At 69.6% G+C, this 54,683-nt stretch carries 58 protein-coding genes and 4 tRNA genes (2 of these 62 only partly in view); 29 read left to right on the forward strand and 33 right to left on the reverse strand.

The annotated features are described in order from the left end of the window. The 3 genes from O6P37_RS23315 to tgt form a co-directional block, all read right to left on the reverse strand. Positions 1-1,114 carry the 5' portion of an acetyl-CoA hydrolase/transferase family protein gene (locus O6P37_RS23315; protein WP_269896311.1) on the reverse strand. It extends 191 nt beyond the left edge of the window, so 1,114 of the gene's 1,305 nt are visible here — the first part of the coding sequence; the start codon lies at positions 1,112-1,114; the stop codon falls past the left edge of the window. 10 nt (positions 1,115-1,124) lie between these two features. Beyond that, complete coding sequence (locus O6P37_RS23320) at positions 1,125-2,342, reverse strand: saccharopine dehydrogenase family protein (RefSeq protein WP_269896312.1); 1,218 nt, start codon at positions 2,340-2,342, stop codon at positions 1,125-1,127. Positions 2,343-2,449: 107 nt separating this feature from the next. Next, entirely contained in the window at positions 2,450-3,685 is a 1,236-nt protein-coding gene (gene tgt / locus O6P37_RS23325) for a tRNA guanosine(34) transglycosylase Tgt (protein WP_269896313.1), read from the reverse strand. Between the two features lie 69 nt (positions 3,686-3,754). Between tgt and O6P37_RS23330 the strand changes: the two genes are divergently transcribed. Then, positions 3,755-4,171: a lipoprotein LpqH gene (locus O6P37_RS23330; RefSeq protein ID WP_269896314.1), complete on the forward strand. Its 417-nt coding sequence runs from the start codon at positions 3,755-3,757 to the stop codon at positions 4,169-4,171. Here the strand turns inward: O6P37_RS23330 and O6P37_RS23335 are convergent. Continuing rightward, entirely contained in the window at positions 4,168-5,076 is a 909-nt protein-coding gene (locus tag O6P37_RS23335) for a haloalkane dehalogenase (protein WP_269896315.1), read from the reverse strand. The two genes, O6P37_RS23330 and O6P37_RS23335, sit on opposite strands and share 4 nt — an antisense overlap. Before the next feature lie 131 nt (positions 5,077-5,207). On the opposite strand from O6P37_RS23335, the gene O6P37_RS23340 reads away from it, so the two are divergent. Beyond that, a complete protein-coding gene (locus O6P37_RS23340; protein WP_269896316.1) occupies positions 5,208-5,672 on the forward strand; it encodes a lipoprotein LpqH in 465 nt (154 codons plus the stop codon). A 111-nt stretch (positions 5,673-5,783) separates the two neighbouring features. Beyond that, on the forward strand, positions 5,784-6,149 hold the full coding sequence (locus tag O6P37_RS23345) for a hypothetical protein (RefSeq protein ID WP_269896317.1): 366 nt from the start codon (positions 5,784-5,786) through the stop codon (positions 6,147-6,149). A gap of 2 nt (positions 6,150-6,151) precedes the next feature. On the opposite strand, the gene O6P37_RS23350 is transcribed toward O6P37_RS23345, so the two are convergent. After that, a complete protein-coding gene (locus tag O6P37_RS23350; RefSeq protein ID WP_269896318.1) occupies positions 6,152-6,814 on the reverse strand; it encodes a TetR/AcrR family transcriptional regulator in 663 nt (220 codons plus the stop codon). A 126-nt stretch (positions 6,815-6,940) separates the two neighbouring features. On the opposite strand from O6P37_RS23350, the gene O6P37_RS23355 reads away from it, so the two are divergent. The 5 genes from O6P37_RS23355 (at position 6,941) to O6P37_RS23375 (ending at position 12,014) form a co-directional block, all read left to right on the forward strand. Then, positions 6,941-8,083, forward strand: a complete 1,143-nt coding sequence (locus O6P37_RS23355) for a VOC family protein (protein ID WP_269896319.1) — start codon at positions 6,941-6,943, stop codon at positions 8,081-8,083. Then, entirely contained in the window at positions 8,080-9,015 is a 936-nt protein-coding gene (locus O6P37_RS23360) for a fumarylacetoacetate hydrolase family protein (protein ID WP_269896320.1), read from the forward strand. Before O6P37_RS23355 ends, O6P37_RS23360 begins: the two co-directional genes overlap by 4 nt. After that, entirely contained in the window at positions 9,012-10,532 is a 1,521-nt protein-coding gene (gene mhpA / locus O6P37_RS23365; protein WP_269896321.1) for a bifunctional 3-(3-hydroxy-phenyl)propionate/3-hydroxycinnamic acid hydroxylase MhpA, read from the forward strand. Before O6P37_RS23360 ends, mhpA begins: the two co-directional genes overlap by 4 nt. Then, entirely contained in the window at positions 10,529-11,704 is a 1,176-nt protein-coding gene (locus O6P37_RS23370; protein ID WP_269896322.1) for a cytochrome P450, read from the forward strand. The genes mhpA and O6P37_RS23370 overlap by 4 nt, the downstream gene beginning before the upstream one ends. A gap of 97 nt (positions 11,705-11,801) precedes the next feature. After that, on the forward strand, positions 11,802-12,014 hold the full coding sequence (locus O6P37_RS23375) for a hypothetical protein (protein ID WP_269896323.1): 213 nt from the start codon (positions 11,802-11,804) through the stop codon (positions 12,012-12,014). A 6-nt stretch (positions 12,015-12,020) separates the two neighbouring features. Here the strand turns inward: O6P37_RS23375 and O6P37_RS23380 are convergent, their stop codons facing one another. Further along, positions 12,021-13,358: a phosphatase PAP2 family protein gene (locus O6P37_RS23380; RefSeq protein WP_408633236.1), complete on the reverse strand. Its 1,338-nt coding sequence runs from the start codon at positions 13,356-13,358 to the stop codon at positions 12,021-12,023. 208 nt (positions 13,359-13,566) lie between these two features. On the opposite strand from O6P37_RS23380, the gene O6P37_RS23385 reads away from it, so the two are divergent. From O6P37_RS23385 to O6P37_RS23405, 5 genes are all read left to right on the forward strand, one after another. Further along, a complete protein-coding gene (locus O6P37_RS23385) occupies positions 13,567-13,833 on the forward strand; it encodes an acyl carrier protein (protein WP_269896324.1) in 267 nt (88 codons plus the stop codon). Between the two features lie 184 nt (positions 13,834-14,017). Continuing rightward, positions 14,018-15,736, forward strand: coding sequence for a fatty acyl-AMP ligase (locus O6P37_RS23390; RefSeq protein ID WP_269896325.1), 1,719 nt, complete (start codon positions 14,018-14,020; stop codon positions 15,734-15,736). Continuing rightward, positions 15,733-19,899 carry a type I polyketide synthase gene (locus tag O6P37_RS23395; RefSeq protein ID WP_269896326.1) on the forward strand — a complete coding sequence of 1,389 codons (4,167 nt, stop codon included), beginning with the start codon at positions 15,733-15,735 and terminating at the stop codon, positions 19,897-19,899. Before O6P37_RS23390 ends, O6P37_RS23395 begins: the two co-directional genes overlap by 4 nt. Before the next feature lie 13 nt (positions 19,900-19,912). Next, on the forward strand, positions 19,913-20,599 hold the full coding sequence (locus tag O6P37_RS23400; protein ID WP_269896327.1) for a thioesterase II family protein: 687 nt from the start codon (positions 19,913-19,915) through the stop codon (positions 20,597-20,599). Beyond that, the gene (locus O6P37_RS23405) at positions 20,593-22,968 is read left to right on the forward strand and encodes an MMPL family transporter (RefSeq protein ID WP_269896328.1); all 2,376 of its coding nucleotides are present in this window, start codon (positions 20,593-20,595) and stop codon (positions 22,966-22,968) included. Before O6P37_RS23400 ends, O6P37_RS23405 begins: the two co-directional genes overlap by 7 nt. Positions 22,969-23,015: 47 nt before the next feature. Here the strand turns inward: O6P37_RS23405 and O6P37_RS23410 are convergent. From O6P37_RS23410 to O6P37_RS23420, 3 genes are all read right to left on the reverse strand, one after another. Next, a tRNA-Ser gene (locus tag O6P37_RS23410) sits at positions 23,016-23,106 on the reverse strand. Positions 23,107-23,218: 112 nt separating this feature from the next. Next, positions 23,219-23,671, reverse strand: coding sequence for a nucleoside deaminase (locus tag O6P37_RS23415; protein WP_269896329.1), 453 nt, complete (start codon positions 23,669-23,671; stop codon positions 23,219-23,221). Further along, complete coding sequence (locus O6P37_RS23420) at positions 23,668-24,189, reverse strand: tRNA adenosine deaminase-associated protein (RefSeq protein WP_269896330.1); 522 nt, start codon at positions 24,187-24,189, stop codon at positions 23,668-23,670. Before O6P37_RS23420 ends, O6P37_RS23415 begins: the two co-directional genes overlap by 4 nt. A 110-nt stretch (positions 24,190-24,299) precedes the next feature. On the opposite strand from O6P37_RS23420, the gene O6P37_RS23425 reads away from it, so the two are divergent. Beyond that, positions 24,300-25,244 carry a prephenate dehydrogenase gene (locus tag O6P37_RS23425; protein ID WP_269896396.1) on the forward strand — a complete coding sequence of 315 codons (945 nt, stop codon included), beginning with the start codon at positions 24,300-24,302 and terminating at the stop codon, positions 25,242-25,244. Here O6P37_RS23425 and O6P37_RS23430 read toward each other — a convergent pair. Genes O6P37_RS23430 through O6P37_RS23450 form a run of 5 tightly spaced genes read right to left on the reverse strand, consistent with a single transcriptional unit; the run spans position 25,207 to position 29,354 of the window. Further along, a complete protein-coding gene (locus O6P37_RS23430) occupies positions 25,207-25,809 on the reverse strand; it encodes a putative glycolipid-binding domain-containing protein (RefSeq protein WP_269896331.1) in 603 nt (200 codons plus the stop codon). The two genes, O6P37_RS23425 and O6P37_RS23430, sit on opposite strands and share 38 nt — an antisense overlap. Further along, positions 25,806-26,609, reverse strand: coding sequence for an ABC transporter permease (locus O6P37_RS23435; protein ID WP_269896332.1), 804 nt, complete (start codon positions 26,607-26,609; stop codon positions 25,806-25,808). Before O6P37_RS23435 ends, O6P37_RS23430 begins: the two co-directional genes overlap by 4 nt. Beyond that, entirely contained in the window at positions 26,606-27,283 is a 678-nt protein-coding gene (locus tag O6P37_RS23440) for an ABC transporter permease (protein WP_264011568.1), read from the reverse strand. Before O6P37_RS23440 ends, O6P37_RS23435 begins: the two co-directional genes overlap by 4 nt. Before the next feature lie 3 nt (positions 27,284-27,286). Next, on the reverse strand, positions 27,287-28,396 hold the full coding sequence (locus O6P37_RS23445) for an ABC transporter ATP-binding protein (protein ID WP_269896333.1): 1,110 nt from the start codon (positions 28,394-28,396) through the stop codon (positions 27,287-27,289). A gap of 4 nt (positions 28,397-28,400) precedes the next feature. After that, positions 28,401-29,354, reverse strand: a complete 954-nt coding sequence (locus tag O6P37_RS23450) for an ABC transporter substrate-binding protein (protein ID WP_269896334.1) — start codon at positions 29,352-29,354, stop codon at positions 28,401-28,403. A gap of 199 nt (positions 29,355-29,553) precedes the next feature. Here O6P37_RS23450 and O6P37_RS23455 point away from each other — a divergent pair, with 199 nt between their 5' ends. Then, positions 29,554-29,949 (forward strand): LapA family protein, encoded by a 396-nt coding sequence (locus O6P37_RS23455; RefSeq protein WP_269896335.1) that lies wholly within the window; start codon positions 29,554-29,556, stop codon positions 29,947-29,949. On the opposite strand, the gene O6P37_RS23460 is transcribed toward O6P37_RS23455, so the two are convergent. Beyond that, complete coding sequence (locus O6P37_RS23460) at positions 29,950-31,002, reverse strand: phosphotransferase family protein (protein WP_269896336.1); 1,053 nt, start codon at positions 31,000-31,002, stop codon at positions 29,950-29,952. 9 nt (positions 31,003-31,011) lie between these two features. Continuing rightward, complete coding sequence (locus O6P37_RS23465; RefSeq protein ID WP_269896337.1) at positions 31,012-31,611, reverse strand: histidine phosphatase family protein; 600 nt, start codon at positions 31,609-31,611, stop codon at positions 31,012-31,014. A gap of 19 nt (positions 31,612-31,630) precedes the next feature. Here O6P37_RS23465 and O6P37_RS23470 point away from each other — a divergent pair, with 19 nt between their 5' ends. After that, a complete protein-coding gene (locus O6P37_RS23470; protein ID WP_269896338.1) occupies positions 31,631-32,392 on the forward strand; it encodes an SDR family NAD(P)-dependent oxidoreductase in 762 nt (253 codons plus the stop codon). Positions 32,393-32,397: 5 nt separating this feature from the next. Here O6P37_RS23470 and O6P37_RS23475 read toward each other — a convergent pair whose 3' ends face one another. The 3 genes from O6P37_RS23475 to O6P37_RS23485 are packed head-to-tail and all read right to left on the reverse strand — an operon-like array spanning position 32,398 to position 36,046. Next, positions 32,398-34,275 (reverse strand): alkyl/aryl-sulfatase, encoded by a 1,878-nt coding sequence (locus O6P37_RS23475; protein WP_269896339.1) that lies wholly within the window; start codon positions 34,273-34,275, stop codon positions 32,398-32,400. Between the two features lie 41 nt (positions 34,276-34,316). After that, on the reverse strand, positions 34,317-35,177 hold the full coding sequence (locus O6P37_RS23480) for an NAD(P)-dependent oxidoreductase (RefSeq protein ID WP_269896340.1): 861 nt from the start codon (positions 35,175-35,177) through the stop codon (positions 34,317-34,319). Then, positions 35,174-36,046, reverse strand: a complete 873-nt coding sequence (locus O6P37_RS23485) for an NAD(P)-dependent oxidoreductase (RefSeq protein ID WP_269896341.1) — start codon at positions 36,044-36,046, stop codon at positions 35,174-35,176. The genes O6P37_RS23480 and O6P37_RS23485 overlap by 4 nt, the downstream gene beginning before the upstream one ends. A 94-nt stretch (positions 36,047-36,140) precedes the next feature. Between O6P37_RS23485 and O6P37_RS23490 the strand changes: the two genes are divergently transcribed. Then, positions 36,141-36,479 carry a winged helix-turn-helix transcriptional regulator gene (locus O6P37_RS23490; protein WP_269896342.1) on the forward strand — a complete coding sequence of 113 codons (339 nt, stop codon included), beginning with the start codon at positions 36,141-36,143 and terminating at the stop codon, positions 36,477-36,479. Positions 36,480-36,482: 3 nt separating this feature from the next. Here O6P37_RS23490 and zwf read toward each other — a convergent pair whose 3' ends face one another. The 4 genes from zwf to O6P37_RS23510 are packed head-to-tail and all read right to left on the reverse strand — an operon-like array spanning position 36,483 to position 39,340. Beyond that, the gene (gene zwf, locus O6P37_RS23495) at positions 36,483-38,000 is read right to left on the reverse strand and encodes a glucose-6-phosphate dehydrogenase (RefSeq protein WP_269896343.1); all 1,518 of its coding nucleotides are present in this window, start codon (positions 37,998-38,000) and stop codon (positions 36,483-36,485) included. A 47-nt stretch (positions 38,001-38,047) separates the two neighbouring features. Then, complete coding sequence (locus O6P37_RS23500) at positions 38,048-38,461, reverse strand: hypothetical protein (RefSeq protein WP_264011556.1); 414 nt, start codon at positions 38,459-38,461, stop codon at positions 38,048-38,050. Beyond that, positions 38,454-38,957: a metallophosphoesterase family protein gene (locus tag O6P37_RS23505; protein WP_269896344.1), complete on the reverse strand. Its 504-nt coding sequence runs from the start codon at positions 38,955-38,957 to the stop codon at positions 38,454-38,456. The genes O6P37_RS23500 and O6P37_RS23505 overlap by 8 nt, the downstream gene beginning before the upstream one ends. After that, positions 38,957-39,340 carry a nuclear transport factor 2 family protein gene (locus O6P37_RS23510; protein ID WP_269896345.1) on the reverse strand — a complete coding sequence of 128 codons (384 nt, stop codon included), beginning with the start codon at positions 39,338-39,340 and terminating at the stop codon, positions 38,957-38,959. Before O6P37_RS23510 ends, O6P37_RS23505 begins: the two co-directional genes overlap by 1 nt. A gap of 115 nt (positions 39,341-39,455) precedes the next feature. Here O6P37_RS23510 and O6P37_RS23515 point away from each other — a divergent pair, with 115 nt between their 5' ends. Further along, positions 39,456-40,766, forward strand: a complete 1,311-nt coding sequence (locus O6P37_RS23515) for a Rossmann-fold NAD(P)-binding domain-containing protein (RefSeq protein WP_269896346.1) — start codon at positions 39,456-39,458, stop codon at positions 40,764-40,766. Positions 40,767-40,786: 20 nt separating this feature from the next. Here the strand turns inward: O6P37_RS23515 and O6P37_RS23520 are convergent. After that, positions 40,787-40,859 (reverse strand) — tRNA-Arg (locus O6P37_RS23520). 41 nt (positions 40,860-40,900) lie between these two features. Then, positions 40,901-40,989: transfer RNA gene (locus tag O6P37_RS23525), tRNA-Ser, on the reverse strand. A gap of 96 nt (positions 40,990-41,085) precedes the next feature. Between O6P37_RS23525 and hisC the strand changes: the two genes are divergently transcribed. Together hisC and O6P37_RS23535 are read left to right on the forward strand one after the other, a co-directional pair. Next, positions 41,086-42,141, forward strand: a complete 1,056-nt coding sequence (gene hisC, locus O6P37_RS23530) for a histidinol-phosphate transaminase (protein WP_269896347.1) — start codon at positions 41,086-41,088, stop codon at positions 42,139-42,141. Further along, positions 42,138-42,608 carry a DUF4334 domain-containing protein gene (locus O6P37_RS23535; protein ID WP_264011552.1) on the forward strand — a complete coding sequence of 157 codons (471 nt, stop codon included), beginning with the start codon at positions 42,138-42,140 and terminating at the stop codon, positions 42,606-42,608. Before hisC ends, O6P37_RS23535 begins: the two co-directional genes overlap by 4 nt. Here O6P37_RS23535 and O6P37_RS23540 read toward each other — a convergent pair. Beyond that, positions 42,605-43,177, reverse strand: coding sequence for a TIGR03086 family metal-binding protein (locus O6P37_RS23540; protein WP_269896348.1), 573 nt, complete (start codon positions 43,175-43,177; stop codon positions 42,605-42,607). The two genes, O6P37_RS23535 and O6P37_RS23540, sit on opposite strands and share 4 nt — an antisense overlap. A gap of 41 nt (positions 43,178-43,218) precedes the next feature. On the opposite strand from O6P37_RS23540, the gene O6P37_RS23545 reads away from it, so the two are divergent. Beyond that, the gene (locus O6P37_RS23545) at positions 43,219-43,665 is read left to right on the forward strand and encodes a hypothetical protein (RefSeq protein ID WP_269896349.1); all 447 of its coding nucleotides are present in this window, start codon (positions 43,219-43,221) and stop codon (positions 43,663-43,665) included. Between the two features lie 21 nt (positions 43,666-43,686). Continuing rightward, positions 43,687-44,511: a crotonase/enoyl-CoA hydratase family protein gene (locus O6P37_RS23550; RefSeq protein WP_269896350.1), complete on the forward strand. Its 825-nt coding sequence runs from the start codon at positions 43,687-43,689 to the stop codon at positions 44,509-44,511. Here O6P37_RS23550 and O6P37_RS23555 read toward each other — a convergent pair. Next, positions 44,498-45,388: an NAD-dependent epimerase/dehydratase family protein gene (locus O6P37_RS23555; protein ID WP_269896351.1), complete on the reverse strand. Its 891-nt coding sequence runs from the start codon at positions 45,386-45,388 to the stop codon at positions 44,498-44,500. The genes O6P37_RS23550 and O6P37_RS23555 overlap by 14 nt on opposite strands. Beyond that, positions 45,385-45,795 carry a hypothetical protein gene (locus O6P37_RS23560; protein WP_269896352.1) on the reverse strand — a complete coding sequence of 137 codons (411 nt, stop codon included), beginning with the start codon at positions 45,793-45,795 and terminating at the stop codon, positions 45,385-45,387. Before O6P37_RS23560 ends, O6P37_RS23555 begins: the two co-directional genes overlap by 4 nt. Positions 45,796-45,842: 47 nt before the next feature. Here O6P37_RS23560 and pdxR point away from each other — a divergent pair, with 47 nt between their 5' ends. Further along, positions 45,843-47,231: a MocR-like pyridoxine biosynthesis transcription factor PdxR gene (gene pdxR, locus O6P37_RS23565; RefSeq protein WP_269896353.1), complete on the forward strand. Its 1,389-nt coding sequence runs from the start codon at positions 45,843-45,845 to the stop codon at positions 47,229-47,231. A gap of 14 nt (positions 47,232-47,245) precedes the next feature. Here the strand turns inward: pdxR and O6P37_RS23570 are convergent. Then, positions 47,246-47,335, reverse strand: a tRNA-Ser gene (locus tag O6P37_RS23570). 19 nt (positions 47,336-47,354) lie between these two features. Next, entirely contained in the window at positions 47,355-47,867 is a 513-nt protein-coding gene (locus tag O6P37_RS23575) for a MarR family winged helix-turn-helix transcriptional regulator (protein ID WP_269896354.1), read from the reverse strand. 65 nt (positions 47,868-47,932) lie between these two features. Here O6P37_RS23575 and O6P37_RS23580 point away from each other — a divergent pair, with 65 nt between their 5' ends. After that, a complete protein-coding gene (locus O6P37_RS23580; RefSeq protein ID WP_269896355.1) occupies positions 47,933-48,916 on the forward strand; it encodes an NAD(P)H-quinone oxidoreductase in 984 nt (327 codons plus the stop codon). 13 nt (positions 48,917-48,929) lie between these two features. Here the strand turns inward: O6P37_RS23580 and O6P37_RS23585 are convergent, their stop codons facing one another. After that, positions 48,930-50,126 carry a cysteine desulfurase-like protein gene (locus tag O6P37_RS23585; protein ID WP_264011543.1) on the reverse strand — a complete coding sequence of 399 codons (1,197 nt, stop codon included), beginning with the start codon at positions 50,124-50,126 and terminating at the stop codon, positions 48,930-48,932. A gap of 301 nt (positions 50,127-50,427) precedes the next feature. Here O6P37_RS23585 and O6P37_RS23590 point away from each other — a divergent pair, with 301 nt between their 5' ends. From O6P37_RS23590 to O6P37_RS23610, 5 genes are read left to right on the forward strand one after another with little or no spacing between them, the layout of a single operon-like run. After that, on the forward strand, positions 50,428-50,928 hold the full coding sequence (locus O6P37_RS23590; RefSeq protein ID WP_264011542.1) for a bacterial proteasome activator family protein: 501 nt from the start codon (positions 50,428-50,430) through the stop codon (positions 50,926-50,928). Between the two features lie 3 nt (positions 50,929-50,931). Continuing rightward, complete coding sequence (wzt, locus tag O6P37_RS23595; RefSeq protein ID WP_269896356.1) at positions 50,932-51,750, forward strand: galactan export ABC transporter ATP-binding subunit Wzt/RfbE; 819 nt, start codon at positions 50,932-50,934, stop codon at positions 51,748-51,750. Then, complete coding sequence (gene glfT1 / locus O6P37_RS23600) at positions 51,743-52,645, forward strand: galactofuranosyltransferase GlfT1 (RefSeq protein WP_269896357.1); 903 nt, start codon at positions 51,743-51,745, stop codon at positions 52,643-52,645. The genes wzt and glfT1 overlap by 8 nt, the downstream gene beginning before the upstream one ends. Next, positions 52,642-53,472 (forward strand): galactan export ABC transporter permease subunit Wzm/RfbD, encoded by an 831-nt coding sequence (gene wzm, locus O6P37_RS23605; protein WP_269896358.1) that lies wholly within the window; start codon positions 52,642-52,644, stop codon positions 53,470-53,472. Before glfT1 ends, wzm begins: the two co-directional genes overlap by 4 nt. 55 nt (positions 53,473-53,527) lie before the next feature. Further along, the gene (locus O6P37_RS23610) at positions 53,528-53,890 is read left to right on the forward strand and encodes a TFIIB-type zinc ribbon-containing protein (RefSeq protein WP_372503681.1); all 363 of its coding nucleotides are present in this window, start codon (positions 53,528-53,530) and stop codon (positions 53,888-53,890) included. Here the strand turns inward: O6P37_RS23610 and O6P37_RS23615 are convergent. Together O6P37_RS23615 and O6P37_RS23620 are read right to left on the reverse strand one after the other, a co-directional pair. After that, complete coding sequence (locus tag O6P37_RS23615) at positions 53,887-54,666, reverse strand: phosphotransferase family protein (RefSeq protein WP_269896359.1); 780 nt, start codon at positions 54,664-54,666, stop codon at positions 53,887-53,889. The genes O6P37_RS23610 and O6P37_RS23615 overlap by 4 nt on opposite strands. Before the next feature lie 13 nt (positions 54,667-54,679). Beyond that, positions 54,680-54,683, reverse strand: partial view of a carboxymuconolactone decarboxylase family protein gene (locus tag O6P37_RS23620; RefSeq protein ID WP_264011538.1) — the 3' portion only. It continues 479 nt past the right edge of the window; 4 of the gene's 483 nt are visible here — the last part of the coding sequence; its start codon lies beyond the right edge, outside the window — the gene reads right to left on this strand; the stop codon is at positions 54,680-54,682.

Below are 54,683 nucleotides of genomic sequence, written 5' to 3' on the forward strand. Positions count from 1 at the left end.
TCCGCGAGCGGAGTTCGTCGTCCTTCGTGTACGTCGCGGGCAGGCAGATCAGCGAGCGGTCCGACACTTCGAGGCCGGCGCCCGCCACGAAGTCCTCGGCGCCGCCGATCCCGCTGAACTGGTCGCCGTTGATGGTGTCGGCGACGACCTGACCCTGGACATCGATCCCGAGGGCGCCGTTGATCGAGATCATGCCGTCGTTGGCGGCGATCACCTCCGGCGAGTTGACGATCTCGACCGGGAGGAATGCGACGTCGGTGTTGCCGTCCAGCCAGGCGTAAAGGTCCTTGGAGCCGAAGGCGAACGTCGTGACGCTCACCCCGTCGTACTGGCCCTTGCGCGCATTGCTGATCTTGCCCGCGCGGTGCAGCTTCATGCAGCCGTCGGTGAACATCTCGCTGTGCAGTCCGTAGTCGCCGCCGTCGCCCTCGGCCAGCAGCGTCGCGATCTGATTGGGAATCGAGCCGATTCCGACCTGCAGGGTCGCCCCCGGTGAGATGAAGCCGACGGCGTGCTTCGCGATGGCCTGGTCGGCGTCGGACGGTTCCGCGTCGCCTCCCGGCAATTCGAGGGGCGCGTCGCTCGACGTGACGAGGATGTCGATCTCGTCGACGTGCAGGGCATGGCGGTGTTCTGTTCCCAGCCCGAACGTGCGCGGGTAGGCCTCCGACACCTCGACCACCAGCAGCCGGTCGGGATCGGCGCCTGCCCGCCGCAGCTCGTCGATGGTCCCGCCCGCGTGCAGCGACAGTGAGCACCAGCCGTCGCCGTCCGGCGGCGCCGCGACCGTCGTCATCACCCGTGGACACTGACGCTCGAGCAGCGGCCCGAAGCGGCGGAAGTCCGCGGGCGCGAACTCCACCCGGGCGCCCGCGCCGAGCAGCGCCCGCTCGAGGGGGCCGTAGAACCCCGACCGGTAGTGCACACCCTCCCGGGAGAACAGGTCGGTCATCACGGCCAGCAGTGCGCCGAAGACCCGGAGATCCGTCCAGTCCTCCCGCTCCCCGAGGGCGCGCAGGAACGCGGGGGGCTGGCCGGGGCCGAGTGGGATACCCAACGTGTCGGCGGGTGTCAGTCGTGCGGCGGCCTGCTCGGCGGTGAGCTCTTGGGGCATGCGCCCGAAACTACAGTTCCTTGACGCCCCAGGGTGAGCCGTATTCGTTCAGCAGGTCGAGGAACGGTTGCGCGTCGAACGCCTCCGGCCCCAGCACGCCGCGCCCGCTCCAGGTGCCGTTGGCCAGGAGTTCCAGTGCGACAACGGGATTGATGGCCGTCTGCCACACAACACACTGGTGGCCGTACTCGGCCATCGTCTGTTCGTTGTCCACCACGTGGTACAGGTACGTCGAGCGCGGGTTGCCGTCCTTGCCGGTCCCCGTCACCCACAGCCCGGCGCAGGTCTTGCCCTTCATCTTCGGGCCGAGGGTCGCCGGGTTGGGCAGGCACGCGGCGACGACGTCGCGAGGGCTGACCTCGACGGGGCCGTTCGCACTGCCGACCGTCACCTTCTCGGTGCGGTCGAGGCCCAGCTTGTGCAGGGCCTTGAGCATGTCGATGAACTCGGTGCCGAGGCCGTACTTGAACGTGGCGCGCTTGCACTTGACCCAGCGCGGCATCAGCAGCACCTCTTCGTGCTCCACGTTCACGCACTCGACCGGTCCAATGCCGTCAGGGAAGTCGAACACCTCCGGCTCGCTGAACGGTTCGGTGACGAACCAGCCGCGGTCCGCCTCCCAGATCACCGGAGGATTCAGACACTCCTCGATCGTGGTCCAGATGGAGAACGACGGGGCGAACTCGTAGCCCTCGACGGTCAGGTTGGCGCCGTCGCGGGTGCCGAGCTCGTCGATCTCGGAGAACAGATGATCCGCGGCGTAGCGCGCGAACACGTCGGAGAGCCCGGGCTCCACGCCGATACCGACCAGCGCCAGCCGGCCGGCCGCCGCCCAGTCCTGCTCCACCGCGAACTGCTCGTCGCCCAGCTTGACACCGGTGAGCTGGTAAGGCTGGTCGGGATGGCGCTGCGACAGGCTCATCGCCATGTCGAGGTAGTCCGCGCCCCCGGCGAGGGCGCCGGTGAAGATCGGCATCACGAATCGCGGGTCGACGGCGTTCATGACGTGGGTGATGCGGTGCTCGCGAACCAGGTCGGCGACCGCGTCGGCCGAGGTCGCGTCGACCTGGGCGGCGGTGAACCGCTGGTCGCCGACCGCCGCGACGGCACGCTGCGCACTGGCCTCGTTGTAGTCGCAGACCACGATCTTCTCGAAGAAGTCCCGCCGCCCGGCGATCGAACAGAACGCCGCACCGACACCGCCGGCACCGACAAGAAGAATCCGCATGGGCAAGACCGTACCCAATGTGTGCGGATTTCGGCGAGCGTAGCGCCTTGCGGCGATGAAACCGTCGCGTTACCGCAAAACGGCGACGGATTACGTCGTGGAGTCGATCAGCGCGAGTAATACCTCCCCAGCACGTGGTCACGCAGTTCGTCGAACTCGCCGGCGACGATCGCCGCGCGGATCCGGTCGACCAGGCGGACGATGAAGCGTTCGTTGTGGATGGTGGTCAACGTCGCCGACAGCATCTCCTTGGCCTTGAACAGGTGGTGCAGGTAGGCCCGGGTGTAGTGCGCGCAGGTGTAGCAGTCGCACTCCTCGTCCAGCGGCGTGAAGTCGCGGCGGTAGCGCGATCCGGTGATGTTGTACCGGCCGCCGGCCGAGTACACCGCGGCGTTGCGGGCCACCCGTGACGGCGACACACAGTCGAAGGTGTCGGCGCCTGCCGCGACGGCGGCGAACAGGTCGTCGGGCTCGCTGATGCCGAGCAGGTGCCGCGGCTTGTCGGCCGGCAGCTCACTGCTGACCCAGCCGACGATGGTCGCGAGGTTCTGCTTCTCCAGCGCCCCGCCGATCCCGTAGCCGTCGAAGCTCAGGCCTTCGGCGGGTCCGGACTGCCTGCCGATCTCGGCCAGCCCGCGCGCCGCCTGCCGCCGCAGGTCCTCGTACTGTGCGCCCTGCACCACGCCGAACAGCGCCTGCCGGGGGCGCTGCGGGTGGGCCGCGGCGAGCCGGTGGTGCTCGGCGAGACAGCGCACCGCCCACGCGTGCGTGCGCTCCACCGACTGCTCCTGGTAGGCCCGGGTGTTCACCAGCGTCGTCAGCTCGTCGAAGGCGAAGATGATGTCGGCGCCCAGCTGCTGCTGGATGCCGATCGACACCTCCGGGGTGAAACGGTGGATCGACCCGTTGAGATGCGACCGGAACGTCACACCGTCGTCGTCGACGTGCGCCAGCCGCTGCTTGCCGTCGGCGATCACGTCGTCGGCCTGCAGCCGGTCGGTGTCCATGGCGAGCACCTTCTTGAATCCGACGCCCAGCGACATCACCTGGAACCCGCCACTGTCGGTGAACGTAGGACCCGGCCAGTTCATGAAGGCGCCGAGGCCGCCCGCCGCCTCGACCACGTCGGGCCCCGGCTGCAGGTACAGGTGGTAGGCGTTGGCCAGCACGGCTTGTGCGCCAAGCTGTTTCATCGACTCCGGCAGCACCGATTTGACGGTGGCCTGGGTGCCCACCGCGATGAAGGCCGGCGTCTGGATGTCGCCGTGCGGGGTGTGGATGACACCGACACGGCCGAACTGCCCCGGCAGCTCCGCCTCGACCGTGAAGAACCGCTCGTCCACGTCAGGTATTCAACACCTGCGGCCTGGGGATTTACGGCGCGACCCCACCGGCCCCCATACTCGGTGCTCGTGAACACCCGACTCGCTCTCACCGCCTGCTGCGCAGCCCTGGTCGCCGCACTGGCCGGCTGCTCGTCCGAGGCCCCGACCGGTCAGGGCAGGGTGGTGCTGGACGGGAACGACGTCGGAGCGGTCACCGGCGTGCAGTGCGCGGTCGAAGGTGCCCGCGCGACGATCACCCTCGACGGCGAGAAGAAGACGACCGTCGTGGTGGACGGAGGGGTGGTGGAGTCCGTCAGCATCGGCGAGGTGGGATCCGACGGCGTGGGCCTGGCCTACCTGCAGGGCGTGGCGGCGACGCCGGCCGAGGTCACCCGCGACGACGGCGCCGGGTACACCGTGACGGGCACCGGCATGGGCACCGACCCGGCGAATCCGGACGTCCCGGTGGACATGCCGTTCGAGGTCGAGGCCACCTGCCCCTAGCCCGCTGCGAGGAACCTGACGATCGCCTCGGCCAGTTCCTCGCCGGCGTCCTCCTGCAGGAAGTGGCCCGCCTCGCGGATCGTGGGGTGGTCGACGCCCTGCGCACCGCGCATCTGCTCCCGCAGTATCGGGGCCATCGCGCCGGTGATCGGGTCGCTGTCGCTGAACGCCACCAGCATCGGGGTCTCGCTGTCGCGCAGGGTGTTCCACGCCGCCCGGTTGGCTTCCGACGCGGGATCGTCGGGGGCGGTGGGCACCAGGCCCGGCATGGCACGCGGTCCCGCGCAATAGGAGTCGTCCGGGAACGGCGCGTCGTAGCCGCCGCGCACGGCGTCGTCCATCGGCCGGACGCATCCGGACTTCACGAATCGCCCGACGTCGATGGTGTCCATGCCCTGGATCGCCTCGCGGAACTGCCACCAGATGTCGGGCATCGGGACGTCGCCGGTGGGCAGCCCGCTGTTGGCGACGACGATGTGGCCGAAGCGATCCGGGTGTTCGGCGGCCAGCCGCAGGCCGATGAGCCCACCCCAATCCTGGCCGACGAGTGTCACCCGCCGCAGGTCGAGCTCGTCGAAGGCCACCGCGCGCATCCACTCGACGTGGCGGGCGTAGCTGTGGTCCTCGATGCGGGTGGGCTTGTCGGAGCGGCCGAATCCGACCAGATCCGGGCAGACGACCCGATGCCCGGCCGCCACCAGGATCGGGATCATCCGCCGGTACAGGAAGGACCACGACGGTTCGCCGTGCAGCATCAGCACCGGATCGGCCTGTGCCGGACCGTCTTCGACCCAGGCCACCCGCAGCCGTCCGCCTTCGGTGTCGTCGACCTCGCAATACCGTGGCGGGTAAGCGAATTCCGGCAGCTCGGTGAACCGCTCGTCCGGCGTGCGCAAGGTCTGCATGACGGCGAAGTTACCGGCAACCGTCCATGGCACGGCGAATTTGGAACAAACACGCACCACAGCGGTGGGGCAGGGCAATACTGCTCAGGATGGCCCGGCGTTGACGGGCCGCACAACAAAAGGAGAGCAGTGTGAATCGCGGTTTTGTGATCGCTGTGGGAGGTGCGGCGTTGGTCATCGCCGGTCTGTCGGGCTGTTCGTCGGATTCCAAGGAGAGCTCGGCGACCGAGTCGGCATCGAGCTCGTCGGGGACAGGTGAGACGAAGCTGACGGTCGACGGCCAGGAGCAGCAGCTGCAGGGCACTGTCGCCTGCACCTCGATGGGCGGCAACCTGAACATCGGCTTCGGCCAGGCCACCGGCGGCATCGGCGCGGTGATCAGCGAGGGCGACGACCCCGTCGTCCGGTCGGTCGGCCTGGGCAACGTCAACGGCGTGACGCTCGCCTACCAGGAGGGCACCGGCCAGGGCAGTGCCCAGGTCGAGAAGGACGACAAAACCTACACGATCAAGGGCGACGCGACCGGCGTCGACATGGCCAACCCGATGGCGGGCCAGATCACCAAGCCGTTCGAGCTGAGCGTCACCTGCCCGTAGTTCCCAGCCACAGCACGTCGGCGGCGTCCCCGATCGGGGCGCCGCCGTTTGTGTCTCCCGAGACCGCGGAACCCGCCGAACGGCACGAGCCGAGGGCCTAGTCTGATGCGCATGAGAATTCTGGCCGCGCTGGCATTGGCCGGCGGACTGATCGCCGTGCCCGCTGCGACCGCCTACGCCGCGCCGCCGAGCACCACCTGCGACGGCGCGGACTGCGTCTCCTACGTCAACCGCGGCGTCGAACTCGGCGGCCCGTGCAACGGCGGCACCCGCTGGGTCTACGGCCTCGACGCCTCGGGCAACACGCTGAGGTGCGGCACCCCGAACACCTGGCGGGCGTCCGGACCGCTCGTCGGCATCCGTACCAACAGCTCGTCGTGCGAGGGCGAGAGCGGTGTCGCCCAATCTCCCGACGGCCTGCCGCTGAGTTGCATCGACGGCCGTTGGCGCCACGACTTCAACCCGTCGTTCTACTGAGCTCAGGCGACCGAGTCCGAGCGCTGTAGCGCCGGAATCTCCGGCAAGGGGCGCTCGCACACCTCCCACGCCTGCTCTTCGGTCATCCCGAACAGCCGCAGCACGTCACGGGTCACGACGTCGCTGGCCGCAGCGTCGTCCCGGTCGGGTTGCGCCCGCAACAGGTTGCCGAGCCCCAGCAGTGCCCCGCCGGCGACGGCCAGCGCCAGCTCGGGATCGTCGACCCGGAACCGGCCTGCCGCAACCCCGGCACGGATGTCGCGCAACGCGCGTGGAGCCAGGCCGCGGTCCGAGATGAGCAGCGACATCCCGTTGGCGAGCAGCACCTGGCTCTCTTGCGGCCGCGCCCGGAACAGCCGGCCCGTCAGCCGGAAACACGCCGCGAACGTCTCCGCGGGATCGTCCATCGACGCGGTGTAGTCGTCGAGCAGGGCGCCGTGCGCGTCGAGCACCTCGGTCACGGCGGCCTCGAACAACTGCTCCTTGCTGTCGAAGTGGTTGTAGAACGAGCCCATGCCGACGTCGGCGGCCTGCGTGATCTCGAGTACCGGCGCGTTCAGCCGGCCTGCGGCGATGAAGGCCTGGGCGGCCGCGACGAGTGCGGCGCGGGTGCGCTGTTTGCGGCGCTCGGAACGGCTCACCGGGGTCTCGGACTGACTCGACATGAACCTCCGCCCTCCTGCGACCGCCTCACCATAGCAGCTTCAGTCAGATCTGATGATTTCGTCAGAAACACTTGACTGAGCGTTGCGTCGCATGTGACGATTTCGTCACTAGATGAGGAGGTCGTCATGGCGCTGAAGCTCAACCGCACGGCTGACGTGCACAAAGAGCTGCACAGCGAGGACGGTGCACGCCGCGGCGAGCACCCCGGCCGGGCCCGCAACCCGGTCATCAAGGTGGTCGACATCGCGTGGCTCGAGTTCGAGAAACCCGACCTCACCCGGGCCGAGGCGTTCGCCCGCGCATTCGGATTCCAGACCGCGCTGCGCGACCCCGGTCGCTTGGAGCTCCGTGGCACCGACGCGGGCGCACCGTGCGTCCTGCTGCGCCACGGCGAACGCACCCGGTTCGCCGGCCTGGCGCTGCGGGCCGCCGACGAGGTCGACGTGCTCCGCCTCGCCGACGCCACCGGACGCCCGGTCCTGCCCCTCCCGGAGTCCATCGGCGGCATCGCCGCCGACCTGGTCGACCCCGGCGGCATGCCGGTCAAGGTCGTCGCAGGCATGCACGAGCTGCCCACCCTGCCGACGCAGCCGCCGCTGACCGTCAACGCGGGCCGGACCGTGCACCGGGTCAACGCGACGCAACGCCCGCCGCGGGTGCCCGCCCGGATCCAGCGACTGGGGCATGTGGTGCTGCAGTCGACCCGCTACCTGCAGACACTGAACTGGTACCTCGACAACCTCGGGATGATCGTCAGCGACTTCCTGTACTTCCCCGGCCAGCGGGACCGCGGGCCGACGATGAGTTTCATCCGCTGCGACCGCGGCGCGACGCCCGCCGACCACCACACCCTGGCACTGGCGCTGGGACCGTCGAACCGGTACGTGCACTCGGCGTATCAGGTCACCGACCTCGACGCGCTCGCCGCCGGCGGTGAATACCTCAGTGAGCGCGGCTATCTGCGGTCGTGGGGCATCGGCCGCCACATCCAGGGCAGCCAGCTGTTCGACTACTGGCGCGACCCCGACGGCTTCCTCGTCGAGCACTTCGCCGACGGCGACATGTTCGACGACACCCTCCAACCCGGCTGGGCGCCGTTCACCGCATCCGGGCTCTCCCAGTGGGGCCCACCGGTGACCCGCGACTTCCTCGGCACCACACCCCGGTCTGCGCGGCACGAAGCCGCGTCGATGATCACCGCCCTGCGCGACCGCAACGAGTTCGACGTCCACCGCCTGATCGGCCTACTGAAAGTTGCCAATTCATGACCACATCCGTGCTGCGCACCGCCGACGCCTGGTGGGTGAAGACCGCATCCGGCGCCGCGCGCATCGCCACCACCGCCGGGTCGACCGCCGAACTGCTCGCCGACCGGGCCGCCATCGCCGCCGCGGCCGCGGGCGAATCCGTCCCGCTGGCCGACCTCGAGCTGCTCTCCCCCGTCACCGCGCCGTGCCGGGTGGTGGCGCAGATGACCAACTTCGAATCCCACGTCAAGGACTCGGGCATGGACCCGAAGACCGTGCCGCTCACGTTCTTCCGCAAGTCCTCGGCGTCCATCAGCGGCCCCTTCGCCGACATCGTCAGGCCCGCGCACGTCCGGTTCCTGGACTACGAGGTGGAGATCGGCCTCGTCATCGGACGCGACATCCCGGTCGGCACCCGGCTGTCCGAGGCCGACCTGCCCGGTGCGATCGCCGGCCTGGTGATCACCAACGACGTCTCCGCCCGCGACATCCAGCTGCCGCAGACCCAGTTCTACGAGGCCAAGTCCTACCCGACGTTCACCCCGGTCGGCCCCGAACTCGTCCTCGTCGACGCCGACGAACTGAAGCGCTTCGGCGATCTGCGGCTGCGGCTGTCGGTCAACGGTGAGGAACGGCAGAACGCACTCGTCGAGGGCGACATGCTCTACCGCCCGCTGCAGGCCCTGCAGTCGCTCACCCGCTTCCAGGACCTGGCCGCCGGCGACCTCGTCCTGACCGGCACTCCGGCAGGCACCGCGCTGAGCGCCCCGCCGAAGCCGATCGAGATCATCGGGAGCCTGCTGCCGCCCGCGGTCAAGTGGAAGGCCTTCTTCAAGCGCCAGGCCGCCAACCCGAAGTACCTGCGCGACGGCGACGTCGTCGAGGCCTCGGTCGCCACCGACGACGGCGCCGTCGACCTCTCCACGCAACGGCTGCGGGTGAGATACGCGTGACCCACGTCCCGGTCGCGGTGGTCGGCGCCGGCCCCACCGGCGTCGCCGCGGCCACCCTGCTGGCGCAGTACGGCGTCGAGGTGCTGGTGCTGGATCGGTGGACCGCCGTCTACCCGCAGCCCCGCGCCGTCCACCTCGACGACGAGGTGTGCCGGATCATCGCCCGGCTCGGTGTCGCCGACGAGTTCATGGCCCTGTCCCGCCCCGGTCTCGGATTGCGGCTCCTCGACCGCGATCTCACCGTGCTCGCCGAGTTCCGCCGCGACCCGCGCCACAGCCCGAACGGCTTCCCGCAGGCGAACATGTTCGACCAGCCCGAGCTCGAGACACTGCTGCGGGCCAACCTGGCACGGCATCCCCGCGCGCGACTGCTCGGCGGTGTCGAGGTCGTCGAGGTCGTCGCCGGGACCGTCGGACCCGCCCGCATCACCGCGGTCGACCGCACCGACGGACGCAGGCACGTGATCACCGCCGACTACGTGCTGGGCTGCGACGGCGCCAACAGCCTGGTCCGCGCGGCCATCGGCTCCGCGATGCGCGACCTGAAGTTCGAACAGCGCTGGCTGGTGGTCGACGTCGCCACCGCCGCGGACCTACGGCAGTGGGAGGGCGTGCACCAGGTGTGCGACCCGGACCGGGCCGCCACGTACATGCGGATCGGCGAGAACCGGTACCGCTGGGAGTTCCGCCTGCGCACAGGCGAATCCGCGGCGGACTATCAGTCGCTCACCGCGCTGCGCCCGCTGATCGAGCCGTGGACCGCGGGCGTGCCCGACCACGAACTCGACGTCCTGCGCGTCACCGAGTACACGTTCCGTGCCCAGATCGCCGACCGCTGGCGCCGTGGGAATGCGTTCCTGCTCGGGGATGCCGCGCACCTGACGCCGCCGTTCGTCGGCCAGGGCCTCGGCGCGGGCCTGCGCGATGCGATGAACCTGGCGTGGAAGTTGGCGGGCGTACTGACGGACGCCCTTCCGCGCGGTGCGCTCGACACCTATGAGCAGGAGCGTAAACCCCACGCCCGGCACATGATCGGCCTGGCGCTCAACGTCGGCCGCGCGATGACCGCAGGCGGCGAGCTCGGCAGTCTGGCCCGCCGCGCCGTCGTCCCCCGGCTGCACCGCATCCCCGCGATCGGCGCCAAGCTGCTCGACTCGCAGACCCCGCGGCTGCACCGGTCGCCGCTCGTGCGCCGGAAGGTTCGCGGGCTCGGGGGCCGACTGTGCCCCAATTCCGTTGTGCTGGAGGGTCAGAGGCTCGACAGCGTGCTGGGCATTGGCTTCGCCGTCGTCTCCGCGACACCGCTGGGCGCGGCCGATGCCGCACTCGCCGAGCGGGCCGGCGCCGTCGTGCACGTCGCCGAACCGGGCAGCGAGGTCGCCGAGTGGCTGCGCCGCGGCCACGCCACGGTCGCCGTCGTCCGGCCCGACCGCACCGTGATGTGTGCCGGGCGCGACACCGCTGCGCTGTTCGAATCGCTTCCCGCCCTTCGCGCGACGGCGGGGCGAACCCGATGAGCGCGACTCCCGTCTACCGGCCCGGCCTCTACACGCGGAAGGCTATCGTCGACCCGTACCCGCACTACCGGCGGATGCGCGCGCTCGGACCCGTGGTGTGGTCGGCCCGCCACCGGGTCTACGCGCTGCCGCGGTATGCGGAGTGCAAAGCGACACTGCGGGACGACGCCCTGTTCGAATCGGATGGCGGCGTGGCACTCAACCCGCTGAGCAACCGGCTGTCCAACGGAACCACGCTCGCCAGTGACGGCAAGGAGCACGCCCGGCGACGCAAGCTGGTCGCGCACCGGTTGATGCCGCGGGCGTTGCGCGACATCGGCGACGAGGTGGACCGGCAGGCCTCGACGGTGGTGGACCGCGCGGTGGCGCGTGGATCCGTCGACGCCGTCGAGCTGGCGTCGACACTGCCGCTGGCCGTCGTCCCCGACCTCGTCGGCTGGCCGCGCGATCAGCGTGCCCACCTCATCGACTGGGGCGGCGCGACCTTCGACGTCCTCGGTCCCATCAATTGGCAGTCGTGTAAGGCGATTCCACGAACGGTGCAGATGCTGCGGTTCGCCAGGCGGGTGGTGCGTGAGCGCACCGTGCTCGACGGCAGCATGGCCGACGAACTCCTGCGCTCGGCCGACGAGGGTCTGCTGTCGCACGCCGAGTGCCCGGCGCTGCTCGTCGACTACATCGCGCCGTCGCTCGACACCACGATCAGCGCGATCTCCAACGCGCTGTACCTGTTGGCCACCCATCCCGAGCAGTGGCGGCTGCTCAAGGAGGACCCGTCGCTCATCCCGAAGGCCGTCAACGAGGTGGTCCGCTACGAGTCGCCGCTACGCGCGTTCGCCCGGCGGGTGCGGGCCGACACCGAGATCGCCGGGACCGCGATCCCGGCCGGTGCGCGGGTGCTGGTGATGTACGCGTCGGCCAACCGCGACGAACACGAGTGGGACGACCCGGAGGAATTCGACATCCGCCGCGACGCGGGCAGGCACGTCGGCTTCGGCAACGGCGCCCACGCCTGCGCGGGCCAGGGACTGGCCCGGCTGGAGACCACCGCGATGCTGCGCGCGCTGCTCGAGCGGGTGGACCGCATCGAGGTCACCGGCGAACCGGTGTGGGCGGTGAACAACATCATCCGGCGCCACGAACGACTGCCGATCAGGCTCTTCCCCGCGTAGGCGCCTTGCCGGGAAGACAGGAGAACCTGTCGTCCCGTCGGGAAAGTCTGCCCTGCCGGCGATTACGCGAGGAAGCGGCGAACAGGACCATCTCCTCATGACATCGTTACGCAAGGTCGTGATCGCCGCACTGGTGGCCATGGCGATCGCCGGAATCGGCTCGACGGCAACGGCCACCGCCACACCTGCCGCCGACGCCCACGAAGACGCGGCTCACAGCTCCGAGAGCACGAGCAGCTCGAGGACCACCGTCAGGCGCCGCGCGCTGGAATACGAGTACGAGTACGGGTTTCCACTCACCGGCAGGTAGGCGACATCACCGAAGCAGGCGTGAAGCCGACTGCGTCCCGGCCGAATCCTCCACCACGGCGGCGTCGGCACCGGCCCGCCGGGCGAAGAACGTCGCGTAGAACGCGGCGCTGAAGGCCACCAGGGCTCCGACGGTGAGTGGGCCGAACACCAGCGGGTAGCTCGCCATCTCCTCGGCGAAGTACCGGCAGCACACCAACAGCACCACCAGGAACGCCGTCCCGGAAGCGACCAACTGCACCGACGACCGGCCGCGGCCCGAGGCCGGTTCGCGCAGCGCCGACTCGATGGTCATGCACAACACCGCGCCCGCGACGAGGTCGACACCGTAGTGATAGCCGAAACCGAGCGTCGCCGCGACGGTGCACACCAGCCAGAACGTGCCGCCCCATCGCAGCCACCCGGGTCCACCGCGGGAGTGGATGAAGACCGCCAGCGCCCAGGCGGTGTGCATCGACGGCATGCAGTTGCGCGGTGTCGAACCGTCGAAGGCGAAGGCCTCCGGCGTCAGTACCGGCGGCAGCGCGTTCGGCCAGTAGTTCCCGAGCTGGAAGCCGTCACCCGCGCTGCCGAACGCGAACCCCGGTCCCACGATCGGGAACAGCACGTAGATGGCCGGCCCGACCAGGCCGAGCACCAGGAAGGTCCGGATCAGGAAGTGCCGCGGCCACACGCCGGTGCGGACATTGCGCAACTGGTAGAGCGCCACGATCATCGCCGCGACGGGCAACTCGATGTACACCCAGTGCAGCACGGCGGTCAGCGGCGGGCCGCCCGCGTCGACGATCTGGCCCATCAACCACGACGGCTGTCCGAGTGCGTGATCGGCCATCAGGGCGTACTCGTCGAGCACCGCCGGCCGGAGAGCCGCGGTGATGCTCAGCCACGCGTCGCCGGCCTTCGTGGCCAGCACGAGCAGGGCGCCGAAGGCGACACCGCGCAGCGCGTTGGTGCGTTCGACGCCGCTGAACTTTCGCAACGCCACCACGGCCAACCCGGTGAGCACGATCATCGGTCCGTTGCCGACGGTGAGCACACCGCCGCGCAGCACCCGTTCCAGGGCGAACACCACGTCGATCGCCGCGGCCAGCGACAGCACGATGACCCGGTTGCGGTTCGACAGCCCGACGATCGCCACGCCGACGGCGACCCAGCCGACGGTGGCCGACTTCGGGGTGGCGACGTAATCGCTGATCAGGCTGTGCAGCGGACCCTGGAACCCGAGGGCTATCGCGACGACCTGCAGCCCGATCAGAAACAGGACGACCGCGCTGACGGCGATCGTCACCCAGGTGCGCGCCGACTGCACCGGCAACCGCAGTCGTCGCGCGTCGCCGATGAACACCACATGAATGTTAGGTGGCGAACCGGCGGCAGCGTGCGCAGACCCGGAGAAACGACCTGTACCGGATGCCTCGACCGACGGCCCTTACCCGACGGCTAGGAAAGCCTTCCCGCCGAGGACAGAACTCTGGCTTCCGCGCGATTACCGACGAGGCGCCGCGCGAAGACCATTGACCTCAAGCCCACGCAGACGACCTGAGGAGTCCGAGATGACCACGAACCGCCGCCCGATCCTCCACTGGCTCACCGCCCGGCTCGCGTCCTACCTGGAGGTCCCGGTGACCACCATCAGCCCCATGGTTCCGATCGCCGAGATGGGAGTCGACTCGGTGCACGCGATCAGCCTGGTAGGTGACGTCGAACTGCACTTCGACATCGACGTCGACCCGACGATGATCTTCGACTACCCCACGCTGTCCCACATCGCCGATTTCATCGGCAGCGCCGTCGCCGAGCAACAGCAGCAGGTGGCCTAGAGCGCGACACCGTCCGCGGTGCCCATCCGGTCGTTGACAACGGCAAGATATTTGCCGAAATTGACTGCGCCGCAAACCGCGTTTCCCGCATCAGTCCAGCAATCGGGGTTGTGGAACCGTGTATCAGCGACGATCATCGTCACTGCACTGGTTTGCTGATTCTGGCTCACCCCGCAGGAGCCGTATGAGGACGTCGCACAGCACGGATCTCGTCTCGCACCTGCGGTCGCAGTTCGAGGCCCACCCCGATGACCGCTGTTTCACCTTCCTCAACGAGTCCGGACGACATCTCGTCCCCGAGGTCACGGCTTTCGCCGCCTTGGACCGTGATGCGCGCGAACTCGCCGCCTGGCTGAATTCACAACCGGAGGCCGAGCGGCCCGTACTGCTGCTGTTCGAACCGGGCATCGCCTTCTGGCGGGCGTTCCTCGGCTGCCTCTACGCGGGGGTGATCGCGATACCCACGCCCCTGCCCGTCGATCAGCGGAGCATGAAGCGGGTCGCGGGGATTCTTCGCGACGCGGACAGCGGGCTGGCCTTGACCACGGAGAGCCTGCGCGGGCTGTTCACCGCCGGGATCGACGAACTCGATCTTGCCGGCCCGCTGCGGTGCGTGGCCACCGATGACCGGCCGCTCGCCGATGCGGACTCGTGGACGATGCCAGACCTCACCGCCGACACCGTCGCGTTCCTCCAGTACACGTCCGGTTCGACCGGCGACCCGAAGGGCGTCGCCGTCACCCACGGCAACGTCGTGCACAACGAGACCGTGATGACCCAGGCCGTCCGAGCACACACGGCGTCGGTGATGGTCGGCTGGATCCCGCACTGGCACGACATGGGGCTGATGGGTCAGCTGCTGACGTTCTTCAACGGCGCGGACCTGGTGACGATGTCGCCGCTGGCGTTCCTCAAACAGCCCGTCCGGCTGCTGAAGGCGATCAGCGATCACCGCGGGACCATGTCCGCCGCCCCGAACTTCGCCTACGACCTGATCGCGCGCCGGGTCACACCGGACCAGCTGACCGGCCTCGACCTGTCGTGCTGGGAGGTCGCGCTCAACGGCGCCGAGCCCGTTCGCCGCCGCACGATCGAGAGGATCACCGACCTGCTCGCCCCGGCCGGATTCGCCCCGTCGTCGATGCGCCCCGCGTACGGCATGGCCGAGGTGACGTTGATGGCCACGTTCAGCAGCGCAGGCCCCCGTTACCTCGATGCGGACGTCGACGCCCTCGAACAGCACCGGTACGTACCCGCAACGGGCCGTGCGGTCGCCCTGGTGAGCTCCGGCCCGCCTGCGCCGGGCGTCGAGGTGCGGATCGTCGATCCCGACACCTCGAATCCGCTGCCGGAGGACGCCGTCGGCGAGATCTGGCTGCGCAGCCGCAGCGTCGCCAGCGGTTACCACCGCCGTCCCGTACAGACGGCCGAGCAGTTCCGTGCTGAGACCGCCGACGGCGAGGGGCCGTACCTGCGTACCGGCGACCTCGGGCTGCTGCACGACGGCGAGCTCTTCGTCACCGGGCGCCTCAAGGATCTGCTGATCGCCAACGGCCGCAACCTCTACCCGCAGGACATCGAGGAATTCGTCCAGGACGTGCACCCGGCCGTCGCCGGATCGCGGGGGTGCGCGGTGGCGATCGACGTCGACGACACCGAACGTCTGCTGCTGATCCAGGCCGTCAAGACCGAACTGCTCGGCGAAACCACCTGCGCCGAACTGGCCGCCGCCGTCAAGACCGCAGTGGCGCGCGGCTTCGAGATCCCTGCGCCCGTCGTGGTGTTCGTCGAACGCGGCGGCATCCACCTCACCACGAGCGGGAAGGTGCAGCGCGCGTCGATGCGGGCAGCGTTCCTGAACGGCGAGCTCACCGACATCGTCTACGAGGAGCGCCCGCGATGACCGACATCGCCGTCGTCGGCCTGGACTGCCGCTTCCCCAAGGCGGCGGATCCCGGCGCGCTGTGGCGGCTGCTGCTCGACGGCGCGGACGGCATCGACGAGATCCCGCCCGAGCGGTGGGATGCCGCCGGACTGCTCGACGACGGCGTCGTCAATCACCGTGCCGGCGGCCTGATCGATGACGCCGATGCGTTCGACAACGACTTCTTCGGCATCGCGCCGCGCGAGGCGCAGGCGATGGACCCGCAGCAGCGGCTGCTGCTGCAGACGACGTGGCGCGCACTGGAGAACGCCACCCTCGACCCTCGGGGGCAGGCCGGTTCCAACACCGGGGTGTTCGTGGGCGTGATGGCCAACGAATGGGCTCATCTGCACATGAGCGACTACCGCACCATCAGCGCGCAGGACGGCACGGGCAACGGGTACTTCATGACCGCCAACCGGCTGTCCTACCAGTTGGACCTCAAGGGACCCAGCCTCGCCGTGGACACCGCATGTTCGTCGTCACTGGTCGCAGCGCATCTGGCCGTCCAGGCGCTGCGCACAGGCGAGTGCGACCAGGCGATCGCCTGCGGTGTCAACCTCAGCCTCACCCCCGCCCTGAACGTCTTCTACACGAAGGCCGGCCTGGCGGCGCCGGACGGCCGCTGTAAACCGTTCAGCGGCAAGGCGGACGGGATCGGCCGGGGCGAAGGCGTCGCCGTCGTCGTCCTGCGCCGGTGCTCCGACGCGCTCGCCGCCGGGCTGCCGATCTACGCCGTGATCGCGGGCAGCGCGGTCAACAGCGACGGCCGCAGCAACGGCATCACCGCACCGAACCGCTGGGCCCAGCAGCAGGTCGCCGCGACGGCCTACCGCGCCGCGGGGATCGAACCCGCGCAGATCGACTTCATCGAAGCGCACGGCACCGGGACCCTGCTCGGCGACATGATCGAGGCGAAAGCGCTTGCACACGCTCATCGTTCACGCCGCGACACGCCCTGCGCCGTCGGGTCGATCAAGGGCAACCTCGGCCACACCGAGGGCGCAGCCGGTATCGCCGGACTGCTGAAAGTCATTCTCAGTCTGCATCATCGAGTGGTGCCGCCGTCGCGCTTCGCGGACTCCGAGAACGCACAACTGCGGCTCGCCGACGGCGGCCTGCGGATGCTGGCCGAGCCGATGGAGCTGGCGCCGGGCACCGCGATCGCCGCGGTCTCCAGCTTCGGCATCGGCGGCACGAACTGTCACATGGTCCTCGCCGGCGCGCCGCCGCCCGAGCCTGCGCCGACGGCCGCCGGAACCGGAGTGCTCACCCTCTCGGCGGGCTCGGCAGAAGATCTGCGCCGCAACGCATCACTGCTGGCCCGCGACATCGAGGACAGCGACGCTCCACTGGTGCAGCTGTGCTGGTCGACCAATCGCATCAAGGCCTCCGGCAAGGTGCGGCTGGCGATCGTCGCCGGCGACCGCGCCGAGGCCGTCGAAGCGCTGCGCGGGGAGTACGCCACGGGCACCGCAGGCGGCATGTCGACGGGCTGGCTGTTCAGCGGCCAGGGCACCCAGTACCCCGGCATGGCGACGGCTCTCTACGAGACCAGCACGGTGTTCCGGGACGCCTTCGACGAGGTCGACGCGGCGATGACCCCGCATCTCGGGTCCTCCATCCGCGACGTCATGGACGACGCGGGCGTCGATCGCACAGAGTTCGCCCAGCCCGCGATCTTCGCGCTGCAGTACGCGCAGGCCAAGGCGCTGCGCCGGCTCGGCGCCGAACCGGCCTGGCTGCTCGGGCACAGCATCGGCGAGTACACCGCGGCCGCCGTCGCCGAGGTGTTCAGCCTCGACGACGCGTGCCGCCTGATCGTCGCGCGCGGCCGTCTCATGCAGCAGCTGCCGGCCGGGGGCGGCATGCTCGCCGTGCGTGCCGACGCGGCCGTCGCATCCGAATTCCCCCTCGACCTCGCCGCGGTGAACGGCACCGGCGAGATCGTGCTGTCCGGTGCGACGGACGCGATCGACGACGCCGCGAACAGCCTGGAACGGGCCGGGATCACGGTGCGCCGGCTCAACGTGTCGCACGCGTTCCACTCGCGGCTCATGGAACCGATGACCACCGAGTTCGCCGCCGTCGCCGCATCGTGCTCCTACGGACTGCCCGCCGTGCCGGTCTTCTCCACACTGCACGGCCGGCTGCTCGGCGATGACGAACCGATGGACGCCGCGTACTGGACCGCGCACATCCGCGTCACCGTGCGATTCGCCGACGCGGTCGCGGAGGCGATGCAGGCCGAGCCCACGCATCTCGTCGAGTTCGGCGCCAAACGCACGCTCGCGCAGATGATCACGCGATCGCATGAGGGTGCGCCCCCGGCTCTGGCCGTCGGCACCGACCTCACCGGAGCCGTTGCCGCGCTGTACCGGGACGGCCTCGACCCCGAGTGGGACCTGTTGTACCCGGCGGAGGCCCGGGCCGTCCACCGACTCAGCGGCTACTCGTTCAGCACCGCCAACCGGTTCTGGTTCACCGAACCGACTGCGGCAGTGGCCGGGCCGGCGAATGTCTCAACGAAGGATTCGACGATGGACGATCTCATCGCGCTGTTCCGCGAGCAGGCGGCCGTGCTCGCCGCATACGGACAGGGCAAGGCACCGACGCCCGCGCCGACTGCAGTTGCGCCGCAGGCGAATCCGGCCGTCGACACGACGGCGATCGTGCGCTCCGAGATCGCGCGGGTCAGCGGGTTCCCCGAGCAGGATCTGCGCAGCGCCCAGACCATCGTCGGCGACCTCGGGTTCGACTCGATCATGGTGGCCGACGTCTTCAGCGGGCTGGCACGAAAGCTCCCCGGGCTGGCCATCGACCCGGCCGGCTTCGGCCCCGCCACCACACTCGCCGACGTGGTCGGCATGGCAGGCGGGCAGGAGACCCCCTCGGCGACAACGGCACCCGCAGCGGCGCCGGCCGTCCGCCCGCAGTTCCGGATCGGCGAGTTCGACGAGGTGAAGGCGCTGGCCGAGCGGTTCGCATTCGCCGCGGCCATCGGCGTCGACAACCCCTACTTCAAGGTCAACGACGGCGTCACCCGCGACACCTCGATCATCGACGGTGCCGAGGTGATCAACTTCTCCAGCTACAACTACCTGGGGATGTCGGGCCACCCCGCGGTCGCCGAGGCGGTGTCGAACGCGGTGCGCCGATGGGGCAGCTCGTGCTCGGCGTCTCGGCCCATCTCGGGTGAGAAGCCCGTGCATCGTGAGCTGGAGCTCGCGCTGGCCGAACTGCTCGGCACCGAGGACGCGATCGCCCTCGTCAGCGGCCACGCCACCAACGTCACGGTGATCGGGCACCTACTCGGCCAGGGCGACCTGGTGATCCACGACAGCCTCGCGCACGACAGCATCATGCAGGGCTGCATCCTGTCGGGCGCCACCCGCCGGCCGTTCCCGCACAACGACCACGCCGCGCTCGACGAACTGCTCACCGGCATCCGTCACCAGTACCGCCGGGTGCTGGTGATCATCGAGGGCGTCTACAGCCAGGACGGCGACATCCCCGACCTGCCCGCCTTCATCGACGTCAAGCGCAGGCACCAGGCGCTGCTCATGATCGACGAGGCGCACAGCATCGGCGTGCTCGGCGAGACCGGCGGCGGCATCGGAGAACACTTCGGCGTCGACCGCAACGACGTCGAGCTGTGGTCCGGCACCATGTCGAAGTCGCTGGCCGGCTGCGGCGGCTACGTCGGCGGCAGCAGGGAGCTGATCGAGTTCCTCAAGTACACGACGCCGGGCTTCGTCTACAGCGTCGGCATGCCACCACCGACCGCGGCGGCCTCACTCGCCGCGATCCGCGCGATGCGCAGCGAGCCCGAGCACCTGCGACGGCTGCACGAGCTGTCCGCACTGTTCCTCACGCTCGCCCGGGAAGCCGGCCTCGACACCGGCGACAGCGCGGGCACACCCGTCGTCCCCTGCATCGTGGGCAGCTCGGCCACCGCGCTGAAGCTGTCCAACGCGCTGCTGGGCCGCGGCATCAACGCCAACCCGATCATCTACCCGGCCGTGCCGGAGGACAAAGCGCGACTGCGCTTCTTCGTCACCAGCTGCCATTCCGACGAGCAGATCCGGTACACGGTGAAAGCGATCGCCGAGGAACTCGCATTCCTCACGGAAGCCCACTGAGGCGGGTGTCACGATGCGGTTGCTCTGCTTCCATCACGCCGGCGGCGCCGGGGCGATGTTCAACGGCTGGAACAAGGCGCTCGGTCCGGCGGTCGACGTCGTCGCGGTCGAGGTGCACAACCGCGAGCGATTCGCCACGCTGAGCCAACTCGTCGACCACCTCGACGATCAACTGCGGCCTGCGCTCGACGGCCCCCATGCGTTCTTCGGCCACAGCTTCGGCGCCCTGCTGGCCTACCGGTTGGCCTGTGTGCGCGCCGCGTCGGGCGCCCCGATGCCGCGTGCACTCGTGGTGTCCTCCTTCCCTCCCCCGCACCTCCCGGCACCGATCCCCCACCACCTCGACGATCACCAGATGACGGCGCTGCTCTCCGACCTCGGCGGCATCCCGCCGGAGGTCGCCGAATGGCCCGCGCTGCGCGACGGCGCCGTCAAGGCGGCGCGAATCGACCTGCGGCTGTGCAGCACCGACGACGGCAGCCGACCCGTGGTGCTCACGTGTCCCATCCACGCCTTCGGCGGCAGCGACGACCCGCTGGTCACGGAATCCGATCTGCAGGAATGGAGTTCACGCACAACGGGGGCGTGCTCCGTGCACATGCTGCGCGGCGGCCACTTCTATCTCGATGACGGGCCGCCGTTGTTCACCGCCCTGCTGCCGCTGCTGGCCCGGCTCCCGGCGGTGAGCCGGACATGCTGACCCGGCTGGCAGTTCTCACGGTGCGACGGCCGAAGCTGATCCTGCTCGCCGTCCTCGCCCTGCTCGGCGTCAGCCTCGTCTTCGGCGCCACCGTGTCCCAGAAGCTCGGCGTCGGCGGGTTCGTCGACCCCGCCGCGGAGTCGTCACAGGTCGCCGAGTTCCTCGATCAGAACTTCCCCACGACACCGAACCTGCTGCTGGAGATGGTCGCCCGGGACGGCGCCGCGGACAGTCCCGAGGTCGCGGCGGCCGCCGACCGGGTGCGACGACTCGTCGAGACCGAACCGACGGCGAAGGTGGTCGGCTCGCTGAGCCGGCCGTCGGCCATCCTGGTACACGTCGGCGGCACCACCGACGAGGCCACCAAGACGGCGATCCGGATCATCGACGGGCTGCCCACCGACGACGCCGCGGTCGACGTGCGTGCGGGTGGCCCGCTGGGCGTGTCGGTGGAGATCGAGGACCGGGTCAGCAAGGACCTCGTCGTCAGCGAGAGCATCGCGCTGCCCATCCTGCTCGCCGTGCTGGTGATCGTCTTCGGCGGCCTCGTCGCCGCCTTCCTCCCCCTCGCCATCGGGATCACGTCGATCGTCATGACGCTGCTGGTGCTGGCGATCATGGTCGCCGTCACCGACGTGTCGGTGCACGCGCTCACCGTCGCAACGGCATTCGGGCTCGGGCTGTCCATCGACTTCGGCCTGCTGATGGTGTCGCGATTCCGCGAGGAACGCGCACTGGGCAGGGACCACGAAGCGGCCATCGTCGCCACCGTCACGACTGCGGGCCGGACGATCATCTTCAGCGCAGCGACAGTCACGCTCGCCATGTCGGGGCTGCTGGTGTTCCCGCTGTACTTCCTGCGGTCGACGGCACTCACCGCGAGTGCCGTCGTGATCCTCTCGGCACTCAGTGCGATCGTCGTGTTGCCTGCGCTGCTGGCTCTGCTCGGCCGCCGCATCGATTCGCTGGCGGTGATCCGGCGGAAAGTCCCGCTCTCGGCCGAGTCGGCATTCTGGCGGCGATGCGCCGAGGCGGTGACGAAAAGGCCGCTGCAGTGCGCACTCCCGGTGATCGCGGTGCTGCTGTTGCTCGGCATTCCCTTCCTCGGCGTCCAACTCGCCATGCCCGACGAACGCGCACTGCCTGCCGATTCCGATGCCCGCCTGGTGGCCGAATCGCTGAAGGAGGACTTCGCGGCGGACAGCTCACAGGCGGTCACACTGCTGGCCCGCAACGACATCCGTGCCCTCGATGAGCTGGCCGCGTCGGCGTCGGCGATGGACGACGTGGTGCGGGTGGTCGCGCCCGGCGGCACCTACGAGCGCGGCGAACGCATCGCCGGTCCGGCGCCGGGATTCGAGAACAACGGCGCCGCCTACGGTCTGGTCTACCTGTCGGTGGACGCCCAGTCCGACGCCGCACAGCAGGTCGTGCACGCGATCCGGTCGGACGCCGTCGACCGTCAGGTGCAGATCGGCGGGCCGACCGCCACACTGATCGACACCAGCGCCGCGGTCGGCGACCGCCTTCCGACGGCGGTCCTGCTGATCGCGCTGGCCACGTTCGTGCTGCTGTTCCTGTTCACCGGCAGCATCGTCGTGCCGCTCAAGGCGCTCGTGCTGAACCTGCTGATGCTGAGCGCCGTGCTCGGCACGATGGTCTGGGTCTTCCAGGACGGGCATCTGGCGTCGTTTCTCGGGGTCACGCCCGCGCCGCTGAACCTGTCGATGGTCGTGCTGCTCTGCTGCATCGCGTTCAGCCTGTCCGTCGACTACGAGATCTTCCTGCTCAGCCGCATCAAGGAGGCTCGCGACGCGGGGCTGTCGAACAACGACGCCATCGTCGTCGGCCTGGCCCGGGTGGGCCGGATCATCAGTAGCGCAGCGCTGTTGCTCACCATCACGCTGTTGTCGTTCGCCAACGGGCTGTCGTTCATGAAGATGTTCGGCATCGGCACCGCGCTGGCCATCGTCATCGACGCCACCGTGATCCGCGGTGTCGTGGTGCCTGCGTTCCTGCGCGTCGCGGGCGATCTGAACTGGTGGGCGCCCGGGCCGCTGAAGCGGCTGCACGCGCGCATCGGCTTCAGCGAGGCGCCGGCCGCAACGGCGCAACCTGTGGGGGACGACGAGACGCTGCGACTTCCAACGGTGCGCGCACCTGAGCCCGACACCGTCCGGTTGCCGGCGCCGCCACCCCGACGCGACGAGGACACCGTGCGACTTCCGCCGAAGCGTGCACCGGAACCCGAGACCGTCCGGCAGCGGGTCCGGCGCGAGGAGGACACCGTGCGACTCCCACCGGCAGGTGGGCCGGAATCCGAAACAGTGCGACACCGGGTGCCGAGGGTGCACCGGCCGCCTCGATGAGCGGGCATGAAACAGCCCCTCACCTGAATCAACAGGTTCGGGGCTTGTGGCGGTGGCGGAGGGATTTGAACCCTCGGACGGGGGTTACCCGTCACACGCTTTCGAGGCGTGCTCCTTAGGCCGCTCGGACACGCCACCGTGTGGCAGCTTACCGAAGCTCGCCGGACGGCCCTAATCGCGCTCGTTTTTGCGCTGAGGGTCGTCGATCGGGGCGGGCAACAGCCACTGGCGCAAAAACGACGGCAGCTTGCTACCGCTGCTTGGCGAAGAACGCCTCCAGCGGCGCCGCGCACTCGTCGGCCAGCACGCCGCCGCGCACCTGCGGCCGGTGGTTGAGCCGGCGGTCGCGCACCACGTCCCACAGCGACCCGACGGCGCCGGTCTTGGGCTCCCACGCCCCGAACACCAACCGCTCCACCCTCGCCAGCACCAGCGCGCCCGCGCACATCGTGCAGGGCTCGACGGTCACCGCGAGCGTCGCGCCCTCGAGCCGCCAGCCGTCGGCGCCCAGGGCCGCGGCCGCCCGCAGGGCCAGGATCTCCGCGTGTGCGGTCGGGTCGCCCAGCTCCTCGCGGGCGTTGGCGGCGCGGGCCAGTTCGGTGCCGTCGGCGGCCACCACCACCGCCCCGATCGGCACGTCGCGCGGCCCGGCCATGGCGGCCGCGGAGAGCGCCGCGCGGATCAGCTGCTCGTCGGAGCTCACCGATCGAGACGGTCGAGCACGGCCGACAACTCGTCGGCGAACCCCATCTCCCGGGCGATGCGGCCGAGCTGCTCGTCGGCGTAGAGATCGGTCTCGTCGAGGATCACGCCGAGCACCGCGCCCGGCAGACCGACGTCGGACAGCAGCCCGACATCCCCTTCGGAGAACGGGTCGGCGTCGTCGAGATCCTCGGCACTGATGTCGGCGTCCAGCTCCTCGAGCACCTCGGCCGCGATGTCGTAGTCGAGCGCGGCGGTGGCATCGGACAGCAGCAGGCGGGTGCCCGCGGGCGCCGGTCGGACGATCACGAAGAACTCGTCGTCGACGTCGAGGAGCCCGAACACCGCACCCGCGCTGCGCAACTCGCGCAGCTCCGTCTCGGCCGCCGACAGGCTGCGCAGCGCCGCCCGCCGCATCGCCGTGCAGCGCCACTTGCCGTCCTCGCGGACGACGGCCACTCCGAAGCCGTCGGGCGCGTCGACAGCCTGGTTCTGCGCCGGTGCCCGCTGTGCTCCCATGTGGGCCTACGCTAGTCGCCGACCAGGGACTTTGACCAGAATGGCCGGCCCGAACCCGCCCTCTGCCGCCCCGCGCGGTGTGCCAACCTGGAACGGTGACAACTGTCCCCGTGTGCGTTCTGGGTCTCGGTCTGATCGGCGGTTCGGTGATGCGTGCCGTCGCCGCGGCCGGGCGCGAGGTCTTCGGCTACAACCGGTCGGTGGAGTCCGCCCAGGCCGCGCGGTTCGACGGTTTCGACGCCGGCGAGAACCTCGGCGAGGTGCTCAGCCGGGCGGCCGACAGCGGCGCACTGATCGTGCTCGCCGTGCCGATGCCCGCGCTGCCGATCATGCTCGGCCACATCCGCGACGTCGCCCCGGACTGCCCACTGACCGACGTCATCAGCGTCAAGACCGCGGTGCTGCGTGAGGTCGACGAGTTCGGCTTGACCGCGAACTTCGTCGGGGGTCATCCGATGACGGGCACCGCGCACTCCGGCTGGACGGCGGGCGACGCCCGGCTGTTCGTCGGCGCCCCGTGGGTGATCAGTGTGGACGACCACGTCGACCCGGACGTCTGGGCGCTGGTGATGGACCTCGCCCTGGCATGCCACGCGGTGATCGTGCCCGCCCGCTCCGACGAGCACGACGCCGCGGCGGCCGCGATCTCGCACCTCCCGCATCTGCTGGCCGAGGCGCTGGCCGTCACCGCGGGCGAGGTGCCGCTGGCGTTCGCGCTGGCCGCCGGCTCGTTCCGGGACGGCACCAGGGTGGCGGCCACCGCACCGGACCTGGTGCGGGCGATGTGCGAGGCCAACGCCGACCAGCTGCTGCCCGCCCTCGACCGCACCATCGACCAGCTCACGCACGCCCGCGATGCACTGTCAACCCACGCGTCGACGGCGGAACTGGTGGAGGCGGGTCACGCCGCCCGCATGCGCTACGACAGCTTCAGCCGTCCGGAGATCGTCGCCACGACGATCGGCGCGGACGGCTGGCGCGAGGAGCTCGCCGCGGCCGGACGCGCCGGCGGGGTGATCAGATCCGCTCTGCGAGTCCGGGATAGTCGAGGATGAAGCCGTCGGAGTCGACGCTCACCGTGGTCTCGGCGGCCGGCGAATGCAGCTTGATGTCGCCGGGGCCGTCGCTGCTGTAGCTGATCGACGCCGACTCCACCGACAGCTCCGGCAGCCGCACGTAGACCACCGGCACCACGATCGAATCGGCGGCCTGGTACAGGCCGGTGCGCCGGATCGGCAGCGCGTTGAAGAACGGGCTGAAGATCACGTCGACGTCCAGCGCGCCGTCGAAAGCCGCCCGCTTCGTCTGGTTCTGGTGGTCCTGGATCAACCACATGTTCTCTTCGTCCCGCGCGATCGACAGCTGCCGCTCGCGCTCGGCGAGAGTGACCGTCAGGGAGAGCCGTTTCGTCCCGCCGCGGTCATCGGTGACCAGGTCGTAGGACGCAGAGAACGCCGGGTGCGAATCCGTGGCCGCGGCGACGATCCGGCCGTAGGCCTTGATGCGGTTGCCCGAGAGCTGCACGCGGACGGACTCCATCCGCGGTACGTCGTGCGCTCGCCACGTCAGCACGGCCGGCCAGGCGTTCGCCGTCTGCTCAGAGCGATCTGCTTCACTCACCCTTCTACCGTAGGCGAAGGGCGCGCCCGCGCGTAACCGGCTGCCGAACTGTCAGAAACAGACTTCTCCGCGCGCGGCCGCGACTCCAGATCGATCTCGTCGCCGAGGAACGGCTGGGGCATCCGGCGCCTACCGCCCGGGAGCCGTCCGCTGCCCGGAACCGACGCCCACACCGCGAACGCGAGCAGCGCGTCGAGGATCAGGGCGAGCGCGGTCACCATCAATGCGCCGACCAGAGCCAGGTAGAACTCGCGCACCTTGATGCCGTCGATCAGGTAGCGGCCGAGCCCGCCGAGACTGGCGTACGCGGCGACCGTAGCGGTCGCCACGATCTGCAGCGTCGCCGTGCGCAGTCCGCTGAGGATCAGCGGCAGCGCGTTGGGGGCCTCGACGCGCAGCAGCACCTGCGTCTCGGTCATGCCCATCGACCGCGCCGCGTCCACCACCGTGCGGTCGACGTTCGCGATCCCGGAGTAGGTGCCCGCCAGCAGCGGCGGGATGCCGAGCAGCAGCAGCGCCACCGTCGGCGGCACCAGGCCCAGCCCCCACAGCAGCACGCCGAGCAGCAGCACACCGAGTGTGGGCAGCGCGCGCAGCGCGTTGACGCCGGAGACCACCAGGAAGGTGCCGCGGCCGGTGTGGCCGATCAGCATGCCCACGGGAACGGCGATCAGCGCGGAGAACACGACGGCGACCGCGGTGTACTCGAGGTGTTCGACGATCCGCGCGGTCAGGCCGTCGGCGCCCGACCAGTTCGCGCCGGTGAAGATGTAGGCGAGCGCCTCCTGCAGGAAGTTCATGCCGCCACACCCGTCTGCGGGCGGGCCACCCGCGGCGCCTGGTTCGCCCTGGTCCACGGGGTGAGCGCGCGGCCCGCGAGCATGATCAGGGTGTCGACGACGATCGCCAGCACGAAGATCGCGATGATGCCCGCGATGATCTGGTCACTCTTGTTGGCCTGGTAGCCCTCGGTGAACCAGGTGCCGAGTCCGCCGATGCCGATCACCGAACCGACCGACACCATCGAGATGTTCGTCACCGCCACCACCCGCAGGCTCGCGATCAGGACCGGGACGGCGAGCGGCAGTTCGACCTTGATCATCCGGCTCAGCGGCTTGTAACCCACGGCGGTGGCGGCGTCGAGCACGGCGGGCGACACGGCGTCCAGCGCCTCGGGCACTGCGCGCACCAACAGCGCGACGGTGTAGAGCGTCAGCGCCACGATCACGTTCGCCTCGTCGAGGATCCGGGTCGGGATGAGCAGCGGCAGCACCACGAACAGCGCCAGCGACGGGATGGTGAAGATGATGCTCGCGGTGACCGTCGTCAGCCGGCGCAGCGCCGTGGTGCGCTGCACCACCGCGCCCAGCGGCACGGCGATCACCAGGCCCAGCACGATCGGGATGAGCGAGAGCCGCAGGTGGATGATCGTCAGGGCCCACAGGTCGTCGAGGTGGGTGAGCAGATATCGCACAGGTCAGCCCAGCTCCGGGACGCGCCGCTGTTCCCTCAGCGCCGCCAGCACGTCGTCGGCGCGGACCCCGCCGATCAGCTGGCCGTCCTCGTCGACGGCCACACCAAGCCCCGACGGCGACGACAGTGCCGCGTCCAGCGCGAGCCGCAGCGTGCCGTCCGGGCGATAGAAGGAGCCACCGCCGATCGTGCAGTCATAGAGGTCGTTGCCCTTGCGGTGCAGTGCGACGCCCTCGGCGTTCATCCATGCATACGGTTTGCCGTCGGCGTGGGTGATCAGCACCCACTCGTCTCGGCCGAGGTCCAGCCCGTCGATCTCCACCTCGGTGACGTGCCTGATGTCGTGCAGCGGCAGCCCGCTGGACTGGAAGAACTGCAGGCCCCGGTAGCCGCGGTCGGCGCCGACGAATCCCGACACCAGTTCGTTGGCCGGGTTGGACAACACGAACGAGGGTTCGGCGTACTGCTGCAGCACCCCGCCACGGCCGAACACCGCCACCTTGTCCCCGAGCTTCACCGCCTCGTCGATGTCGTGGGTGACGAAGACGATGGTCTTGCGCAGTTCGCTCTGCAGCCGCAGGATCTCGGCCTGCAGGTCCTCGCGCACCACCGGGTCGACGGCCGAGAACGGCTCGTCCATCAGCAGGATCGGCGGGTCGGCCGCCAGCGCCCGGGCCACCCCGACGCGCTGCTGCTGACCACCCGAGAGCTGCGCCGGGTACCGGTCGGCCAGCTTGGGGTCCAGCCCGACGCGTTCCATCACGCCCAGCGCCGCCTTTCGGGCGCTGCGCCGTGACTCGCCGCGCAGCACCGGCACCGTGGCGACGTTGTCGACGACGCGCAGGTGCGGCATCAGGCCCGCGCTCTGGATGACGTACCCGATGCCCAGTCGCAGCTTCACCGCGTCGACCTTGGTGACGTCCTCACCGTCCACGGTCAGCGTGCCGGAGGTGGGATCGATCATCCGGTTGATCATCCGCATCGACGTGGTCTTGCCGCAGCCGGACGGCCCGACGAAGACGGTGAGCGTGCCCGCGGGCACCTCCAGCGTCAGATCGTCGACGGCGACGGTGCCGTCGGGGTAGCGCTTGGTGACGTTGGTGAAGGTGATCATTCGCCTACTTCCCGATCGGCTGGTCGAAGCCGTTGTCGCGCAACCACTTCTCGGCCGCCTCGTCGGGATCGACGCCCTGGTTGCCCTCGACGGAGCCGTTGAGTTCGATGAGCCCCTCGGTGCTGAGCTTGGCGCTGACCGCGTCCAGCACGGTCTTGAGGTCGTTGGACATCTTCTGCGACGCGACCAGCGGCACCACGTTGGCGGCGAGGAAGTTGTTCTTCGGATCCTCGAGCACGACGAGGTTGTCCTTCTCGATCGCCGGCGAGGTGCTGAAGATGTTGGCGGCGGTGACGGTTCCGTCGGTCAGCGCGCGCACGGTCGCCGGCCCGCCGCCGTCGTTGATCGACAAGAAGTTGCCGGGGGCGATCTTCAGCCCGTATTTGGCGTCGAGGCCGGGCAGCCCCTCCTTGCGGGTCTGCCACTCCGACGGGCCACCCATCTTCACCTCCGGCGAGTGGGTGGCCAGGTCGGCGATCGTCTTGAGATTCCACCGCTGAGCGGTGGCCTCTGAGACCGCGACGGTGTCCTTGTCCTCGGCCGGCGACGGGTTGAGGATCGACAGGTCGCCCGGCAGCGCGCGCAGCAGCCCGAGCACCACCGCGTCGGGTGTGGTGACCTCGGCCTCCTTGTCGAAGTACTGCAGCAGGTTGCCGGTGTACTCCGGGATCAGGTCGATCGAATGGTCTTGCACCGCAGGGATGTAGACCTCGCGGCTGCCGATGCCCATCTGCTTGCGCACCGTGAAGCCGTTGGTCTCCAGCACCTGCGCGTAGATCTCGGCGAGGATCTTGGACTCGGTGAAGTCGGCGGAGCCCACCGCGATCGTCTTGAGGTCGCCCGAGACGGCGCCGCCGCCGAGCGGGTTGGAACTGCCACATGCGGTGAGCACCACCGCGAGTAACACCACGGCCGCCCGGCCTGCGGCCACCGCCAGCCGGTCACGCGTTCTCGACATGGCGAACGTCCTCTCCGGAGCCTTGGGGGCCTGCGCTCGTCAGGACCCTAGCGGCATGCGGGCGGTGCTGCCGGGCTTTGGTGCACCGTGAGCAGGACTCCGCGGACGGCCCAACGCCCGGCGAACAGCGCCGATGACACGTCGATTACGGCAGGTGCGGGTGGTTTCGCAAACCCTGGGAAGGGGCAATGATGAGGCTATGAGCACCGATCCCTACGGGGCGCCGACGGGGTCGACACCCCAACCCCTCGGCCCGCCGAACCCCGGTCCCCCCAGCCCGGGTGACGTCGAACCGCTGCCGCACCAGCCCGCGGCGGCCGCCGATGTGAAGGAAGTGAAGTTCACCCGGGCGGCCGCGCTGTGGTCGGCGGTGATCATCGGGCTGCTGGTCCTGATCGTGCTGCTGATCTTCATCGCGCAGAACACCGAGTCGGCGCAGTTCGCGTTCCTCGGCTGGAGCTGGAGCCTGCCACTGGGTGTGGCGATCCTCGGCGCCGCGGTGTGCGGTGGGTTGCTGACCGTCGCCGTCGGGACGGTGCGCCTCTTCCAGCTGCGCAAAGCAGCCAAACGCAACCTCAAGGCCGCGCGGCGATAGTCACCAACCCTCGGTGGTCAACGCCTCGAGACCGGCGGTGATCAGCGGGGCGACGGCCTCGCCGACGTTGTCGGGGCCCGCCGCGCCCATCCGGGAGCGGTAGTCGATGCCCGCGGCGATGATCGCCAGCTTGAAGTACGCCAGCCCCATGTAGAAGCTCCAGTTCGCCAGCGGCTGACCCGAGATCGTCGAGTACCGCTCGGCCATCTCGTCGGCCGTCGGCAGCAGCGGCGACGCCCAGGCCGCCTCGTTGTGCACGTAGTTGAACGTCGGGTGGCGGTACACGCACATCAGCGCGGCGTCGCTGAGCGGATCGCCCAGGGTCGACATCTCCCAGTCCAGCACCGCGCGCACCGTGGTGGCATCGGTGGCGTCGAGGATGGTGTTGTCGATCCGGAAGTCGCCGTGCACGATCGACGCCCGGCTCTGTGCCGGCACCGCCGCGCCGAGCGCCTGATGCAGCCGGGCGACATCGGCGTCACGGGGATCGTCGTCGTGGCGGACCAGCTCCCACTGTGAACCCCACCGCCGGACCTGGCGTTCGAGGTAGCCGTCGGGCTTGCCGAAGTCGGACAGCCCGACCGCCGCGGGGTCGACGGCGTGCAGGTCGGCCAGCGCCTGGATCAGCGCGGTGACACACCAGTCGAGCGTCTCGCGGTCGCCGAGCGCCTCGAGTTCGTCGGCGGTGCGCACCACGCGGCCCTCGACGTGCTCGACCATCTGAAACGGCGCGCCCAGCACGGAGTCGTCGTTGCGCATGGTGACGGCGCGGGCCACCGGCACCGGAGTGTCGGCGAGCGCGGCGACCACCCGGTATTCGCGGGCCATGTCGTGCGCCGACGGCGTGAGGCCGTGCAGCGGCGGACGGCGCAGCACCCACTTCGAGGCGTCGTCGAAGACCAGGAAGGTCAGGTTGGACCGGCCGCCGGCGATGAGCTCGCCCCGCAGCTCACCGGTGCGGGCAATGCCTTCGCCGCGCAGATGGCGGTCCAGCGCGTCGAGGTCGAGGCCCTCCAGTGAATCGGCACCCTCAGGGGAAACATCCGTTGTCACGGCACTTGTCTACCATCGCTGATTCCTGGGGAGCAGATCCCATACGTGTTCGGTCCCGTTGACCGACGCCACCCCCAGCTTTCCCTCCCGCGAGGACAACAGCCGGGTGATCCCCGCGTAGTCGACCTGCACGCACAGCAGTCGCCGGGTCTCCATGAGGCTGTGCACCAGCGCGTTGATGACGCCGCCGTGGCTGAACAGCGCGACGGTGTCCTCGTGGTCAGCCGCCGCGACGATGTCGGCGACGCCGTCGAGCACCCGGGCGATGAAGGCCTCCTCGTCCACACCACCGGGCAGGTGGCCGTCGATGAGCCGCTGCACGTCCTCCTGCGAGGCCTCCTCGATCGGCGTGTAGTGCGACAGGTCGCGGTCGTACTCGGCCAACCGGTCGTCGATGTCGATGGCGAGCCCGAGTGCGTCGGCGACGGGCTGCGCGGTCTGCACGGCGCGGCGCTGCGGGCTGCTCACCAGCCGGGTGACGGGGAAGCGCTTGAGCGCCTCGGGCAGCCGCGCGGCCTGCTCGATTCCTGCCTCGGAGAGCTCCGGGTCCGATCCCTGACCGGGTTCGCTGCGATGCGGTAGCGCATGTCGGATCACAAGCAGTTGCACCGTGACACCATAGGGGGCCATGGGTTACGCCGACGAACTGTTCGATCTCACCGGCCGGGTGGTGCTCGTCACCGGCGGCAGCCGGGGGCTGGGCCGCGAGATCGCCTTCGGCGCGGCGCGGTGCGGCGCCGATGTGGTGATCGCCAGTCGCGACCTGGAGTCGTGTGCGGCGACGGCCGAGGAGATCGGGGCGGCGACCGGTCGCTCGGTGCTGGCCTATCAGGTGCACGTCGGCCGGTGGGAGCAGCTCGACGGCCTCGTCGACGCCGTCTACGACCGGTTCGGCAAGCTCGACGTGCTGGTGAACAACGCGGGCATGTCACCGCTGTACGACTCGTTGTCGTCGGTCACCGAGAAGCTCTACGACGCGGTGTTCAACCTCAACGTCAAAGGGCCGTTCCGGCTCTCGGCGCTGATCGGCGAGCGGATGGTCGCCGACGGCGGCGGGGTGATCGTCAACGTCAGCTCCTCGGGGTCGCTGCGTCCCGACCCGCACATGCTGCCCTACGCCGCCGCGAAGGCCGGGTTGAACACGCTGACCGAGGGCCTGGCCAAGGCGTTCGGCCCGACCGTGCGGGTCAACACGCTGATGGCCGGACCCTTCCTCACCGATGTCAGCAAGGCGTGGGACTTCTCGGACGTCGAGCGCCCGTTCGGCCACCTGGCCCTGCAGCGCGCCGGCGAGCCGGTCGAGATCGTCGGCGCGGCACTGTTCCTGATGTCGGATGCGTCCAGCTTCACCACCGGTTCGATCCTGCGGGCCGACGGCGGCCTGCCCTAGGGCCGCTACGGGGTGACGATGTCGAAGTTCGGGTCCGGCCGGTCCAGCACGCTCACCAACTGCTGCAGCACGGCCGGGTCGCCGCCGATGTCCAGGCCGGGCGAGGTGAAGTCGCCGGAGGCGAGCGCCAGGAACCGGCCCTTGGTCTGCGCGGTCAGGGTGACCGCGGCGGTGGCCGGATCGGCGACGACCCTGCGGTGCACCAGCACCCCGTTGCGCAGCGTCAACCGGTAGTTGGCGTCGAGGTCGGCGAAGGTGATGTCGAGGGTCAGGTCGAGGTCCCAGGCGCTCGGCCCGTTGATGTTGATGGCCAGGCTGTCGAAGATCTGCTCGGGGGTCAGCTGAGCCAGCAGGGTGGGCGCGTCGGTCGCGGTCGGCGTGCCGAAGTTGCCGTCGCTGAGTTCGGTCGCGCCGGCCAGGAAGAAGTTGCGCCAGGGGCCGTTCTCCGCGCCGTAGGCCATCTGCTGCAGCGTGTCGGCGTAGAGCGCGCGTGCCGCGGCGTGGGTCTGATCGGTGAACATGGCATGATCCAGTAGCGTTGCTGCCCAACGGTAGTCGCCGTCGTCGAACGCCTGCTGCGCGATCTCGACGAGCCGGTCCAGACCGCCGATCGCCTCGACGTAGCGCGGGCCCGCCGCCTCGGGCGGATGCTGCCACAGCCTGCCCGGGTTCCCGTCGAACCAGCCCATGTAGCGCTGGTAGACGGCCTTGACGTTGTGGCTCACCGAGCCGTAGTAGCCGTGCGCATGCCAGGCCCGCTCCAGCGCGGGCGGCATCTCGAAGGTCTCGGCGATCTCGATGCCGGTGTGCCCCTGATTGAGCCGGCGCAGCGTCTGGTCGTGCAGGTAGGCATACAGGTCCCGTTGCAGCGACAGGTATTCGACGATGCGCTCGCGGCCCCACGTCGGCCAGTGGTGCGAGGCGAACACCACGTCGGCGCGGTCGACGAAGGTGTCGATGGCCTCGGTCAGGTACCCGGCCCAGCCGTGCGGGTCGCGCACAAGCGCGCCCCGCAGCGTCAGCAGGTTGTGCAGGTTGTGGGTGGCGTTCTCGGCCATGCACAGCGCCCGGTACCTCGGGAAGTAGAAGTGCATCTCGGCGGGCGCCTCGGTGCCGGGCGCCATCTGGAACTCGATCTCGACGCCGTCGACGGTGTGCGTCTCCCCGGTGGCCCGAATGTCGATCGTCGGCACGATGATGCCCACCTCACCGGTGGACGGTGTCTGGCCCAGTCCGCAGCCGACCTGCCCTCGCGGTCCGCGGTCGAGCGCGGCGCCGTACATGTAGCCCGCGCGCCGCGCCATCGCCGTTCCGGCGTAGACGTTCTCCTGCACAGCGTGTTCGGTGAAGTGCTCGGGTGCGATGACGGCGACCCTGCCCGCGTCCACGTCGGCCTGCGTGGTCACGCCGAGCACGCCGCCGAAGTGGTCGACGTGGCTGTGGGTGTAGATCACTGCGCTGACCGCGCGATCTCCCCGATGCGCGCGATACAGCGCCAGCGCCGCGGCGGCGGTCTCGGTCGACACCAGCGGATCGATGACGATGATGCCGGTGTCGCCCTCGATGAAGCTGATGTTTGACAAGTCGAGGCCGCGCACCTGGTAGACCCCTTCGACCACCTCGTAGAGGCCCTGCGTGGCGACCAGCCGGCTCTGCCGCCACAGGCTCGGGTGCACCGAGGTCGGGGCATCCCCGGTCAGGAACGAATAGCTGTCGTTGTCCCAGACCACCCGGCCGTCGGCGGCCGTCACCACACACGGTTGCAGCGCGGCGATGAAGCCCCGGTCTGCATCCTCGAAATCTCTTGTGTCGTCGAACGGCAGCGTTGTCAGGTGCTCCCGGTGGGCGGACTCGATGACGGCACTCGGCGGCTTCTGCTCCATATTGACGACCCTGCCACCGAATGGCCCGCCGCGGGTGCGGATCAGGCCTTCAAATACGCACCGACCCGGCTGATCTCGTCGCCGCCGTGCCCGTCGGCGACCGCCGCGTCGGTGTAGCGCCGCAACGCCTCCAGTGCCGACGCGTCGACACCCGCGTCGCGCGACGCCGCGATCAGGTGTGCCAGCGATGCGGCGAGTGAGGACACCGGGGCGGTCACGTCGCCGTGCCGGCCGTCCTCGATGCGTCCGGCGAGTTCGTCGACGATCGGCGCCAGGATGGTGACGATGCCCTGCGCGTGCGGCAGCAGCTCCCGCGGCGTGATCCCGTTGCCGCGGGCCACCGAGAAGGAATGCAGCACACCGCTGATCGACGTCCAGAAGAAGTCGAGCAGCGCCATGTCGTAGCCGGCGGCACGGCCGACGTCCTCGCCCACCCAGGACGTTCTGCCGAGTGCCTCCAGCGCATCGCGGTGGGTGTCGTACTCCTGCCGCGGCCCGGCGAACAGGATGCCCGCGTCGCGGCTGCCGATGGTGTCGGTCGGCGTCATGATGGCGCCGTCGAGGTAGCGCCCGCCCAGCTTGTCCACCACCGTCGCGGTGGCGCGCGCCGCGGCGGGGGTGTCGGAGCTCAGCCCGACGACGGTGTGGCCGTCGACGGCGTCCCCGGCGATGTCGAGCACTGCGTCGGTGGCGCCGTGGTCGACGACGTTGATCAGCGTGAGATCGCTCGCGGCGATTGCGAGAGCCGGAGTGCCTGCCCAGGCCGCACCGCGGGCCAGCACGCCGTCGGCCTTCGATGCGGTGCGGTTCCACACGGTGACAGGGTGACCGGCGTCGAGCAGTGCGCCGGTGAGCGCCTGCCCCATCGGTCCGAGCCCTAGGACGGTGACATTCATGCTCATGCTGCCGGCCGCCGAATGCTCTCGATGACGCGTGCGAAACCCTGCGCGCCATGGCCACTGTCGATCTGGCGGTGGATCAGTCGCTGCACCACGTCCACCACCTCGGTGCTGATGCCGGCGCCGCGGCTGGCGTCGAGGATCTCGGTGATGTCGGAGAAGTCCAGGCTCTGCTGGCCGGGCACCGTGTAGTCACCGCCGTCGATCACCTCGGCGAACTCGCTGAGCGCGGGCAGCACGGCCTGCAGCCACCCGATCGCCCGCCCGGCGAACTCCTTGGCGGGCATGCCTGCGGTGCCCGCCAGTGCGGCGCCGTGGAAGAAGCCGGCGAACATCACGTACATGGTGGACAGCAGCGCGAGGTCGTGCAGGGACGCCGACCCGGCGTCGTCACCGAAATACTCTCCTGCACCCCAGGTCTGCAGCAGCGGTCGGACGTCGTCGAACAGTGCGCGCGATCCGCTGTAGTAGATCAGCGAGCCGGGCGTGCCGATCATCTCGGGCACGGCCATGATGCCGCCGTCGAGGTATTCGACGTGGTGTTCGGCCGCCCAGGCCGCGAGTTCGCGCGCCCCCTGCGGTGACGTCGTGGTCAGGTTCACCAGCCGCCGGCCGTTCAGCCGGTCTGCCACCGGATCGAGCACCGTGCGCACCGACGCCGCGTCGAAGAGGCACGCCACGATCACGTCGGCGCCGTCGACCGCCTCGTCGACTGTCGCCGCGACGCGCGCCCCGTCGCCGGCGAGTGCGCCTGCACGGTCGGGAGTGCGGTTCCAGACGGTGACGCGGTGACCCGCGGCGAGGGCGGCGCGCACGAGGGCGGAACCCATCGCGCCGGTGCCAAGGAAGGTGACTGTGTGTGTCGGTGTCATGGCACCATCGTCGAGAGACGCGGAGTTCTCGACAAGTACCCACTAAAAAGTGCCATACTCACCAAAAGGTAAGTAATGGCACTGAGGAGCGGCGATGGCACAGATGGGACAGTTCACCTGCGGGCTGGACGCGGCGATGGCCGTGGTGGACGGCAAATGGAAGCCCCTGATCCTGTGGGAACTGCAGGGCGGGCCGAAGCGGTTCAACGTGCTGCACCGCAGCCTGGTCGGCATCTCGCAGAAGATGCTGACGCAGCACCTCAAGGAACTGCAGCGGCACGGCGTGGTGCACCGCGAGAGCTACCACGAGGTGCCGCCGCGGGTGGAGTACTCGATGACCCCGGCGGGCGTCGAACTGCTCGCCGCGCTCGAACCGCTCGGCAATTGGGCCGAGCGGCACATCGACCTCATCAGCTGCCCCGAAACAGCTTGAGGCTCAACCCTTCTTCTCGCGCCAGGCCCGCTCGAACGGCAGTCGCCACGCATTGGGCGCGATCAACTGGTGGATCGCATTCGGGCCCCAGGTGCCCGGCTGGTAGAGCTTCACCGCGGGTGGGTCGTCCAGCAGTGGCGTCGACCGGTCCCACAGCGATTCGATGCCCTCGGCGGTGGTGAACAGCGTGTGGTCCCCGCGCATCGCGTCGAGGATCAGCCGCTCGTAGGCCTCGAGCACGTCGGCCTCGTATTCCGTTTCCTGCGTGGAGAACTGCATCGACAGCTTCTCGAGTTTCATGCCGGGCCCCGGACGCTTGCCGTAGAACGACAGGGACACCTTCGAGTTGTCGGCCAGGTCGAACGTTAGGTGGTCCGGCCCCTGCGAGCCGACACCCGAACCCGCCGGGAACATCGTGCGCGGCGCCTCCTTGAAGGCGATCGAGATGATGCGCTGACCCTCGGCCATCTTCTTTCCGGTGCGCAGGTAGATCGGCACCCCGGCCCACCGCCAGTTGTCGATGCCGACCTTCAGCGCGATGAAGGTCTCGGTCTCCGAGTCCCGCGCCACGCCGTCCTCTTCGCGGTAGCCGGCGTACTGCCCGCGCACCACGTCCGAGGGATCCACCGGCAGCATCGACCGGAAGACCTTGTTCTTCTCCTCGCTGATCGCCCGGGGCTCCAGCGCGGTCGGCGGCTCCATCACCACGAACGCCATCACCTGGAACAGGTGGGTGACGACCATGTCCTTGAAGGCGCCGGTGCTCTCGTAGAAATTCGCCCGCTCATCGAGGCCGAGTTTCTCGGGGATGTCGATCTGGATGTGGTCGATGAAGTTGCGGTTCCAGATCGGCTCGAAAAGGCCGTTGGCGAACCGGAAGGCCAGGATGTTCTGCGCCGCCTCCTTGCCCAGGAAGTGGTCGATGCGGAAGATCTGCGATTCGTCGAACGTCTCGTGCACGAAGTCGTTGAGTTCGACGGCGCTGGCAAGGTCGGTCCCGAACGGCTTCTCCATCACCACGCGGGACCGGGCGACCAGGTCGGCGTCGTTGAGCATCGTGATGACGGCCTTCGCGGCCTTCGGCGGCACCGACAGGTAGTGCAGCCGCCGGGTGTCCGGCCCCATCTCGGATTCGGCCTCGTGGACGGCCGCCGCGAGCGCGTCCGGGCCCGCGCCCTGCGGCACGTAGGTGATGCGGCTCGCGAAGCCGGCCCACTGCTCCTCGGTCATCGCGTGGTCGCCGAAGGCGTCGACGGCCTCCTTGGTCAGCTCGCGGAATTCATCCTCGGACAGGTCCTCGAGCGACGTGCCGACCACCCGGATCTTCGGCGCCAGCGCCGAGAGCACCAGGTAGGCCATGCCGGGAAGCAGCTTGCGCTTCGCGAGGTCGCCGGTGGCGCCGAAGAGCACAATGACGTGCGGGTCGAGCTTCTCGCCGTCGCGCCGGTGCGGGCGCGAGCCGGGCGCCGGATAGGCGATCGACTGGGGCTTGGACTGGGAACTCTTCGACTCGGGGGCCACGCCTGCCGATGATGTCACTCCCGAGGCGTGGACGCAGTGTGTTGCCGTCAGTCGCCCCGATCGGCCAACCAGCGTTCACCACGGCGTTTGGATGCCCGCGACAGCCAGGCGTCCTGGATCAGCTCGGTCAGTTCGGCCCGCCCGATCCGGCCGATCTCGCTGCCGCGCACCAGCACCGAGAGGTGACCGTCGAAGCGTTCGGTGGTGAAGAACGGCGACCCGGGATCCTGGATCAGGGACAGCTTGTCCATCTCGGACTCCACCCAGATCATGATCACGTCGGGATGGCGCTGACCGGTGTCCGGGTCGGCGGCGTCGGGCTGCGGCGTGCGGAAGAACACGAACGACTTCCCGCCCACCTGGTAGATGGCGTTGCCCTTGGGTCCCTCGACCCGGGTGGTGTGCGGCATGGCCGACGCGATCTCGTGGACGTCGCTCACCCGGGCCGGGCGGTCACGCACGGCGCTCCAGGCGGTGCAGCGTCACCTCGGACAGCGCGCCGTCGGCGACCGTCGCCGTCATGTAGGTGCAGTGCGGCTGACGGCGGCGGTCGGTCGGCGAACCCGGGTTGAGCAGTCGCAGTCCGGTTTCCGCCGTCGTGTCCCACGGGATGTGGCTGTGGCCGAACACCAGCACGTCGGAGTCGGGGTACTCACGCGCCATCCGCGCGTCGCGCCCGGCCGACGCGCCCGTCTCGTGCACGACGGTGAACCGCACGCCGCCGAGCGTGACGTCCGCCCGTTCGGGCAGCCGGGACCGCAGGTCGTCGCCGTCGTTGTTGCCCCAACAGGCGACCAGCCGTTTCGAGCGCTGTTCCAATTCGTCGAGCAGTGCCGCCTGCACCCAGTCACCGGCGTGGATCACGACGTCGGCCCGATCGACCTCGTCCCACACCTGCTGGGGCAGGTCGCGCGCCCGCTTCGGCAGGTGGGTGTCGGAGATGAGCAGCAGCCGCATCACGCGCCCAGCAGCTCGGCCATCTTCGGGATCACGGTCTGCAGCGCCTTGAACGGCCGCAGCATCACCTTGAACTCGGTGATCAGCCCGTCGTCGTTCCAGGTGATCATGTCGACACCGTTGACGTGGACGCCGTCGATGTCCGCGACGAACTCCAGCACCGCGGAACGCTCGCCGAACCACTGGCCGACGTAGCGGAAGTCGTTGCCACCGAACAGCTTCGCCGCCGCTCGCAGATACATGGCGGTCTTGTCGCGGCCCTCCTGCGCAGTGAACACGGCGGGCGAGTAGAACACGGCGTCATCGGCGAGCAGATCCTCGATCCGGGCGTCGCCGTCGCCTTCGACGGTGTCGATCCAGCGCTGGATCACCGGGGGTGTCATGCAGCGAGATTAGCGCGGGTGCTCACCGCGGATCGGCGGTGTCGGCGACGCCGATTGCGGGTACTGCGCCTTCGTGCCGTGCGGTCGACGCAACGGCGACGGAGGAAGGGGTGGCGTGGCAAGGATCGCGCTGGTCGTCGGTGGCACCGGGATGGCCGGGAACGCCGTCGTGCCCCATCTGCTGAACGACTGCGGGGCGGAGTACGACGCGGTGCTGTGCCTGTCGCGCAACGTCGACTCATCGACTTTCGCCTCGCGGACCATGCGTCCGTATGTGCCCGTCGCGTCCAATCTCGACGATAGGGACGAACTGGTCGAGAGCCTCCGCGCGGCCGGTTCCCCCGAGGTCACCGACGTCTACTGGTTCGCCGAGGCCAACCGGCCTCTCGAGCTTGGGGATGCGCGGGTGCTGCGGGGCCTCCTCGCCCTGACCGACTCGCTCTCCCCTGCCGTCCACGCCATGTTGAAGGTCAGCCCGAAAATCGTGCTCGACCAGGTGTACGGCTTACAGGCGAGGCTCGCGGGAAGCGGTGTGAACGCCCGCAACCAGCTGTGGATGGGCAACGTCCTGGACGCGCTGAAGGAGATCGGAGCGCCACTGCAGGTCTTCGTGCTCGGCACCGGCGGCAAACACTATGGGATGCACTTGGGACCCACACTGTGGCCGCGCTACTCCTCGCCGTTCTATGAGGACAGCACGCACGGCCCCGGCCCGCTCAGCTATTTCGACGCTCAGTCGTTCGTCCGGGAACGCGCTGCGGCGGACGGGTTCACGTGGAACGAGGTGCGGCCGTCGTTCATCCTCGGCCTCCCGCCGGAACTCAATCCGAAGACGCAGTCGTTCGGCATCGCGCTCGCCACGTACGCCTCGGTGCTCAAGGCGCAAGGCAGGGAGCTGATGTTCCCGGGTCCGCAGAGCAGCTACCACGCGATGAACAACCTGAGCACGTCGGAGAAGATCGCCGAGGTGGCCGCGTGGAGCACCGCTCATCCCAATCAAGCGTTCAACTGCCCGTCCTGCCCGCCGTTCAGTTGGAGTCAGGCCTGGGAGGGAATCGCCGGGTGGTTCGGGATGGAGCCCGCCGATCCCGCCCACGATCTGCTCGGTGACGCGTCAGAGTCGCTGGCCGGGCCGGACGCCGCGCAGACCTGGCAGCGGATGCAGTCGGCGCACTCGCTTGCCGGGCACGATCTCGGCGCCCTGCTGAACTACTCGTTCCTCGACAAGAGCTTCATGGTCGGACACGATGCCGTTTACGACACCACCAAGCTCGAGGAGTTCGGGTTCCCACCAGACCGCGTCTACGAGTATCGAAGCGGGGAAGAGTGCGTCATCGCCTTCCTCGAGCGGCTGGTGGAGGAGCGGGTGATTCCGCACCCCTCCGACGTCCTGCCAGAACCGCAACCCACGAGTGACCGCCGGTGAGAAACGCGCGGCTGAGAGTGTGCGCCCGAAGGGATTCGAACCCCTAACCTTCTGATCCGTAGTCAGATGCTCTATCCGTTGAGCTACGGGCGCCCGGTGTTCAGTTATGTGTGTGGCTGACGCGTCAGCCGCGGCGGAGGCGAGAGGATTTGAACCTCCGGTCCCCTTTAAGGGGGACAACTCATTAGCAGTGAGTCCCATTCGGCCGCTCTGGCACGCCTCCCGACGAATTACCGCCGAGCGCACAGAGTACACACCGGCCACCGGTGGAAGCAAAGTCACTTCCCGGGCCGAAACCCGCCGCCCCTATGCTGGTCAGGTGACCGCCCGCCTCCGTCCCGTGCTGGCCGACATCCCGGCATACACAGCGGGCAAGACGGTGCCCGGAGCCATCAAGATCGCCAGCAACGAGACCGTGCACGGCCCGCTGCCCAGCGTGCGCGCGGCGATCGCGCAGGCCGTCGACAACCTCAACCGCTACCCCGACAACGGCAACGTCGAGCTCCGCGAACACCTCGCCAAGTACACCGGCTTCGCGCCCGAGAACATCTCGGTGGGCTGCGGCTCGGTCAGCCTGTGCCAGCAGCTGGTGCAGATCACCTCCTCGGTCGGTGACGAGGTGCTGTTCTGCTGGCGCAGCTTCGAGATCTACCCGCTGCAGATCCGCACGGCCGGCGCCACCCCCGTGCAGGTGCCGCTGCGCGACCACACCCACGACCTCGACGCGATGCTCGCCGCGATCACCGACCGCACCCGGCTGATCTTCGTCTGCAACCCGAACAATCCGACGAGCACCGTCGTCGACCCCGAGGCGCTGGCCCGCTTCGTCGCCGCGGTGCCGCCGCACATCCTGGTCGCCATCGACGAGGCCTACGTAGAGTTCATCCGCGACGGTCTGCTGCCCGACAGCTTCGGCCTGGTCCGGGCGCACCGCAATGTGGTGGTGCTGCGCACTTTCTCGAAGGCCTACGGCCTGGCCGGGCTGCGCGTCGGCTACGCCGTGGCCGACCCGGACGTCGCCACCGCGCTCGCCAAGGTCTACGTCCCGTTCAGTGCCACCAGCATCTCCCAGGCCGCGGCCATCGCCTCGCTGGAGGCCGCCGACGAACTGCTGGCCCGCACCGACGAGGTGGTGGCCGAACGCGCCAGGGTGAGCGCGGCACTCCGCGACGCCGGATACGACCTGCCGCCGTCGCAGGCCAACTTCGTGTGGCTGCCGCTGGCCGGCCGCACGCTGGACTTCGTGGCGCGGGCCGCCGACAACCGGTTGGTGGTGCGCCCCTACGGTGAGGACGGCGTCCGGGTCACCGTCGCCTCGCCCGCCGAGAACGACGCCTTCCTCGAATTCGCCGCCGCCTGGATCGGAGACCGATGACCGACACCACCACCGCCCGTCAGCAGTTCGTCGAGTTGACCTCGCGGACCGGCGAGATCGCCGACGCGGAACTCGACGAGTTCTGGGCGACGCTGGCGCCGGTGACCATCGACTTCCTGATCGGCGAGTGGAAGGGCGGCGAATTCCAGACCGGCCACAAGGCCAACGGCTTCATGAACCGGCTGAACTGGTTCGGCAAGACGTTCCACTCGGCCGCCGACGCCAAGCCGCTGGTGTGCCTGGACGCCGACGGCAACAAGTTCTCCAACACCGAGGCGATGAAGGGCGAGGCCAGCCTCTGGATGGAGGAGTTCCGCGGCGAGGTGACCGCGACGATGGTCTACGACGGCAGGCCGGTGCACGACCACTTCAAGAAGGTCGACGACAACACGATGCTGGGCATCATGAACGGCAAGGGCGCCCTCGACGGCACCCGCTACCTGTACTTCTGGCTCGAGCGGGTCTAGACGCGGCGGCCGGTGAAGGCCAGCAGGCGCTGCAGCGGGGTGGCGTCGTCGAGCACGTCGACGGGATCGTCGAAACCGGCGGTCTTGCGGCCCTCGGGCGTGACGATCTTGCGCGTCAGGTCGTAGACGTAGTCGGTCAGCGAGTCGGGGGCGTCGAACGGGCGACCGATCGCCTGGGCGTAATCCCAGCCGTGCACCAGGAATTCGATCGACAGGATGCCCGCGAGCACCTTCGCGGGCGTCTCCCGCGAGCCCGCCGTGCCGTCCAGCCCGCGCCTGCGCCACGCGTCCAGCGCCGGCCTCGCCGTGGCGATCACCTGACGCTCCACCGAGTCGTCCCGGTTGCGCTCGGGCAACTCCGCACCCGCGGCGCCACCGAGGGCGGTGATCGACCCGAGCAGATGGTCGGTCAGGCTCGCGACGTCGTACTCGCGGCACGGCGTCTGCTTGGTCAGGTCGTCGTCGGCGATGCCGTGTACCACCTGCTGCAACACGACGAGCGATCGCTCGGCAGCGTCGAGTTCGTCGAGCGGCGGTGAATCCGGTCCGGGACGCAAGTCAGGGGCCATGCCTCCTACGCTACGACGCCGGACCGCCTATCGTTGCCCAGATGAAGACCCGTATGCGGGTGGCGGCGACAGCGCTGATCGCCGCCGGCGTCCTGGCCGGCTGTTCGAACACCACCACCGGCACGGTCGCACAGACCACCGAGCCCGGCCCGCCGCTGTCGTCGCCGGCGACACCGGACGCACCCACCGGGTTGCCCGCCATTCCCGGATTGCCGCAGATTCCGGGCATGCCCGATTTCAAGATCCCGGGGCTGCCGGGGTCGACGCCGGTGCCGGAGGTGCCCGCCCCGCCGAACGCCACGACGATGACGTGCTCGGAGTACCAGGGCCTCGACGAGGCCACCCGGCTCGCGGTGATCAAGGCGATACTCGCCGAGCAGGCCAGCGGGATCGACGAGCCGTGGGTCGCGCAGATCATGGCCGACGCCATGTGCCAGATCCTGCCGGACTCCCCGGTGCGTGACGCCGTGCTCGGACCGGGCGGATAGCCGGGCGATAGCCTGCACGGCATGGGTGAAACATACGAGTCGGTCACCGTCGACGTCGACGACCATGTCGCGCGGGTGACGCTGATCGGCCCCGGCAAGGGCAACGCGATGGGACCGGCCTTCTGGGCCGAGCTCCCCGAGGTGTTCACCGCGCTGGACGCCGACCCCGACGTGCGCGCCATCGTGCTGACGGGCTCGGGCCGGAACTTCAGCTACGGCCTCGACCTGGCCGCCATGGGCGACACGCTGACGCCGATGCTCGCCGACGGCGCGCTGGCCAGGGCCCGCACCGACTTCCACACCCGCCTGAAGAGGATGCAGCAGTCGATCACCGCGGTCGCCGACTGCCGGACGCCGACCATCGCCTCGGTGCACGGCTGGTGCATCGGCGGCGGCGTCGACCTCATCAGCGCCGTCGACATCCGCTACGCCAGCGCCGACGCGAAGTTCTCGGTGCGCGAGGTCAAGCTGGCCATCGTCGCCGACGTCGGCAGCCTGGCGCGGCTGCCACTGATCCTGTCCGACGGGCACCTGCGCGAACTGGCTCTGACGGGCAAGGACATCGATGCACAGCGCGCGGCGCGCATCGGACTGGTCAACGACGTGTACGACGACGCCGACGCCGCGCTGGCCGCCGCACACGCCACCGCCGCCGAGATCGCGGCCAACCCGCCGCTGGTGGTCCAGGGCGTCAAGGACGTGCTCGACGAGCAGCGCACCGCGCAGGTCGCGGCGAGCCTGCGCTACGTGGCGGCGTGGAACGCGGCGTTCCTGCCGAGCAAGGACCTCACCGAGGGCATCACCGCGCTGTTCGCCAAGCGGCCACCGGAGTTCACCGGGGAATAGGCGCGAAGCCGAGCTCGGCCTTGGCCTTCGCGTTGGACAGCGGCAGCCAGGTGTTGCCGAACGCCGTCGCCGGATAGGACGACACGAGGCCGACGACTTTCGAGGAAATCGGCCACGGCTTCGGCCTGCCGAGTCTCGCGTTGAGTTCGCGGATGTAGTCGCCGAAGGACTGCGGCCGGTCGTCGACGACGTTGTAGATCTGGCCCGGCCTGCCCTTCTCGACCGCGTCGGCGGTCGCGCGGGCGACGTCGTCGATGTGCACCCAGGACAGGATCCCATCGCCTGTCAGCGCGGGCACGGCCCAGAACCTGGCGAGCTTCCGGAACAGTTCGTCGTGGGTGACGCCCGGGCCGTAGAACACGCCGTAGCGCAACACGATTCCGTCGGCGGAGAGCACCGTCTGCTCCATCGCGCGCAGCGCGCCGAGGAAGCCGGCGCCGTTCGGTGGCGGCGGTCCGGGATAGGGGTCGGACTCGTCCATCAGCGGCGGCCCGGCCGGTGGATAGCCGTAGGCGAAGATCACCGACTCGGCCACCACCCGGGGGACGCCCGCCCGTTTCGCGGCGGCCACCAGATTCGGCGCGCCGATGCTCCACAGCTTGGTCGCGGGCTCGAAGTCCCTGGCCCGCAACGGCCCGTACTTCGGCAGCGTGGTGAGCAGGCTGACCACCGCCTCGGGGGCGATGTCGGCGATCACCGCATCCACCTCCGCGGTGTCGAAGACGTCGGCCACCACGGGATCCGCTCCCGTGGCGGCGATCTGCGCGGTCCTGTCGGCCGACCGGGTCATGCCGAACACGTCGTGACCGCGCGCGCGTAGTTCGCGCAGCAGCGGCAGGCCGGGCACACTCGTCGCGCCGGCGACCAGGACCCTCATGACCGCCGCTGCGCAGTGATGCTGCGGCGCAACGCGATCGCCAGGATGGCCGTGGTGATCACCAGGCCGGCGGCCTCCAGCCAGCCGACCCAGTCGCCGGCGCCGTGGTGCGGGTCGACGAGGTGGCTGACCGCGTGCAGAGCCCAGTGCAGCGCAGCGAACGCCAGCGCGGGCACCCGCCATGACGGCCATCGCGCGGCGCCCAGCATCATCAGACCGAGCGGCAGTTCGAACGAGGCGTTGTCGAAGATGTAGTGGTCGTTGCGCACGCCGAAGTTGCCGAGTGTGTCGAAGAAGGCTCCCGGTGCGACCAGCATGAACAGGCCGACGAGCACCGAGTACCCCCCGAACACGACCAGCACCACCTCGGCGTAGCGCGACGGGGCACGGACAGTCGCGGTGGTCATGACGATCACGCTATCCCGCGGGTGGCTCCGTACTAGGCTCCACTTCCATGCCGGTTTCGGGTACCATTTTGGGGCCGGAGCTGCTGGTGCACGTGGATCGCGGCCGCCCCGTTCCGCTGCACCGCCAGCTCGCCGACGGCCTGCGCGACGCGATCCGTGCCGGCCGGCTGGCCGAGGGCACCCGGCTCCCGTCGAGCCGGGTGCTCGCCGCCGACCTCGGCGTGTCCCGACGGCTGGTAGTGGAGGCCTACGACCAGCTCACCGCCGAGGGATTCCTGCTCAGCAGACAGGGATCCGGGACGCGGGTGGCGGCCGTCGACGGCGCCCGCGCGCCGGCCGAGCGGCATCGGGTCGACCCGCCGCCCCGCTACGACGTCGACTTCCGCCCCGGCACACCTGATCTCGGCAGCTTCCCGCGGGACGCCTGGCTGCGCGCGCTGCGCCTCGGGCTCGCCCGCACCCCTTCGGAGGCACTCGGATACGTCGCACCGCAGGGTGTGCCCGCCACGCGCACCGCGCTGGCGGACTATTTGCGGCGCACCCGCGGCGTGCAGGCCGACCCACAGCACATCGTGCTCACGTCCGGCGTCACACAGGCCGTGGCCCTGCTCGCCCGGGTGCTCGCCGACCGGCCCTTCGCGACGGAGGACCCCGGGTTCTGGCTGCACCGGATGGTGCTGCAGCACAACGGGATCGAACCCGTCGCCGCCCCGGTCGACGAGCACGGCCTCGACGTGGCGACACTGGCCGCCTGCGGCGCTCACGTGGTGCTGGCCACCCCGGCGCACCATTCGCCGACCGGCGTGGTGCTCACCGCGGCGCGGCGGACCGCCCTGCTGGACTGGGCGCGGGCCGGCCACCTGGTGGTCGAGGACGACTACGACGCCGAATACCGGTACGACCGTGCGCCGGTCGGGGCCCTGCAGGGGATGGCGCCCGACCGGGTGGTGTACGTGGGGTCGACGAGCAAGACGCTCGCCCCGGGCCTGCGGATCGGCTGGATGGTGCTGCCCACCGACCTCGTCGGTCCCGTCACCGTCGCCAAGGGGCTGGCCGACACCGGCAGCCCGGTGATGGACCAGATCGCACTGGCCGAACTGCTCACCTCGGGCGGCTACGACCGGCATCTGCGCCAGATGCGCCGCAGGTACGTGTCGCGGCGAAATGCGTTGTTGCGCGCGCTCGGTCGTGATCTGCCCGAGGCCACCGTGCTCGGCGCCGCGGCGGGCCTGCACCTGACGGTGCTGCTGCCCGCGGGCGTCGCGATCGACGACGTGGTGCGACGGGCGGGCGCGATGCGGGTGCGAGTGGAGGCACTCGCGCCCTGCTACCACGACCCCGCGGCCGCACCGCCCGGCCTGATCCTGGGCTACGCCAACCTCACCGAGACCCAGATCAGCGAGGGCGTGCAGACACTGGCACGGGCGGTGCGCTGACCCGCGGCGCAGCGTGGCGGTGGCGGAGGGATTTGAACCCCCGGACGGTGTTAGCCGTCTCTCGCTTTCAAGGCGAGTGCATTAGGCCGCTCTGCCACGCCACCGCGCAACAGGATACGGGCTCTACGCGCGCCCGAACTTCGCGGGCGGCGCGCTGGTCTGCAGCCCCACGCTGATCCGACGGCAGTTCTCCCCCATCGCCGCGACCTGCGGACGCGACAGCCGGCCCAGGAAGTGGGCGCGGACGTCGTCGCCGTAGGTGATCATCGCCTTGCGGACGTGGTCGCGGCCGTCGTCGGTGATGGCCGCCAGCACCCCGCGCCCGTCGTCGGGACTCGCCCGGCGCTGCACCAGCCCCGCCGTCTCCAGTCGCCGGATCTGCCGGGTGACCCGGCTCGGCAACGACATCAATCCGTCGGCCAGGTCGCCCATCCGGGCGGACCCGGTGGGTGACTTGTCCAGTATGTCCAGCAGCCTGACGTCGTTGAGCGTCAGGTGATGGGCTTCGACGAGCGACCGGTTCAGGGTCGCGTACATCCGAAGCGCGGAATCCAGAAACATTTGCCATGACCGCTGTTCAGCGATGTCAAGACCAGGCATATCACTTGCTGTTCGCCCCGCAATCATCCCCTCCATGGCGTCATGGTAGGACTTCGCCGTGATGATCGGAGCCGAACTGCACGCGTAGTAGGGTTGCGCTGATGCGTGCCATTGTCGCTTCTGCGCCGGACCGCCTGACCTGGGACGACGTCCCCGATGTCACACCTGGACCCGGTGAGATCACCATCAGGGTCGTCGCCGCCGGAGTGAACCGGGCGGATCTGCTGCAGGCCGCGGGCAAGTATCCGCCACCGCCCGGCGCGAGCGAGGTCATCGGCCTCGAGGTGTCCGGCACCGTCGCCGCGACCGGCGACGGCGTGACCCAGTGGAGCGTCGGCCAGCCGGTCTGCGCGTTGCTCGCCGGCGGCGGCTACGCGGAGTTCGTCGCGGTGCCTGCGGCCCAGGTGCTTCCCGTGCCCGACGCGGTCGACCTGCACCTTGCGGCCGCACTGCCCGAGGTGGCGTGCACGGTGTGGTCCAACCTGGTGATGACGGCCGGCCTGCAGCCCGGCCAGGTGGTGCTCGTCCACGGCGGCGCCAGCGGCGTCGGCACCCACGCCATCCAGGTGGCACTCGCACTGAGCTGCCGGGTGGCGGTGACCGCGGGATCGACCAACAAGCTGGACCTGTGCCAGGAACTCGGTGCGGACATCCTGATCAACTACCGCGAACAGGACTTCGTCGAGCGGGTGCGCGCGGAGACCGACGGCGCGGGCGCGGACGTGATCCTCGACATCATGGGCGCCTCCTACCTGGACCGCAACGTCGACGCACTCGCCGTCGGCGGCCGGGTGGTGATCATCGGCATGCAGGGCGGCCTGAAGGGCGAACTCAACGTCGGCAAGCTGATCGGCAAGCGGGCCGGCGTGATCGGCACGGCGCTGCGGGCCCGGCCGGTGGACGGGCCGGGCGGCAAGGGCGAGATCGTGGCGGCCGTCCGCACCGAGGTGTGGCCGATGATCGCCGACGGCCGGGTGCGCCCGATCGTCGGTGCGGAGTTCCCCGTCCAGGAGGCGCAGGCCGCCCACGAACTGCTCGACTCCGGCGATGTGTCCGGAAAAGTGCTTCTGCGCGTAGCGGACTGAACGTCCCGGGGGCTCAGCCCAGCGATGCCAGCGCGCGCACCAGCTGGTCGACCTCCGCGGTCGTGCTGTAATGCGCGAGCCCGATCGTCACGGCGCCGCCGATGTCGTTGACGCCGATCACGTCGAGCACCCGGGAATTGGCGTTGGCGATGGCCAGCACCCCGTTGTCGGCCAGACGCTGCACCACCCGTTCGGCGGGCACGTCGCGCACCGCGAAGCTGAGCACCGGGATGCGCACCTCGGGCCGGCCGATCACCATCACCAGGGGCAGCGACCGCAGCGAGACCAGCAGGTAGTCGAACAGCCTGTTCAGGTAGGACGTCGCCGACTGCATTGACAGCGACAGTCTTTCGCGCCGGGATCCGCTGGCCGACTCGTCGAGCGACGCCAGGTATTCGACGCTGGCCACCACCCCGGCGAGCATGCCGAACTGGTGCGTGCCCATCTCGAGCCTCGCCGCCCCGGTGGCGTAGGGATTCAGCGACACCGAACTGAACGAGTCGATGGTCGAGGGGTCGCGGAACACCAGTGCGCCGATCGGCGGCCCGCCCCACGCCAGGGCGTTCACCGCCACGACGTCGGCCTCGATCTCCTCGATGTCGATCAGCCGGTAGGGCGCGGCGGCCGAATGATCCACCACCACGAGCCCGCCGACCTCGTGTACCAGCTTGGTCACCGCCCGCAGATCGGTGACGGTGCCCAGAGTCGACGAACCGGAGGCGATCGCGACCAGCCGGGTGGGCCGGCTGATCAGCCCCTCCCACTGCCAGGCAGGCAGCTCCCCGGTCTCGATGTCGACCTCGGCCCACTTCACCTTGGCGCCGTAGCGGTTGGCGGCACGCAGCCACGGTGCGATGTTCGCCTCGTCGTCGAGGCGGGTGACCACCACCTCGTAGCCGAGTCCGACCCGGGCCGACGACGCGTCGGCCAGGGACGACAACAGCAGCGCACGGTCGGCGCCCAGCACCACCCCGCGCGGATCGGCGTTGACGAGGTCCGCGATCGCCTGCCGGGCTGCATCCAGGACGGCGGCGCTGCGGCGGGCGGACGGGTGCGGGCCGACGGTGGTGGAGATGGATCCGCGGAAGGCGGTGGACACCGTCGTTGCCACCGAGTCCGGCAGCAGCATCCCGTGCTGGGCGTCGAAGTGCACCCAGCCGTCGCCCAGAGACGGGTGCAGACCACGCACCCGGGCGACGTCGTATGCCATGCCAGCCACCTTAAAGGGTCCGTGATTCCCGACAACCGGCTCGAAGCCGGTGGACGCACGGCCGTCGCCTGCCGATGCCTGACGACATCCCCGAGGCGCGCCTGGGCCGGACGCCTGGGCCGTAATACTAATGCAGGGAGCTCGCGGATCGGAGTGCTAATCGCGCGGTTGTTGCTGGTGGCCCGGACACGCAGGTCGGGACGGGCCCGTCCCCGGCAATGGGGCTGCGGGGACGCGGACTACTGTCGCAGGCGACGACCAGGGTCAGCGTGAGACAGGGAATACAGGGAACCTCAGGGACATGACTATGAGCTCCGACGACGACAACATCGAGATCATCGGTGGTCCGGACGGCGACTCCGGCGACAACGACAGGTCACTGACAGACCTGGTGGAGCAGCCGGCGAAGGTGATGCGCATCGGCACGATGATCAAGCAGCTGCTCGAGGAGGTGCGTGCGGCGCCGCTCGACGACGCCAGCCGTAACCGGCTGCGCGACATCCACCAGACCAGCATCCGCGAACTCGAGGAGGGCCTGGCGCCGGAGCTGCGCGACGAACTCGACCGGCTCACGCTGCCGTTCCAGGAGGGCACGCCGTCCGACGCCGAGCTGCGCATCGCGCAGGCACAGCTGGTGGGCTGGCTGGAGGGGCTGTTCCACGGCATCCAGACCGCGTTGTTCGCCCAGCAGATGGCCGCCCGTCAGCAGCTCGAGCAGATGCGTCAGGGTGCGCTGCCGCCGGGCATCGCGGCGCCGGGGCAGCGCGGACCGTCGCACCCCGGGACCGGGCAGTACCTCTAGGCGGTGACCGGTATCTCCGAGCCGCGCATCGAGACGCGCAACGCGTGGGTGGAGTTCCCCATCTTCGACGCGAAGTCGCGCTCACTGAAGAAGGCTTTCCTGGGCAAGGCCGGCGGGACGATCGGCCGGAACTCGTCGAACGTCGTGGTGATCGAGGCGCTGCGGGACATCACGATGTCACTGGAGCACGGCGACCGCGTCGGCCTGGTCGGCCACAACGGGGCGGGCAAGTCGACGTTGTTGCGGCTGCTGTCGGGGATCTACGAACCCACCCGCGGCTCGACCACCGTCACCGGCCGGGTGGCGCCGGTGTTCGACCTCGGCGTCGGCATGGACCCGGAGATCTCCGGATACGAGAACATCATCATCCGCGGCCTGTTCCTCGGCCAGACCCGCAAGCAGATGATGGCCAAGGTCGACGAGATCGCCGAGTTCACCGAGCTCGGCGAGTACCTGTCGATGCCGCTGCGCACCTACTCCACCGGCATGCGGGTGCGGCTCGCGATGGGCGTCGTCACCAGCATCGACCCGGAGATCCTGCTGCTCGATGAGGGCATCGGCGCGGTGGACGCCGATTTCCTGCGCAAGGCGCAGACCAGGCTGGCGGCCCTGGTGGAGCGCTCGGGGATCCTGGTGTTCGCCAGCCACTCCAACGAGTTCCTGGCCCGGCTGTGCAAGACCGCGATGTGGGTCGACCACGGCACGATCAAGATGACCGGCGGCATCGAGGACGTGGTGCGCGCCTACGAGGGTGAGGACGCCGCGCGGCACGTGCGCGAGGTGCTCGAGGAGGAGCGCGCACGCGAGGACGCACGTGACTGAAGCTGTCGTCGCGGTGGTGGTCACCCACCGGCGCCCGGAACCGCTGGCCCGGTCACTCAAGGCGCTGGCCTCCCAGAGCCGCCCGCCGGACCACCTGATCGTCGTCGACAACGACTTCTCCGCCTCGGACACCCGCGTGCGCGATCTGGTGACCGGCCAACCGGTGCCCTCGACCTACCTCGGCTCACGCCGAAACCTCGGCGGCGCAGGGGGATTCGCGCTCGGCATGCTGCACGCACTGGCGCTGGGCGCCGACTGGGTGTGGCTGGCCGACGACGACGGCAGGCCTGCGGACGCCGACGTGCTGGCCACCCTGATGGCCTGCGCCGCCCGGCATTCGCTCGGCGAGGTGTCGCCGATGGTGTGCGACATCGACGACCCGTCGCGACTGGCCTTCCCGCTGCGCCGCGGGCTGGTGTGGCGGCGGCGGGTGGACGAACTGCGCGTTGACGGCAGCGGCGACCTGCTCGAGGGCATCGCGTCGCTGTTCAACGGGGCGCTGCTGTCCGCGGCCACCGTGGAGGCGGTCGGGGTTCCGGACCTGCGGCTGTTCGTCCGGGGCGACGAGGTGGAGGTGCACCGCAGGCTGGTTCGCTCCGGCATCCGGTTCGGCACCTGCCTGGACACCAGCTATCTGCACCCGTGTGGCAGCGACGAGTTCAAACCCATCCTCGGCGGTCGCATGCACACCCAGTACCCCGACGACGACACCAAACGGTTCTTCACCTACCGCAACCGCGGCTACCTGCTGTCGCAACCGGGCCTGCGCAAGCTGCAGGTGCAGGAGTGGGTGCGGTTCGGCTGGTTCTTCCTGGTGTCGAAGCGCGATCCGGCGGGCCTGCGCGAGTGGGTGCGGCTGCGCCGGATGGGTCGACGCGAAAGGTTCTCTCGATGACGTTCACCGACGCGGCGGCCCAGTCGCGGACCTTCGGCAGGGCGTGGGGCGATCTGGCCGGCGGCTTCGGCAAGCGCGAGCTGTGGCTGCAGCTCGGCTGGCAGGACATCAAGCAGCGGTACCGCCGGTCGGTGCTGGGCCCGTTCTGGATCACGATCGCAACCGGCGCCACCGCCGTCGCGATGGGACTGCTGTACTCGAAGCTGTTCAAGCTCGAACTGGCCGAGCACCTGCCCTACGTCACGATGGGGCTGATCGTCTGGAACCTCATCAACGCCGCGATCATCGAGGGATCCGAGGTCTTCATCGCCAACGAAGGTCTGATCAAACAGCTGCCGACCCCGCTGTCGGTGCACGTGTACCGGCTGGTGTGGCGACAGCTCATCCTGTTCGGCCACAACATGATCATCTTCGTGATCATCGCCATGATCTACCCGAAGCCGTGGCACTGGACGGACCTCGCGGTCATCCCGGCGCTGTTCCTCATCATGCTCAACTGCATCTGGGTGTCGCTGTGCTTCGGCATCCTGGCCACCCGCTACCGCGACATCGGCCCGCTGCTCGCCTCGTTGGTGCAGCTGCTGTTCTTCATGACGCCGATCATCTGGAACGAAGCGACGCTGCAGCAACAGGGTGCGGGAAACTACGCCCGCCTCGTCGAGCTGAACCCGCTGCTGCACTACCTGGACATCGTGCGCGCGCCGCTGCTGGGCGCCGACCAGGAGCTGCGGCACTGGCTGGTGGTGATCGTGCTGACCGTCATCGGCTGGATCATGGCGGCGTTCGCCATGCGGCAGTACCGCGCGCGGGTGCCGTACTGGGTCTAGGGTCGGCCGTTTCGCCGGACAGGCACTTCTGCGGCGGTTCGGCCGTTGACGACATATGAGCATTCCGCCATATGAACCGCCGCCGTCCGCGTCGTCGCCCGGTGCCGGTACCCAGCTGCTGTGCCCGAAGTGCGCGGGGGTCATGAAGACCTACGAGCGCAACGGCATCCACCTCGAGCAGTGCGACACCTGCCGGGGCATCTTCCTGGACTTCGGCGAGCTCGAGTCGCTGACCCAGCTGGAGAACCGGTTCGTTGCGCCGCCGCCACCGCCCCAGCAGCAGGGCTACGGCCAGGGGTATGCGCAGGGCTACGGCCAGAGCCATGGACACGGCTACGACCAGGGGCCGGGCTGGGGGCACCGCGGCAACAAGCGCTACCGCAAGCAGGGCTTCGGCGGGCTGTTCTTCTCCAGCTAGCGCGCCGTCATCCGGGCGCAGGCCGCCATCAGCAGGTCGTCGTCGGGGTGGTTGGCGGCGGCGTGCACCACGGCCGCCCGGGCGAACGGTTCGAGCACCGGCCACGGATCGGCAGGCGCCGCGGGTAGTGCGACGCCGCCGGCGTCCCGGTAGGCGTCGAGGAACACCGCCCAATCCTCATCCGGGATCAGCCCGGCCGCCCAGAACCCGGCCGGCCGCGCGAGGTCCCACGCGGGGTCGCCGACGCCGAGGTCGTCGATGTCGATGAGCAGCCACGGCGAGTCCGGCGTGCGACGGCCGAGCTGGCCGAGGTGCCAGTCGCCGTGCACCAGCACCGCGGGCCGGTTCGCGCTGCCGGCTCGCCACACCGCCTCGGGCAGCGCCGCCGCCGCCGCGTACACGACGCCGCCGCCGAGCAGCCGCGCCCGATCCACCGACCGGCGCAACCGGGCCGGCCAGCCGTGCGGCAGCCGCCGCTCCGGCCCCTGCGGGGACTCGGCGTGCAGCGTTGCCAGCACTCGTGCGGCGGCCTCCCACGGCAGTCGATCCGGTTCCTGCGCAACGATTTCCACCAGTGGCCAGCGCGTGCGCCAGCGGTCGCCGACGGGGTCCGGGTGATCGCGCAGCGGAGCGAGCAGACAACCCGGCCCGGACGCGGCGAGCCGGGCTGTGATGCGGAGGCGGACGGTCAACGCCCTCGGGTCCGTCCCGGCCCGGTGCAGCTTGTGCACGACGTCGCCGACGACGTCGATCTGCGCACCGGACCGGGTCAGCACCCGTCCACCGTAATCAG

It is taken from the genome of Mycobacterium hippophais (assembly GCF_027529605.1).
In the GTDB taxonomy this organism is placed as follows: domain Bacteria; phylum Actinomycetota; class Actinomycetes; order Mycobacteriales; family Mycobacteriaceae; genus Mycobacterium; species Mycobacterium arseniciresistens.

Bases quoted from the DNA above. Each gene is read 5' to 3' on its own strand.
- O6P37_RS23320 (WP_269896312.1), bottom strand. From the start codon at position 2,342: ATGCGGATTCTTCTTGTCGGTGCCGGCGGTGTCGGTGCGGCGTTCTGT.
- O6P37_RS23335 (WP_269896315.1), bottom strand. From the start codon at position 5,076: ATGCAGACCTTGCGCACGCCGGACGAGCGGTTCACCGAGCTGCCGGAA.
- O6P37_RS23345 (WP_269896317.1), top strand. From the start codon at position 5,784: ATGAGAATTCTGGCCGCGCTGGCATTGGCCGGCGGACTGATCGCCGTG.
- O6P37_RS23350 (WP_269896318.1), bottom strand. From the start codon at position 6,814: ATGTCGAGTCAGTCCGAGACCCCGGTGAGCCGTTCCGAGCGCCGCAAA.
- O6P37_RS23355 (WP_269896319.1), top strand. From the start codon at position 6,941: ATGGCGCTGAAGCTCAACCGCACGGCTGACGTGCACAAAGAGCTGCAC.
- O6P37_RS23360 (WP_269896320.1), top strand. From the start codon at position 8,080: ATGACCACATCCGTGCTGCGCACCGCCGACGCCTGGTGGGTGAAGACC.
- O6P37_RS23370 (WP_269896322.1), top strand. From the start codon at position 10,529: ATGAGCGCGACTCCCGTCTACCGGCCCGGCCTCTACACGCGGAAGGCT.
- O6P37_RS23375 (WP_269896323.1), top strand. From the start codon at position 11,802: ATGACATCGTTACGCAAGGTCGTGATCGCCGCACTGGTGGCCATGGCG.
- O6P37_RS23385 (WP_269896324.1), top strand. From the start codon at position 13,567: ATGACCACGAACCGCCGCCCGATCCTCCACTGGCTCACCGCCCGGCTC.
- O6P37_RS23390 (WP_269896325.1), top strand. From the start codon at position 14,018: ATGAGGACGTCGCACAGCACGGATCTCGTCTCGCACCTGCGGTCGCAG.
- O6P37_RS23395 (WP_269896326.1), top strand. From the start codon at position 15,733: ATGACCGACATCGCCGTCGTCGGCCTGGACTGCCGCTTCCCCAAGGCG.
- O6P37_RS23400 (WP_269896327.1), top strand. From the start codon at position 19,913: ATGCGGTTGCTCTGCTTCCATCACGCCGGCGGCGCCGGGGCGATGTTC.
- O6P37_RS23405 (WP_269896328.1), top strand. From the start codon at position 20,593: ATGCTGACCCGGCTGGCAGTTCTCACGGTGCGACGGCCGAAGCTGATC.
- O6P37_RS23420 (WP_269896330.1), bottom strand. From the start codon at position 24,189: ATGGGAGCACAGCGGGCACCGGCGCAGAACCAGGCTGTCGACGCGCCC.
- O6P37_RS23435 (WP_269896332.1), bottom strand. From the start codon at position 26,609: ATGAACTTCCTGCAGGAGGCGCTCGCCTACATCTTCACCGGCGCGAAC.
- O6P37_RS23445 (WP_269896333.1), bottom strand. From the start codon at position 28,396: ATGATCACCTTCACCAACGTCACCAAGCGCTACCCCGACGGCACCGTC.
- O6P37_RS23450 (WP_269896334.1), bottom strand. From the start codon at position 29,354: ATGTCGAGAACGCGTGACCGGCTGGCGGTGGCCGCAGGCCGGGCGGCC.
- O6P37_RS23455 (WP_269896335.1), top strand. From the start codon at position 29,554: ATGAGCACCGATCCCTACGGGGCGCCGACGGGGTCGACACCCCAACCC.
- O6P37_RS23470 (WP_269896338.1), top strand. From the start codon at position 31,631: ATGGGTTACGCCGACGAACTGTTCGATCTCACCGGCCGGGTGGTGCTC.
- O6P37_RS23475 (WP_269896339.1), bottom strand. From the start codon at position 34,275: ATGGAGCAGAAGCCGCCGAGTGCCGTCATCGAGTCCGCCCACCGGGAG.
- O6P37_RS23480 (WP_269896340.1), bottom strand. From the start codon at position 35,177: ATGAGCATGAATGTCACCGTCCTAGGGCTCGGACCGATGGGGCAGGCG.
- O6P37_RS23485 (WP_269896341.1), bottom strand. From the start codon at position 36,046: ATGACACCGACACACACAGTCACCTTCCTTGGCACCGGCGCGATGGGT.
- O6P37_RS23490 (WP_269896342.1), top strand. From the start codon at position 36,141: ATGGCACAGATGGGACAGTTCACCTGCGGGCTGGACGCGGCGATGGCC.
- O6P37_RS23505 (WP_269896344.1), bottom strand. From the start codon at position 38,957: ATGCGGCTGCTGCTCATCTCCGACACCCACCTGCCGAAGCGGGCGCGC.
- O6P37_RS23510 (WP_269896345.1), bottom strand. From the start codon at position 39,340: ATGACACCCCCGGTGATCCAGCGCTGGATCGACACCGTCGAAGGCGAC.
- O6P37_RS23535 (WP_264011552.1), top strand. From the start codon at position 42,138: ATGACCGACACCACCACCGCCCGTCAGCAGTTCGTCGAGTTGACCTCG.
- O6P37_RS23540 (WP_269896348.1), bottom strand. From the start codon at position 43,177: ATGGCCCCTGACTTGCGTCCCGGACCGGATTCACCGCCGCTCGACGAA.
- O6P37_RS23545 (WP_269896349.1), top strand. From the start codon at position 43,219: ATGAAGACCCGTATGCGGGTGGCGGCGACAGCGCTGATCGCCGCCGGC.
- O6P37_RS23550 (WP_269896350.1), top strand. From the start codon at position 43,687: ATGGGTGAAACATACGAGTCGGTCACCGTCGACGTCGACGACCATGTC.
- O6P37_RS23555 (WP_269896351.1), bottom strand. From the start codon at position 45,388: ATGAGGGTCCTGGTCGCCGGCGCGACGAGTGTGCCCGGCCTGCCGCTG.
- O6P37_RS23560 (WP_269896352.1), bottom strand. From the start codon at position 45,795: ATGACCACCGCGACTGTCCGTGCCCCGTCGCGCTACGCCGAGGTGGTG.
- pdxR (WP_269896353.1), top strand. From the start codon at position 45,843: ATGCCGGTTTCGGGTACCATTTTGGGGCCGGAGCTGCTGGTGCACGTG.
- O6P37_RS23575 (WP_269896354.1), bottom strand. From the start codon at position 47,867: ATGGAGGGGATGATTGCGGGGCGAACAGCAAGTGATATGCCTGGTCTT.
- O6P37_RS23580 (WP_269896355.1), top strand. From the start codon at position 47,933: ATGCGTGCCATTGTCGCTTCTGCGCCGGACCGCCTGACCTGGGACGAC.
- O6P37_RS23585 (WP_264011543.1), bottom strand. From the start codon at position 50,126: ATGGCATACGACGTCGCCCGGGTGCGTGGTCTGCACCCGTCTCTGGGC.
- O6P37_RS23590 (WP_264011542.1), top strand. From the start codon at position 50,428: ATGACTATGAGCTCCGACGACGACAACATCGAGATCATCGGTGGTCCG.
- wzm (WP_269896358.1), top strand. From the start codon at position 52,642: ATGACGTTCACCGACGCGGCGGCCCAGTCGCGGACCTTCGGCAGGGCG.
- O6P37_RS23610 (WP_372503681.1), top strand. From the start codon at position 53,528: ATGAGCATTCCGCCATATGAACCGCCGCCGTCCGCGTCGTCGCCCGGT.